Raw genomic sequence first — 57671 nt, forward strand, 5'->3', positions numbered from 1 at the left:
AGATGAGACTTCCCATCACTTCGAGTGAGTAAGATCCCTCAGAGACTATGAGGTTGATAGGTCCGAGGTGGAAGCGTGGTGACACGTGGAGCTGACGGATACTAATCGATCGAGGACTTAACTAACATATTTTTGATTCGTTGTTTACTTCTTATTTAGTTTTCAGGGTACAAACTCTTTTAACATGAATGACATATATGTGTATGTCTGGTAGCGATAGCGAGAAGGTCACACCTGTTCCCATGCCGAACACAGAAGTTAAGCTTCTCAGCGCCGATGGTAGTTGGGGCTTTGCCCCTGTGAGAGTAGGACGCCGCCAGGCAATATAAAAAGCTAAGTAACCTTAAGTGGTACTTAGCTTTTTTGTTTACCTCGATTTATGTATACATATTTCTTAATCAAATAAAGAATCCTGTTGATCATCTTTTAAGAAGGAAAACATCTTCATTATTTGAGATTCTGTATTCCTCCGAGTGGATAGAGGTGGGAGGTTATCTTCGTCAAAAAATCTAACATCATTGGTTTCTAATCCACCCGAGGCATGACCTTTAACAATTGAACATTGAATAAAACACTTATAGTAATGGTATGGTTGAGGAGGATGAGGATGATGATGGTTATCAAATAAAGCCAATAATTTAACTGCTTTAACATCAAAGCCAGCTTCCTCTTTAATTTCCTTTATACAGTTTTCTGCAGGTGATATGCCTACTTCGCAAAAGCCACCAGGTAAAGACCATTTATCATCCATCTTCTCTTTTACTAATAGTATTTTATTTTGATGAAAAACAACTCCACGAACATCAATTTTAGGAGTCTGGTAACCTGTTTCAGTTGCAAATAATTCTTTTACTTTTTTTATATCCATGTCTGAATAGGATGCAATGATTTCGACACTAATATCTCGTAATTCTTGATAGCGTTCGATATCATATTTATCCTTTGAAAATGCTAATCCGGATTGTGATAGAGCTTGTATTCGTTTTGCCCAATGCAACCATTTTTCATTCATATCATTTCCTCCTATTAATATAATTTAATCATACCCTAATTATGTACGAATCATAATTACATACAGTTTGAATACGAGTAAAAAAATTAATTACTATTTATCTTTTTCGTATTATTGTAAACTAATAAAAAGGATAAAAGAAGGGGGTTAAATAAATTGGAAGCATTTATAAATAATATAGCGGATGATAACTTTCTTCTGATCGTTGTGCGTGTATTAATCGCTTTAGTTTTATCAGGGTTAATTGGTTTTGAAAGAGAGTTTAAAAATCATCCTGCTGGGTTTCGAACTCATATCTTGGTTGGTGTAGGTTCTTGTTTAATGATGGTATTATCTCTATTTGGTTTTGAAGCATTTATAGATGCACATGAAAATGTACGATTTGACCCCGCGCGGATTCCTTCATATGTAATAAGTGGAATTGGTTTTTTAGGTGCAGGAACAATTATGGTCTATGGAGGTACCATACGCGGATTAACTACTGCTGCTTCCATATGGGCTGTTGCGGGATTAGGGTTAGTTGTTGGTGCGGGAATGTATACGACAGCCGTTTTCACGACAGTTGTAATTTTGTTAAGCTTAGTATTTCTGAATAACTTTGAAAATTTATTTACAAAGGGGAAAAAGTCATCCGTTATAGAAATTGTAGCTCAACCCGGATTAGCTATTAACAATATTATTTCTGTAATTGAAGAGTTTGATGTAACCATTAAAAAGGTTGAAATTGTAAAAGTAGAGAATGATCTAAGAAGTATCTTTATAAAAATAGAACGAGATAGCCTAGTTGATCATATTTCATTTTTTGAAGAGTTATCCCAAATTAAACACGTGAGAAATGTAAGTGAAAGAAATTAAATATAAACCTGTAGAAAAAACTGTAATTTTGTACGGTTTTTTCTTTTATTTCGTTCCTAATAGTGTTTTTATTTTAGCCAATTTGTCTAGAATAAGAAGGGATAAGATAGTTGGCATAATTAAAGTTTTACAGTATAATAAATGCATAGTCAAAGATAGTCAAAGTCAAAGGGGTATATTGGAACGGATTACTCTGGCTGTTTATCCCGTATGAAACAAGCAGGTCCCTAGGTTAGTGATTTGGGTTAAAGCCAAGAAAAAATGCTGGGGGAATCACCTGTCTGTTAAATGTCCGATTTGTTCAAGAGCCTTTTCATAACGTTTTGGGATCTAATTTTCATTGTGAGATAAAGCTCTCTATGATTGAAATTTCACTTTATCGGGAATAAAGGAGGTAATAAAGATGAGTAACATATCCGATGTTATCGAACAGTATTTAAAAAATATACTGCAGTCAAAAGAACAGAATATTATAGAAATAAAACGAAGTGAAATTGCTGATCAATTCCAATGTGTACCTTCACAAATAAATTATGTCATTAATACGCGATTTACCATGGAGAAGGGATATATCGTAGAAAGCAAACGTGGTGGTGGGGGATATATCCGAATTATTCGTATAAAACATCAAGATAAGTCGGAACTAATTGATGAAATAATAAAGTTGATTAATCCAACTGTTACACAACAAGCTGCAATAGATGTTTTAGAACGACTTATGGAGGAAAATATCGTTACAGAACGTGAAGCTAAAATTATGGCTAGTGCAATTGATAGAAATACATTAGGGTTAAAATTACCGATTCGTGATGAAGTAAGAGCACGTGTATTAACTGCAATGCTTACTACGCTTAAATATTTAAATAAGTGATATTTCAATTTTGGATTTCCTCTAGTTAACTATTGATTGTTTATGTACAGATGCGTTTTTATATATTGGCATATTTTTATAAAAAGGGGGAATAAACGTGCAATGTCAAGAATGTCAAAAACGACCAGCAACCCTGCATTTTACACAGGTTATTAATGGCAATAAAACAGAAGTGCAGTTGTGTGAGGTATGTGCTAAAGAAAAGGGTTATATGTCTTATCCAGAAGACGGGTATTCTCTCCATAATTTATTAACTGGTTTGTTTAATTTTGATTCTTCACAGATGAAAAGCCCTCAAGGAACACAATTCGGACAACATACGGAGTTGCAGTGTTCCAAGTGTGATATGACATTTTCTGAATTTAAAAGGATTGGAAAGTTTGGGTGTGCGGAATGTTACCATACTTTTTCAACGCACTTAGACCCTATTTTTCGACGTGTTCATAGTGGTAATACCAAACACCGTGGAAAGATCCCTAAACGAAAGGGAGGAAATCTACATCTTAAGAAACAGGTAGAAAGCTATAAAACAGAGTTACAAAAATTAATTGTAAATGAAGCGTTTGAAGAAGCGGCAACAGTAAGAGATAAAATAAAAGAATTGGAGATGCAAATTCGAAAAAAAGAAGCGGGTGAGGATAGATGACACTGCAACACTTTATGAACGAGGCGATTAGTCCATGGATGAGAGAAGATGGTCCTGATAGTGATATCGTTTTGAGCAGTAGAATCCGGTTGGCTCGAAATTTTGCGGATAGAAAGTTTCCTATTATAGCCGATAACAATGATCTTGAGGAAATACGAGACTTTTTTCGAAATGAATATGAAAATGCATCTTTCCGAGATTATGATAACTTTGAATTTTTTCCGATAAAAGATCTATCTGCTGTAGAAAAGCGAGTATTAGTGGAAAAGCACTTAATAAGTCCCTTATTAGCTAAGCATGGAGAATTTGCTGCAACAATGATCTCTCATAACGAACAAGTTTCTGTCATGATTAACGAAGAAGATCATATTCGCATTCAGCTTTATTTTCCAGGATTACAACTATCTAATGCATTAACAAAGGCCTTTGAATTTGATGATTGGTTAGAAGAAAAAATAAACTATGCATTTGATGAGACAAAGGGATTTTTAACAAGCTGCCCTACTAATGTAGGTACAGGAATGCGAGCATCTGTGATGATGCATTTACCTGCACTTGCTCTAACTAAACAAATTAATCGAATGATGCCTGCAATTAATCAATTTGGGCTTGTTGTTAGAGGCATTTATGGTGAAGGTAGTGAGGCGATCGGAAATCTCTTTCAAATATCTAATCAAATTACTCTTGGGAAAACAGAAGAAGATATTATTGAGGATTTACAAAGCGTCGTTCATCAACTAATAGAGCATGAGCGAAAAGCGAGAACTAGATTAATGGAGCAATCAGGTACTAAATTAGAAGATCGAATCTATCGGTCACTAGGAGTGCTAAAGTATAGCAGAATAATCGAATCAAAAGAAGCAGCAATTTGCCTATCGAATGTTCGATTAGGTATTGATTTAGATATCATAAAAAATATATCACGTAATATACTTAATGAATTAATGGTATTAACTCAACCTGGTTTTCTCCAACATTATGCTAAAAAAACATTGACAGCAAATGAACGTGATGTGTTACGAGCCACCTTAATTAGGGAAAGGTTACAATTAGAGGAAAAATAGGAGGAAAAGCTATATGATGTTTGGACGTTTTACAGAGAGAGCACAAAAAGTATTAGCGTTATCCCAAGAAGAAGCAGTACGTCTGGGTCATAATAATATAGGTACAGAGCATATTTTATTAGGCCTTGTTCGAGAAGGTGAAGGAATCGCAGCAAAAGCTTTGGAATCCTTGGGGTTAGAAGTATCGAAAATTCAAGAAGAGGTTGAAAAGTTAATTGGTGTTGGAAAACAACCAATGCAAACCATTCATTATACTCCACGAGCTAAAAAGGTAGTGGAACTATCACAGGATGAAGCTAGAAAGCTCGGACATTCCTATGTCGGTACAGAGCATATCTTACTAGGTTTAATACGTGAAGGCGAAGGTGTTGCAGCACGTGTTTTAAATAATCTAGGTGTTAGCTTAAATAAAGCTCGACAACAGGTACTTCAACTATTAGGAAGTAATGAGTCACAGGCAGGTAGACAAGGACGAGGACAGGCATCTAGTGCCAATACACCAACCTTAGATTCATTGGCTAGGGATTTAACCGCAAGTGCAAAAGATGGAAATGTTGATCCCGTCATTGGACGTAGTAGAGAAATCGAGCGAGTTATTCAGGTGCTTAGTAGACGCACGAAGAACAATCCTGTATTAATTGGTGAGCCAGGAGTTGGGAAAACAGCAGTTGCTGAAGGGTTAGCTCAGCAAATTGTAAATAATGAAGTACCAGAAACACTACGTGACAAACGCGTTATGACCTTGGATATGGGTACAGTTGTCGCGGGTACAAAGTATCGTGGTGAATTTGAAGACCGTTTAAAAAAGGTCATGGAAGAGATTCGACAAGCAGGTAACATTATTTTATTTATTGATGAGCTGCACACATTAATCGGTGCCGGTGGTGCTGAAGGTGCAATTGATGCTTCTAATATTTTGAAGCCATCCCTAGCACGTGGAGAATTACAATGTATTGGTGCTACAACCCTTGATGAATACCGTAAATATATCGAAAAAGATGCAGCGTTAGAGCGTAGATTTCAACCGATTCAAGTGGATGAACCAACTGTTGAGGAAACCATTCAAATCCTTGGCGGTTTACGTGATCGGTATGAAGCACACCATCGTGTAACTATTACGGATGAGGCAATTGAAGCTGCAGCTACACTTTCTGATCGTTATATTACAGATCGTTTCTTACCTGATAAAGCAATTGACTTAATTGATGAGGCAGGATCTAAGGTTCGTTTACGTTCTTATACTGTTCCACCAAATTTAAAAGAATTAGAAGAAAAACTGGAAGAAGTCCGTAAAGAGAAGGATGCTGCCGTTCAAAGCCAAGAATTTGAAAAAGCTGCATCGTTACGTGACACAGAACAAAGGTTACGTGAACAATTAGATACAACAAAAAATGCATGGAAAGAAAAACAGGGCCAAGAAGATTCTCAGGTTCAGGTTGAGGATATAGCTAGTGTTGTTTCTACATGGACTGGTGTACCAGTTTCCAAATTAACGAAGGATGAAAGTGAACGTTTGTTAAACTTGGAAAATGTCTTACATGATCGAGTTATAGGTCAAGAAGAGGCAGTTAAAGCAATTTCTAAAGCAATTCGAAGAGCGCGAGCAGGATTAAAAGATCCGAAGCGCCCGATTGGATCCTTTATATTCCTTGGACCTACTGGAGTAGGTAAAACAGAACTTGCACGAGCGCTGGCAGAAGCAATGTTTGCAGATGAGGATGCGATGATTCGAATTGATATGTCGGAGTATATGGAAAAACATTCTACTTCTCGACTTGTTGGATCCCCTCCAGGATATGTCGGTTATGATGAGGGTGGGCAGTTAACAGAGAAAGTACGTAGAAAACCATACTCTGTAGTTTTATTAGATGAAATAGAAAAAGCACATCCAGAAGTATTTAATATACTATTACAAGTCCTAGAGGATGGGCGTTTAACGGATTCGAAGGGAAGAGTAGTTGATTTTCGAAATACCGTCTTAATCATGACGTCTAATGTTGGTGCTAGTGAATTAAAACGTAATAAATATGTTGGGTTTAACCTAGAAGAAGAAGGCAAAGAATATAATGATATGAAAAAGAAAGTTCTCGACGAATTGAAAAAAGCATTCCGTCCAGAATTCTTAAACCGTATTGATGAATCCATTGTCTTCCATTCACTTGAGAAGAAACATATGAAAGATATTGTTACATTGATGGTTAAACAACTTCAAAAACGTTTGAAAGGCCAAGATATAGAATTCACCCTGACAGATAAAGCAGTTGAGAAAATTGCGAGTGAAGGATTTGATCCAGAGTACGGGGCTCGACCACTTAGACGCTCCATCCAAAAAAATATTGAGGATTTATTGTCTGAAGAGCTGTTAAAAGGAACGATCTCAATTGGGCAAAAAGTGAAAATTGGTTTAAATAGTAAAGGAGAATTTATCATACTACCGTAGTATAGAAAGTTTCTCCTTGAAAAAGTAGGTAAAAAAACTAGAAAGGACTAACTTTCTAGTTTTTTTCCTATATTACAAAAGAATTCAACCATGCTACAATCTCAGTATGTGGCATAAATAAGGTAAAAAAAGTAAGAAATTGATAGATGACTGTAACCTATATGTGATGTTAATCGTATATAATAGAGTCAAGGGGAAGGATTGAATATAAAAGTGGCTAAACGAAAGACTAAATATGTTTGTCAGGATTGTGGTTATGAATCAGCAAAATGGATGGGGAAATGCCCAGGTTGTAATAATTGGAATACATTAGTAGAAGAAATAGATGCTTCAAGCACGAAAAACAGACATACATTTAGTGGTGTAACGGCATCTGGTAGTAAACCAGAAAAGATTACTGCTGTTGAAGCGCAAAAAGAGCCGAGAGTAACTACTAAGTTAAAAGAGTTTAATCGGGTACTAGGTGGAGGAATTGTTCCAGGATCACTTGCATTGATTGGTGGAGACCCAGGAATCGGTAAATCGACACTACTCCTTCAAGTATCAGCTCAATTAGCTGAAAAAGAGTTACCTGTCTTATATATTTCAGGTGAGGAATCAACTCGGCAAACAAAGTTAAGAGCGGACAGGCTTGGTATTAAATCTGAACTCTTATATGTACTTTCCGAAACGAATATGTTAGATATTGCTAATCATATCGAACAACTACGACCATCATTTGTGGTAATTGATTCGATTCAAACCATTTTCCGAGAAGAGGTCACTAGTGCCCCAGGTAGTGTCTCACAAGTAAGAGAATGTACAAGTGAATTAATGCGAATTGCTAAAACAAGCGGTATTCCTATTTTTATCGTCGGGCATGTTACCAAAGAAGGAGCAATAGCAGGTCCGAGATTATTAGAGCATATGGTTGATGCTGTATTATATTTTGAAGGCGAAAGACATCATTCCTATCGTATTTTAAGAGGTGTGAAAAACCGATTTGGTAGTACCAATGAGATGGGAATTTTTGAAATGAAAGAAGAGGGCTTACGTGAAGTTATGAATCCTTCTGAAATATTTTTGGAGGAGCGCTCTCAAGGTGCATCAGGTTCTACGGTTGTTGCATCCATGGAAGGTACAAGACCAGTCTTAGTTGAAATTCAAGCACTTATTTCACCTACAAGCTATGGAAACCCACGAAGAATGGCTACAGGGATTGACCACAATCGTGTGCCCTTATTAATGGCCGTGCTTGAGAAAAGAGTAGGATTAATGCTCCAAACATCTGACGCTTATATAAAGGTTGCTGGTGGGGTCAAATTAGATGAACCAGCTATTGATCTAGCAATTGCAGTTAGCATTACCTCAAGCTTCCGAGATCAACCGACAAGACCAGATGATATATTTATTGGTGAGGTAGGATTGACTGGGGAAATTAGGCGTGTATCCAGAATAGAACAACGTGTACAAGAAGCTGCAAAACTTGGCTTTAAACGAGTAATCTGTCCACAAAATAATCTAGATGGTTGGACTGCACCGTTAGATATTCAGATAGTTGGTGTAAACACGGTTCAAGAAGCATTGGAAGTAGGGTTAGCTAGGTAAATTTTAACAAGAAATTTTTACTAGGTGCTGAAAAAATTGTCGAAAATTAGCCAAAAATAAATTGACATTAGTACTTTGGTGTGATAAAATTTTCTGTTTACTCAATTGATTGTTTTGAGTAGCTGTGCTATTATTTAGGTTGTACCATCTTTTAATTTGAAAATAATGGTTATTATTTTAATGAATAGGTAATAATAATGGTTAGGAGGTGAGGGTGGTGCTGAAAAAAATTGTACATCTGTTTTTTATTATAACAGGCGGTACCATTGGATATTTATATATACCGGAAATTGTTAATTTGTTAGACTTTACTGATGCGGCATGGGTAGCATCCCCGTATTTTGGATCTGTTGTAGGAGCAATTATATTATTTTTTGTTTCGTATTGGTTGGTAGATTATATTGTAGAGTTTCTAAGGTGGATCGAAGAAGGATTGGTAAAAATACCAGTTGGAGATCTTTTCTTTGGAAGTGTAGGGCTGATAATGGGCCTTGTAATAGCTTACTTAATGAATATTCCGTTACAGTATATTAACATCGAATTTGTTTCACAAGTAATTCCGTTATTTGTTACTATTTTATTAGGATATTTTGGTTTCCAAGTAGGTTTTAGACGTCGTGATGAATTTGTGAACTTATTAAATATCAATAAAAAAGAACGTGACAAAAAGAAAACCACAGCTGAGCAAGATGGTGGCGACGGAGACCAACTCATTCCGAAGGCAAAAATACTAGATACAAGTGTAATCATAGATGGACGTATTGCAGATATATGTCAAACCAGCTTTTTAGAGGGAACGATTATCATTCCTCAGTTTGTTTTAGGGGAACTCCAGCATATTGCTGACTCTTCTGATGTATTGAAGCGTAACCGAGGTCGTAGAGGGCTAGATGTATTAAACCGAATTCAGAAAGAGTTGCCTGTTAAAGTTGAAATATATGAAGGAGATTTTGAAGATATCCCAGAAGTAGATAGTAAGTTGATTAAATTAGCAAAAGTAATCAATGGAATCGTGGTAACGAATGATTTTAATTTAAATAAAGTTTGTGATCTACAAGGTGTTCCTGTACTAAATATTAACGATTTAGCTAATGCTGTTAAACCTGTTGTTTTACCAGGTGAGGAACTAATGGTTCAGGTAATCAAGGATGGAAAAGAACAAAATCAAGGAATTGCTTACTTGGATGACGGAACAATGATCGTTGTGGAAGAAGGAAGAAATTATATTGGTAAAACGATTGAAGTACTCATAACTAGTGTCTTACAAACTTCCGCAGGTCGAATGATCTTTGCAAAACCGAAATTACTTGAAAAAGCATTATAAAAAGGGTATAACTTATAGTGGATATAAAAAGTGATAACAGGCTATGTTATCGCTTTTTATTATACGTATACAATAGATAATATAAAAGGCTCTTTTAATATTTTTAAGCAAAATGACTGTTGGAGCGTTAATACCGCTGCGAAAATACACTACGCTTTCCGCGGGCGGCTGGTAAGCCTCCTCGTGCTGACGCACTGCGGGGTCTCACCGATGCCTTTCCTCCCGCAGGAGTCTTCGTGTATTTTCTCCGCTATGTAGTGCGTAGTAATACTAATATCTCTTGCTTTATTGCTTAATTAAAATACAAATTAATTATGTATTTTTAAGTTTCGTGGAATGTAAAAGTTCTTAAGACATATATTTCAGGGTGATTAATTCTTCCAATTAATCGGAACATCACCATTAGCGTAGGCTGAGACCGTGCCCACGGAAAATGAAATATTCCACCGAAGCGGTGTTATAGCACTTGTTTTGAAGGATCGAAAGAAAGGTAAAATGTACACCAAGTTAATTCGCATTCTACACAACTAATAGCTAAGTCATACTAAAGAGCAACAATCTTTTTATAACAGCCTATTTAATTAATACATCTTCTTGAAAGGAAGGATTATATAATGACAAATGAAGTTCGTGTGCGCTATGCGCCTAGTCCAACTGGTCACTTACATATTGGAAATGCGCGTACAGCACTTTTTAATTACTTATACGCAAAACACTTTGATGGAAAGTTTATTATTCGTATTGAGGATACAGACGATAAGCGAAATGTTGAAGGTGGAGAAGAAAGCCAGCTTAAGTTTCTAAAATGGCTTGGCGTAGATTGGGACGAGGGTGCTGATGTTGGTGGCGAATACGGCCCTTATCGCCAAATGGAACGATTAGATATTTATCAAAAATATATTGATGAACTATTAGAAAGAGGCCTAGCTTATAAATGTTATATGACGGCAGAAGAGCTAGAAAAAGAACGTGAAGAGCAACTAGCAAGTGGACAAACACCGAGATATTCTGGGGCACATCGTGATCTTACGGAGGAACAAATTGCTCAATTTGAAGCGGAAGGAAGAAAGCCGAGTATCCGTTTCCGAGTTCCTGAAGGTAAAACCTATGTATTTAATGATATTGTAAGAGGAAATATCACGTTTGAATCTGAGGATTTTGGTGATTGGGTTATTGTAAAGCAAAATGGAATTCCAACTTATAATTTCGCTGTAGCTATAGATGATCATTTGATGCAAATTACGCATGTCCTGCGTGGTGAGGAGCATATTTCTAATACGCCGAAACAAATGATGATTTACGAAGCCTTTGATTGGACACCACCACAATACGGCCATATGACATTAATTTTAAATGAGGAACGGAAAAAACTAAGTAAACGTGATCAGCATATTCTGCAATTTATCGAGCAATATCATAATTTAGGTTACCTTCCAGAGGCATTATTTAATTTCGTTGCGTTACTAGGGTGGTCACCAGTTGGCGAGGAAGAGATTTTTGATCAAGAAACATTAATTAAAATCTTTGATCCAGAAAGATTATCTACCTCACCGGCAATTTTTGATGCACAAAAATTAAAATGGATGAACAATGAATATATTAAAGCAAGCGATTTGGAAAAAGTTATTGACCTAGCTTTACCACATCTAATTGAAGCAGGTAAGCTACCAGAAAAAATGGATGCGGATAAGAGAACATGGGCAGAAAATGTGATCTCTCTATACCGAGAACAATTACGATATGGCCAAGAGATTGTGGAATTAACAGAACTATTCTTTAAACAAGAAATTGATTATGATGATGCCGCAAAAGAGGTGTTAGCAGAAGAACAAGTTCCCGAAGTATTACAAGTGTTTACCGATAAATTAATTCACTTAGATGAATTTAATAAAGATACAGTTAAAGCGCAGATAAAAGCAACCCAAAAAGAAACTGGCCATCGTGGAAAAAAATTATTTATGCCGATTCGTGTTGCAACAACAGGACAGACTCATGGACCTGAATTGCCTTTTGCTATTGAGCTCCTAGGCAAAGAGGTTATTTTAAAACGTTTAGATTCTGTATTAAAAGAACTCGGAGCCTAATCTTTTCACATTCTTATAAAAATATAATATAGTAGTAATACGATATCGAACGCAGAAGAGGGAAAGTAGAAATGGATTAGCTTATCCAGAGAGAATCACCTAAGGCTGGAAGTGGTTCTGAGCGTCTGTTTTGAAGTGCCCCTTGGAGTCCGTTATGGAACCTAGTTTATGCTAGCTGTACATAACGGCGGTCAAGACTCTACCGTTATCAGAGTACAAGTTGGGAAAATCCTACATAAGGATTTTTCAAACAGAGTGGAACCGCGCTAAAGCGTCTCTGTGTTTTTATACACAGGGACGCTTTTTTTGACAGATAAGAAAGTATAAGTTTTCTTTTACTTCAAGCGCACAAGGCTTTTCCCATAAAGGCTAGGTGAAAGCCAAGGTTTCTAACCTGCTTACCAGAGTGAAAAGGAGGGGTAAAATGGGTTTTTTTAAGCGTTTGAAAGATGATATGGATGTTGTTTTTGAACAAGATCCAGCTGCAAGAACATATGTTGAGGTGTTTTTAACGTATTCTGGACTACATGCCGTATGGTCACATCGTATTGCCCATGCTTTTTATAAAAGAAAACTATTTTTTATTGCTCGAGTTATATCCCAAGTTAGTCGTTTCTTTACAGGTATTGAAATTCATCCAGGAGCTAAAATTGGTCGGAGACTATTTATCGATCATGGAATGGGTGTTGTAATTGGTGAGACGTGTGAAATTGGAGATAATGTAACTATATTTCAAGGAGTAACGTTAGGTGGTACAGGAAAAGAAAAGGGTAAACGCCATCCAACGGTAAAGGACAATGCTTTAATTGCATCAGGAGCAAAAGTACTTGGTTCTATTACAATAGGTGAAAGTGCAAAAATTGGTGCTGGATCCGTAGTTCTTAAGGATGTCCCTGACCATTCAACGGTAGTTGGGATTCCGGGAAGAGTGGTCGTGCAAAATGGTTATAAGGTAAGAAAAGATCTTGATCATCATAAAATGCCTGACCCAATAGAAGATCGATGTACGCAATTACAACATGAAATAGATGAACTTAAAGAAGAAATTTCTAAGCTGAAAGGAAGGGAACAACATGACAATATCAATCTATAACACAGTTTCACGTGAGAAAGAACCATTTAAACCAATAGAAGATGGCAAGGTAAGTATGTATGTATGTGGCCCAACTGTATATAACTATATTCATATTGGAAATGCTCGACCTGCTATTGTTTTTGATACCGTTAGAAGATATTTTGAATACAAAGGGTACACAGTTGATTATGTATTAAACTTTACCGATGTAGATGACAAAATCATCAAAGCGGCAAACGAATCTGGAGAAGATGTGTTTAAAGTTGCCAACCGATTTATTGATGCTTATTTGGAAGATGTGGAAGCTTTAGGAGTTAAAAAAGCTACGTATAACCCTCGGGTAACAGAAACAATGGAAGATATTATAGCCTTTATTGACGGCTTAGTTCAAAAAGGGTATGCATATGAAGCGGATGGGGATGTGTATTTTAAACCACGAGCTTTCGAGGAATACGGTAAATTATCCCATCAGTCCATTGATGAACTTCGCTCAGGAGCAAGGATTCAAGTAGGCGAAAAGAAAGAAGACCCGTTAGATTTTGCATTATGGAAAGGTGCTAAAGAAGGAGAAATTGCTTGGGATTCTCCGTGGGGGAAAGGAAGGCCGGGTTGGCACATTGAATGTTCGGCTATGGCTAAAAAATACCTAGGTGAAACAATTGACGTTCATGCTGGCGGACAGGATTTAACATTTCCACATCATGAGAATGAAATAGCTCAATCTGAAGCTCTTAATGAGAAAACATTTGCTAACTACTGGATGCATAATGGGTATATTAATATTGATAATGAAAAAATGTCAAAATCACTTGGGAATTTTGTCTTAACAAGAGAATTACTTGCTAAGCATAATCCAGAAGTCATTCGCTTCTTTATGTTAAGTGTACATTATCGTCATCCTATTAACTTCTCAGAAGAACTATTGGCCTCAGCGCAAAATAGTTTGGAACGGATGAAAACTGCTTATTTTAATTTAGAGCACCGAAAAGCCGCAAGTACAGATATAGATAAACAAGCCGATTCATGGCTGGAAAAAATAGAATCCTTTAAAAAGCGTTTTGATGCTGAAATGGATGATGATTTCAATACCGCAAACGCAATATCTGTGCTATTTGACTTAACGAAAGAAGCAAACGTTTATTTGCAATCTAATCAGACATCTACACATGTTATTGATGCATTCCAAGAGGCCATAAAAACACTTCTTCAAGTTCTTGGGATCTCTATCGAAGAAGAAAAGGATCTATTGGATGAGGATATTGAAGCGTTAATCCAAGAGAGAAATGAAGCTAGAAAAGAACGAAATTTTGCCCGTGCTGATGAAATACGGGATATGCTAAAGGAACAAAATATTATCTTAGAAGATACACCTCAAGGCGTCCGTTGGAAAAGGGGCTAGAAAATGAATTTGGATGTTAAACAAATGAAAAGTCTAGCCCTCGCCTATTTGGGTGATGCAATCTATGAGGTTTTTGTAAGAGAGCATTTACTTAAACAGGGACAGGTAAAGCCTCAGCAGCTTCACCAGCATGCTATAACGTTTGTATCTGCAAAGGCACAAGCTACCGTTATTTTATATTGGCTTGAAGCGGATATGCTTTCTGGTGAAGAAAAAAGTATCGTCAATCGAGGTAGAAATGCTAAGTCTGGTTCTGTACCTAAAAACACGAGTGTACAAACATATCGCTATAGTACTGCCTTTGAAGCGCTAATTGGGTACCTTTATCTATCGAAGCAAGAAAAGCGACTGTATGAATTACTGGAAAAAGCCGTATACTTCTTAGAAGGGAGAAAAGCATAGTGGATCAAGAAATGATAATTGGAAAGAACCCTGTAATAGAAGCATTAAAATCAGGGCGATCGGTTAACAAGGTTTTGTTATCTGAGCAATTGAATCCTAATGTTCAAGGAAAACTGGTTCAGCTCGGGAAATCAGCTGGAACAATTGTTCAAAAGGTTCCTAAAAATAAACTGGATCGTTTAACTGATGGTAACCATCAAGGTGTTATAGCATATGTTGCTTCTTATCAGTATGCCTCGATAGAGGACTTATTTGAAAAGGCGCAGGCAGAATCGGAAGAACCCTTCTTTATCATCCTAGATGAATTGGAGGACCCACATAATTTAGGTTCTATTTTACGAACGGCTGATGCAACAGGGGTTCACGGTGTCATCATTCCTAAAAGACGGTCAGTTGGACTAACGGCAACCGTTGCTAAAACAGCTGCTGGTGCGATGGAGCATATTCCTGTAGCAAGGGTTACCAATATTGCAAACACTATTGATGAATTAAAGCAACGAAATGTTTGGGTAGTTGGTACAGAAATGAATGCTACGGAGGACTATCGAAAACTCGATGGGGCAATGCCAATAGCGCTTGTTATTGGAAATGAGGGCAAGGGGATGAGTAGGTTAGTCAGAGATAAATGTGATTGGACTGTAAGTCTGCCAATGACCGGGAAAGTATCATCGTTAAATGCCTCAGTAGCCTGTGGATTGTTGCTTTATGAGGTTTATCGAAAAAGGCATCCACTTGGTGAATAATCATGGTTGTATTAGTTGTTGATGGATATAACATAATTGGTGACTGGGAAGAACTAAAGAAGTTAAAAGAAAAAGATATTGGACAGGCTAGAGATCGATTAATAGAGGTAATGGCAGAATATCAAGCTTATTCTGGGCACAAGGTGATCATTGTTTTTGATGCTTATTATGTTCGTGGAATGGAAAGTAAGCTAAAGCAATTCAAGGTGGATGTAATATACACAAAGGAAAAAGAAACGGCGGATGAGTGTATCGAGAGGCTTGTAAAAAAAATAAAGAATATAAAAACACAAGTTTATGTAGCAACTTCTGATTATGCAGAACAGCGAACCGTTTTTGGTCAAGGTGCACTTCGAAAATCTGCACGCGAGTTATTCATTGAACTAGAAAATATCGGACGAGAGATCGAAGAAAACGTGGAAGAACATAAGAACAAAAAACCTGTATCTAAGATAGCTTTGGATAAAGAGGTACTAGAAAAGTTTGAAAAAATGCGTCGTGGCGAGCTTTGAATCCTTTTAATACATGGAATTAGTTTTATAACATATGCTTTATTTAGTGGGTCAATAGGGGAGGAGAAACCCCTATTGATTAGAGTTTCGAGTATTTTTTAACTATTGAGTTATTAAAACGCTTACTGTATAATGAAGTATATTTACAACTGTGTGGTCAGGGGGCATTGTAGGTGAACATCAAGCAAAAGGTAGACAATCATAACAACATGCATAAGCTTGATGATGATGAAGTGATCCGCTTGATTCATCAAGGGGACAAGCAGGCATTGGATTATTTAATAAATAAATACAAGAACTTTGTCCGCGCTAAAGCAAGAACCTATTTTTTAATTGGTGCCGATAAAGAGGATATTATCCAAGAGGGGATGATTGGGCTCTATAAGGCTATTCGAGATTACGATGGAGAAAAACTGTCATCGTTTAAAGCATTTGCTGAGCTATGCATTACGAGGCAAATTATTACCGCAATTAAAACAGCCACTAGACAAAAGCATATTCCACTAAATTCCTATATTTCGTTGGACAAGCCAATCTATGATGAAGAATCTGACCGAACATTGCTAGATGTTATTGCTGGATCCAAGGCTATTGATCCGCAAGAACTACTTGTAAATAGAGAAAAATTTGGGGATATGGAAATCAAATTATCCGAATTATTAAGCGAATTCGAAAAGGATGTCCTTCATTTATATTTAGATGGGAGATCATATCAAGAAATATCGGACGAGCTGAAGCGTCACGTTAAATCAGTTGATAATGCACTTCAACGAGTGAAGCGGAAATTAGAGCAATTATTGGAAACGAATGAAGTAAACTTATAAAGTTAAGTGTAATGGTTGTATTTCACTCTATTCGTAAATAATAGAATCGATAGTCCCGTTGACACGGGTGGACAACCATGCTACATTTATATGAGGAAAACCCTTAGTGGGGTGAGAATTATGACTAAAAAAATTACTTTAGCGTGTGCAATTTGTTCAAGCAGAAACTATACGACAAACAAAAATGTATCCACACATTCTACGCGGTTAGAAGTCAAAAAATACTGTAAAACATGTGGAAAACATACATTGCATCGCGAAACGAAATAAACGCATTCTTCGGGTAGAGTTTGGGGAGGGTACAAAATGTTTAAATTCCTTAAAAATGTATCTCGTGAAATGAAAAAAGTTAGCTGGCCAAGAGGTAAAGAGCTAACTAGTTATACAATCACTGTTATCGCAACAGTTGTATTTGTAGCGGTTTTCTTCGCGATCATTGATCAGTTAATAACATTGGTTTTAAATTTATTTTAATGCTATTATTTGAATAATAACGTCGTATTTATGTTATAATGTAAGTGAATAAGTGATTGGTATTAAAAAACCCGGGGAAATAACGGGTTTTTTTAGTATTTTTAAAAATAATAAAAACCGTATAAATGCTTTTACTTTAGAACAAAATCCATTAATAAGTAAACTTATCCAAAGGGAGGGAAGGACAACAACGATTGTCCTGTAGTGATGGAAAAAAATTGGTATGTCGTTCATACATATTCTGGGTATGAAAACAAGGTAAAAACAAATTTAGAGAAACGTGTGGAAACAATGGGGATGGAAGATAAGATCTTTCGTGTTATTGTTCCAGAAGAAGAGGAAACAGAAATTAAAAACGGGAAAAAGAAGGTAAATAAGAAAAAGGTTTTCCCTGGGTATGTATTGGCTGAAATGATTATGACAGATGACTCATGGTATGTTGTTCGTAACACCCCTGGAGTAACTGGTTTTATTGGCTCAAGTGGAGGTGGTACAAAACCTACTCCATTGTTACCTGATGAAGTAGATACGATCCTAAAACGCATGGGAATGGACGAGCCAGTTGTACAAGTTGACTTTGAATTAAAAGAGAGTGTTCGAGTTACAGACGGGCCATTCTCTAACTTTACAGGTACGATTGAATATATTGATATGGACAAACAAAAAGTAAAAGTCCACGTTAATATGTTTGGTAGAGAAACCCCGGTAGAATTAGACTTCTCGCAAGTTGAAAAGTTATAGTTTAAAATAGTTATTCGAATGAACTTGCATTATTTGTAGATTCATGCTAAAATTCTTTTGTTATTCATGCCCTCATTCATGGAGGGATAATGGCTAAATATGAGTGGGAGGGGAAAAAACCAAACCCCTATTACCACATCACGGACTTTAAGGAGGTGTGTCTCGTGGCTAAAAAAGTAATCAAATTAGTTAAATTGCAAATTCCAGCTGGAAAAGCTAATCCAGCACCACCAGTAGGACCAGCATTAGGTCAAGCAGGTGTAAATATCATGGGATTCTGTAAAGAATTTAACGCACGTACGCAAGATCAAGCGGGTATGATTATTCCGGTTGAAATTACAGTATTTGAAGACCGTTCATTTACTTTTATTACAAAAACTCCACCTGCAGCTGTATTGCTTAAAAAAGCAGCTGGTATTGAAACTGCTTCAGGTGAGCCAAACCGTAATAAAGTTGCGACTTTAAAACGTGATAAAGTAAGAGAGATTGCAGAAACAAAAATGCAAGATTTAAACGCCGCTGATGTAGAAGCAGCGATGCGCATGGTTGAAGGAACAGCAAGAAGCATGGGTATTGTAATCGAAGACTAATACTCAGGAACAGTTGAATAACCAAGGTTGCGGTGATGGATCTTCATCCGCGCAACCTTTTTCATGAATATGATTCACGCTTAAGGTAAATCTAAGATGAGTCATTTCGCGGGCTTTATAAAAGCATCCTTTTGCTTTTGTAAGTGGGAGGTATTACCGTTATAACCACATTAGAGGAGGAAATATAAATGGCTAAAAGAGGTAAAAACTATCAAGAAGCTGCAAAGCTTGTTGATCGTTCAAAAGCATATGATATAAAAGAAGCTGTTGCTTTGTTAAAAGAAACAGCTAAAGCAAAATTTGACGAAACTGTTGAAGTGGCATTTCGTTTAGGAGTAGATCCTAAGAAAGCAGATCAACAAATTCGTGGAGCAATGGTTTTACCACATGGTACTGGTAAAACACAACGCGTTTTAGTTTTCGCTAAAGGTGAAAAACTAAAAGAAGCAGAAGCTGCTGGAGCAGATTATGTTGGAGACCAAGATTTAATCAATAAAATCAACCAAGGTTGGTTTGATTTTGATGTGATTGTTGCTACTCCTGACATGATGGCTGAAGTTGGTAAACTTGGTCGTGTATTAGGGCCTAAAGGTTTAATGCCTAACCCTAAAACAGGAACAGTTACTTTCGAAGTGGAAAAAGCAGTTAAAGAAATTAAAGCTGGTAAAGTGGAATACCGTGTAGATAAGCAATCAAATGTACACGTACCAATTGGTAAAATTTCATTTGATAATGAAAAGCTAGTTGAAAACTTTGAAGCTTTAATTGAAACAATTGTTAAAGTTAAACCACAAGCAGCTAAAGGAACTTATATCAAGAACGTTTCTGTAACATCTACAATGGGTCCTGGGATCAAAGTAGATGCATCAAACTACCGTTAATTGGTAATTGACTTTTCAGTTACGATTCGATATAATTAGTTTCGTTGTTAATTGAATACGTTGTACCGTAGACAGTAGGTGCGAAGAATCGCTTAATACCCTGCCGAGGTGTTTAATAATAAATACAGCATAAATGTGTTTAGTTAAGCCTCCATGTCTACATGGGGGCTTTTATAATACTTGTGTTTTGTAGGCGGTATAATGGATAAATCTACGGGAGGTGGAATAATGTCTAAAGTTATCGAACAGAAAAAACAAGTAGTTCAAGAAATTGCTGACAAACTACGTGAAAGTCAATCTACTGTATTGGTTGATTATCGTGGTCTTGATGTTGCTGAAGTAACTCAACTACGTAAAGAGCTTCGTGAAGCTGGTGTTGAATTTAAAGTTTATAAAAACACAATGGCACGCCGTGCTGCTGAAGATGCTAACTTAGGTGAGTTAAATGAATTACTAGTAGGACCTACTGCTATTGCTTTCAGTAAGGAAGACGTAGTAGCGCCTGCGAAAATACTAAATAACTTCGCGAAAGAGCATGAGGCATTAGAAATTAAAGCTGGTGTAATTGAAGGTAAGATGGCATCACTTGAGCAAATTAAAGAACTTGCAAATCTACCGAATTACGAAGGTATGGTTTCTATGCTACTCAGCGTGTTACAAGCACCTATGCGCAACTTCGCTTATGCTACAAAAGCTATTGCAGAGCAAAAAGAAGAACAAGGCGCATAAGTTAGATAGTCTATTAAAAGTTTCGGTCATATAAAATATCAATTAGAAATTAGGAGGAAATAAAAATGACTAAAGAGCAAATTATCGATGCTATTAAAGAAATGTCTGTATTAGATTTAAACGATTTAGTAAAAGCAATTGAAGAAGAATTCGGAGTAACTGCTGCAGCACCTGTTGCTGTTGCTGGTGCAGCTGCTGGTGGAGACGCTGCTGCTGAGCAAACTGAATTTGATGTAGTTCTAGAAAGTGCTGGAGCTTCAAAAATCAAAGTAGTTAAAGCTGTACGTGAAGCAACTGGTCTTGGGTTAAAAGACGCTAAAGAATTAGTAGATAACGCTCCAAAAGCTATTAAAGAAGGCGTTTCTAAAGAAGAAGCTGAAGAGCTTAAAGGTAAGCTAGAAGAAGCAGGAGCATCTGTAGAAGTTAAATAATTTGTTTTAAATTGAGCTCGTCGTACTTCGGCGGGCTCTATACTTACACATCTATTCTTCTCTAACAATTAATAAGCAAAGTAGGTGCCCAAATGTCTGAGCATTACTTTTCACAAAAACCCCAATCAAAAAGTTCACCCAAGACATGGAATTATCAATTAAGAGGAAAAAAATATATATTTACTAGTGATGTTGGTGTGTTTTCGAAAAATGAAGTAGACTTTGGCTCCAGATTACTAATTGAGCAATTTGAGTTACCTGATGTCCAAGGAGATTTACTAGATATGGGCTGTGGATATGGTCCTATTGGTATTGTGCTGGCGGATCAGTTTCGGGATAGGTCTGTTATTATGGCGGATGTAAATGAGAGAGCTTTAGAGCTTGCTGCGAAAAATGCAGAACATAATGGCGTGACTAATGCTACGTTTGTTAAGAGTGATCAATTTTCTAATTTAAAAGATCAACAGTATGCGGCGATTTTGACAAACCCTCCAATTCGAGCTGGTAAAAAAGTAGTACATGGTATTTTTGAAGATAGTAAGGATTCATTAGTTAACGGTGGAGAGTTATGGGTTGTTATCCAAAAAAAACAAGGTGCGCCTTCGGCGAGAGAAAAGCTAGAAGAATTATTTGGAGAGGTCTATGTTGTAGCGCGAGATAAAGGGTATTTTATTTTACGCGCTATTAATGTTTGACTTGAGTAGATCCGTTATGGTAATATAATAAAATGCTAACATGGGACTTCCTTTGTCAAGAGGAATTTTTATGAAATGTATAAAACATTCGTATTGGGAAACACTAATAAAATCGAATTTGATTCGTATTTCTAGTATTCCTTATACATATTTGGTTCAGAAGAGGGTTTCTAAAATTCTATTCTATTTTAAAATGATACCCCATTATCTTGGGGATGGCAAGAGTGATTTTATTCCTCTTCGTGTTTTATAATTTTAAAAGGAAATGTTGAAGATTGTAAAGGTTAGTAATATTGGACCTTTCTATTCGTATTTTTTCAATTATTTTACCTTGATCCCATGTTCATTAAACTAGTTTAATTATTAGAGAGTTGAAATCAGATGGGTTTACGTTTTTAGCTCTCTAAAAATAAATAGATATTTTGTATGTGAACATAACATTCATTCACATCAGAAAAACGCGATGGATCACCATAGTTGGTGGAAGTCGATGTCTTTTCTTAATACTGATATCCGAAAGGGTTATTAAAATTCTATCAGTAGAACAAAAAATGCATGATTTGAGAGGTGAAGCAGTTGACAGGTCAACTAGTTCAGTATGGACGGCACCGGCAGCGTAGAAGTTATGCGCGTATTAGTGAAGTGTTGGAATTACCAAATCTTATCGAAATTCAAACCGCTTCATATGAATGGTTCTTAGAAGAAGGTTTGCGCGAAATGTTTCAAGACATTTCACCAATTGAAGATTTTACAGGGAACTTATCACTAGAGTTTGTAGATTATAGCTTAGGTGAACCAAAGTATCCTGTAGATGAATCAAAGGAAAGAGATGTTACGTACAACGCTCCTCTTCGCGTTAAAGTTCGTTTGATAAATAACGAAACTGGTGAAGTGAAAGAGCAGGAAGTATTCATGGGCGATTTCCCACTTATGACAGATACAGGTACTTTTGTGATTAATGGTGCTGAACGGGTTATCGTTTCTCAGTTAGTACGTTCACCAAGTGTTTATTTTAATGAAAAAGTAGATAAAAACGGTAAAAGAGGTGTAGCTGCAACTGTTATCCCGAATCGTGGAGCATGGTTGGAGTTTGAAACAGATGCTAAAGATGTTGCGTATGTACGTATCGATCGTACACGTAAACTTCCAATTACTGTATTACTACGTGCACTAGGTTTTGGATCGGATCAAGAAATCATCGATCTAATCGGCGATAACGAATACCTTATAAATACATTAGAAAAAGACAATACAGAAACAACTGAAAAAGCTTTACTTGAAATTTATGAGCGTTTGCGTCCTGGTGAACCACCAACAGTTGAAAATGCGAAGAGCTTGTTAATTTCACGCTTTTTCGATCCGAAACGATATGACCTTGCACATGTAGGTCGTTATAAAATGAACAAGAAATTACACATAAAGAATCGCTTGTTCAATCAAGTGCTAGCGGAAACTGTAGTAGATCCAGAAACAGGTGAAGTGCTAGCGCAAAAAGGTGATAAGTTAGAACGTAAGCTTTTAGACAAAATTATTCCTTACTTAGATAATAAGGAAGATATGCTAGGTGAACGGATTCTTGAACCACAAGATGGCGTGTTAGATGATCCTGTTAGACTTCAGTCTGTTAAAATCATTGATCCGACTGATCCAAGTGGTGAAAGAGAATTAAACGTTATTGGGAATGCAAATGTTGAGAATGGCGTTAAAAACATTACACCTGCAGATATTTTATCGTCTATTAGCTATTTCTTTAACTTACTTCATCAAGTTGGAGATACAGATGATATTGATCATCTTGGTAATCGTAGACTTCGCTCCGTTGGTGAGCTTTTACAAAACCAATTCCGTATCGGGCTATCTCGTATGGAACGTGTTGTAAGAGAACGTATGTCTATCCAAGATACATCTAGTGTAACTCCACAGCAACTAATTAATATTCGTCCTGTGATAGCGTCTATTAAAGAGTTCTTTGGTAGTTCACAGCTATCTCAGTTTATGGATCAAACGAACCCATTGGCGGAATTAACACATAAACGTCGTTTGTCCGCACTAGGACCAGGAGGACTAACGCGTGAACGTGCTGGTTTTGAAGTTCGTGATGTTCACTATTCTCACTATGGTCGTATGTGTCCAATTGAAACACCTGAGGGACCAAACATTGGTTTGATTAACTCGTTATCAAGTTATGCAAAAGTAAATAAATTTGGTTTTATCGAATCACCTTATCGCCGAGTTGACCCAGAAACGGGAAGGGTAACCTCGCAAATCGATTACCTTACAGCAGATGAGCAAGATAATTACGTTGTTGCTCAGGCGAATGCGGAGTTAAATGAAGATGGTAGCTTCAAGAATGAAGAGGTTATTGCTCGTTTCCGTGAAGAAAACATCGTAGTATCTCGTGATCGGATCGATTACATGGATGTATCGCCTAAGCAGGTTGTATCTGCGGCGACTGCATGTATTCCGTTCTTGGAAAATGATGACTCAAACCGTGCGTTAATGGGTGCGAACATGCAACGTCAGGCAGTACCTTTATTAAAACCACAAGCTCCTATTGTTGGTACGGGAATGGAATATGTTTCTGGTAAAGATTCTGGTGCAGCAGTTATTTGTAGAAATGCAGGTATTGTTGAACGAGTGGAAGCAAAAGAAGTTCATGTTCGCCGTATCACTGAAGTAGATGGAAAAGAAGTAAAAGGTGACGTTGATCGTTATAAATTGCAGAAATTTATCCGTTCTAACCAAGGTACTTGTTACAACCAACGTCCGATTGTTAGTGAAGGGGACCGTGTGACAAAAGGAGAAATTTTAGCAGATGGTCCTTCCATGGAAGATGGAGAACTAGCTTTAGGTCAGAATGTTCTTGTTGGTTTTATGACTTGGGAAGGTTATAACTATGAGGATGCCATCATCATGAGCGAAAGATTGGTTAAAGATGATGTTTATACCTCTATCCACATCGAAGAATATGAGTCCGAAGCCCGTGATACGAAGCTTGGGCCTGAAGAGATCACAAGAGATATCCCTAATGTTGGTGAAGAAGCTCTTAAAAACTTGAATGAACAAGGAATTATTCGAGTTGGGGCAGAGGTTACAGACGGTGATATTCTAGTTGGTAAAGTAACGCCTAAAGGTGTAACAGAGCTATCAGCTGAAGAACGTTTATTACATGCAATCTTTGGAGAAAAAGCACGTGAAGTTCGTGATACTTCTCTACGTGTACCACACGGTGCTGGTGGTATTGTACTTGATGTTAAAGTGTTTAACCGTGAAGATGGCGATGAGTTACCACCGGGTGTTAATGAGTTAGTTAGGGTTTATATCGTACAAAAGCGTAAAATCCATGAAGGGGATAAAATGGCTGGTCGTCATGGTAACAAAGGTGTAATTTCTAGAATTTTACCAGAAGAAGATATGCCTTTCTTGCCTGATGGAACTCCGATTGATATTATGCTTAACCCACTAGGTGTACCATCCCGTATGAACATTGGACAGGTGCTTGAGTTACACTTAGGAATGGCAGCGAGAGAACTTGGCATCCATGTTGCATCACCTGTATTTGATGGAGCAAGAGAAGAAGACGTATGGGACACGTTAGAAGAAGCTGGAATGTCAAGAGATGCAAAAACAGTTCTTTATGATGGAAGAACCGGTGATCCATTTGACAACCGAGTTTCTGTAGGTGTTATGTATATGATCAAGCTAGCGCATATGGTTGATGACAAACTACATGCTCGTTCAACAGGTCCATACTCACTTGTAACGCAACAACCACTTGGTGGTAAAGCGCAATTCGGTGGACAGCGTTTTGGAGAGATGGAGGTTTGGGCACTTGAAGCCTATGGTGCTGCTTACACACTTCAAGAAATCTTAACAGTGAAATCAGATGATGTGGTTGGACGTGTGAAAACATACGAGTCAATTGTTAAAGGTGATAACGTTCCTGAGCCTGGTGTACCTGAATCATTCAAGGTATTAATCAAGGAATTACAAAGCTTGGGTATGGATGTTAAGATTCTTTCAAGTGATGAAACAGAAATTGAGATGCGTGAATTAGAAGATGAAGAAACGCAAGCGGCAAGTAAGTTAAATATTGAAGTTGAAGAAAACTAGAACGTTAAGTAATTCAACAAAGAGAAGGGGATAAGAATTGGTTTGTAATTTTTATCCTCCCCTCTATAAAATAAATTGTTTGGTAAAATCGCACATTAAAAGGGAGGTATACCCTTGCTAGATGTAAACAACTTTGAGTATATGAAAATAGGTTTAGCTTCACCGGAAAAGATCAGATCTTGGTCCTATGGCGAGGTTAAGAAACCAGAAACAATTAATTACCGTACGTTGAAACCAGAAAAAGATGGGTTATTCTGTGAGCGTATCTTTGGACCACAAAAAGACTGGGAATGTCATTGTGGTAAATACAAGCGTGTACGATATAAAGGAGTAGTATGTGACCGATGTGGTGTTGAAGTTACAAAGGCTAAAGTTCGTCGTGAACGTATGGGACACATCGAGCTTGCTGCGCCAGTATCACATATTTGGTACTTTAAAGGTATCCCTAGTCGTATGGGGCTTGTATTAGATATGTCTCCACGTGCACTTGAAGAAGTGATCTATTTTGCAGCTTATGTCGTAACAGATCCGGGTAGTACACCATTAGAGAAGAAACAATTATTATCTGAGAAAGAATACCGAGCTTATTACGATAAATACGGTGCTACATTTAAAGCGCAAATGGGTGCAGAAGCAATTCGAAAGCTTTTACAAGATGTAAATCTTGATAATGAAGTAGATGCGTTGAAAGAAGAGTTAAAAACAGCTCAAGGGCAACGTAGAACAAGGGCGATTAAACGTCTTGAAGTGTTAGAAGCGTTCCGAAACTCAGGAAATGACGCTTCTTGGATGATTTTGGATGTTCTACCAGTTATTCCTCCGGAAATCAGACCTATGGTTCAATTAGATGGAGGACGTTTTGCTACATCTGATTTAAATGATTTATATCGTCGTGTCATCAACCGTAATAATCGTTTAAAACGTTTATTGGATCTTGGTGCACCAAGCATAATCGTGCAAAACGAGAAGCGTATGCTCCAGGAAGCAGTTGATGCATTAATTGATAATGGTCGTCGCGGCCGCCCTGTTACAGGACCAGGTAATCGTCCATTGAAATCTTTATCACATATGTTAAAAGGAAAACAAGGTCGTTTCCGTCAAAACCTACTTGGTAAACGTGTCGATTATTCTGGACGTTCTGTTATTGTTGTAGGCCCGCATTTAAAAATGTATCAATGTGGTCTGCCAAAAGAAATGGCATTAGAGTTATTTAAGCCATTTATTATGAAAGAGCTAGTCGAAAGAGGCATTGCTCATAATATTAAATCTGCAAAACGTAAAATTGAACGTGTACATCCAGATGTATGGGGTGTATTAGAAGATGTAATTAAGGAGCATCCAGTTTTACTTAACCGTGCACCTACATTACACAGACTTGGTATTCAAGCATTTGAACCTACATTAGTCGAAGGGCGAGCAATTCGTTTACACCCATTAGTATGTACTGCGTATAACGCAGACTTTGATGGTGACCAAATGGCCGTCCACGTTCCGTTATCTGCAGAAGCACAAGCAGAAGCACGTATTCTTATGTTAGCTGCCCAAAACATACTAAATCCAAAAGATGGTAAACCAGTTGTTACGCCGTCACAGGATATGGTTTTAGGTAACTATTATTTAACATTAGAACGTGAAGATGCAATTGGTGAAGGTTCCGTATTTAAAGATACAAATGAGGCTATGCTTGCATATCAAAATGGCTATGTTCATTTGCACACAAGAGTAGCTGTTCAAGCGTCTAGTTTGAATAATAAGACTTTTACAGACAAACAACAAAACCAGTTGTTACTAACAACTGTTGGTAAGTTGATCTTTAATGAAATTTTACCTGATTCATTCCCATACATTAACGAACCTACAAGAGTGAATCTTGAGGAACGAACTCCTGAAAACTATTTCGTTGAAAATGGGACTGATATTAGAGAAGAAATTAAAAAGCGTGAAATCATTAAGCCGTTTAAGAAAGGATTCTTAGGCGACATTATCGCTGAAGTATTTAAACGATTTAAAATTAGTGAGACTTCTAAAATGCTTGACCGCATGAAAGATCTTGGATTTAGCTATTCCACAAAAGCTGGTATGACTGTAGGTGTATCAGATATCGTAGTTCTAGCTGAAAAAGAAGAGATTCTAGAAGAAGCTCAAGCTAAGGTAGATAGAGTGTTAAAGCAATTCCGTCGTGGTTTAATTACAGAAGAAGAAAGATACGACAGAGTAATTGCCATTTGGTCACAAGCTAAAGATACCATCCAAGATAAACTTATGGAATCCTTAGATAATCGTAACCCAATCTTCATGATGAGTGACTCTGGTGCAAGGGGTAACGCATCTAACTTTACACAGCTTGCTGGTATGCGTGGTCTAATGGCCAACCCGGCTGGTCGTATTATTGAGTTACCGATCAAATCAAGCTTCCGTGAAGGTTTAACGGTATTAGAGTACTTTATTTCGACTCACGGTGCGCGTAAAGGTCTGGCTGATACAGCGCTTAAGACTGCCGATTCAGGTTATCTAACTCGTCGTCTTGTAGATGTGGCACAGGATGTTATTGTTCGTGAGACAGACTGTGGAACAGATCGCGGATTAAAAGTTGCTGCATTAATGGATGGCACAGAAATGATCGAGCCATTACTAGACAGACTAGTTGGACGTACGGCATTTGAAACAGTACGTCATCCACAAACAAATGAGGTAATCGTTGAAAACGATACAGTTATCTCTGAAGATCAAGCTAAAGATATTGTGGAAGCAGGTATTGAAGATGTAACAATCCGTACAGTGTTTACTTGTAACACTAAACATGGTGTATGTAAAAAATGCTATGGCCGTAATTTAGCGACTGGATCTGAAGTTGAAGTAGGAGAAGCAGTAGGTATTATTGCTGCACAATCTATCGGTGAGCCAGGAACACAGCTAACGATGCGTACGTTCCACACTGGTGGGGTTGCAGGAGACGATATCACACAAGGTCTACCTCGTATCCAAGAGCTATTTGAAGCGCGTAATCCAAAAGGGCAAGCGATTATTAGTGAGATTCATGGTACAGTACATGAAGTTGTAGAGGTTAAGGATAAACAAGAAATTGTTATCCAAGGTGATGTAGAATCACGTTCATATGCCGTTCCTTACAATGCTCGCTTAAAGGTATCTGTTGGAGATGCAGTAATTGCTGGTCAAGAGTTAACAGAAGGATCTGTTGACCCTAAAGCATTATTACGTGTTCAAGGTGTAGAGGGTGTGCAAGATTACATTCTTCGTGAAGTTCAACGAGTATACCGTATGCAAGGGGTAGAAATCGGTGATAAACACGTTGAAGTAATGGTTCGTCAAATGTTACGTAAGATTCGTGTAATTGATTCTGGTGATACAGAAGTACTACCAGGTTCATTACTAGAGATCCATCAGTTCAAAGAAGCTAATAAATCCGTGTTGGTTAACGGTGAACAACCGGCAGTTGGTAAACCGGTATTACTTGGGATTACCAAAGCTTCTCTTGAGACAGATTCATTCTTATCTGCTGCGTCATTCCAAGAAACTACTAGAGTTCTTACTGATGCTGCAATTAAAGGTAAACGCGATGAGTTATTAGGACTGAAAGAAAATGTTATTATCGGTAAGCTTGTTCCAGCTGGTACGGGAATGCAGCGTTATCGCAAGATTCAAATTCCAGAAGAACAAACGGATGAAAGTGACATAGAAGAGGTAGAACAACCAGTTCAGTAATGTTTTCTGTTGTTTAAACAAGTAAATATATCGGGAGCACTAAAAAATATATCTAAATTAAGTTGACATTAAATTGTTAGTTTGATAATATATTCAAGGTGCTTCCGATTCATTCTTGTTACTTTGGAGGATATGAGTAAATGTCTTATGAGAAAGTGACGCAATTACAGTCAAAAGTAATTATCGGAACAAAACAAACACTTAAGGCTATGAAAAATGGCGAAATAAGTGAAGTGATCGTTGCGGATGATGCTGATCAGCAACTGATACGCAAAGTACTAGATTTAGCAAAAGCGCTGAATATTCCGTGCGAACGTGTTAATTCTAAGAAAAAGCTTGGAATTGCATGTGGTATAGACGTGAGCGCATCAACTGTAGCAATAAAAAAAGATAGTTTTGGCGAATGAATATATCGCGAAAGCTTTGTTTTTGCCCAAAGATGAACCGCCTGGATGTGTGGGTTTACAAAAGGGCTTGCTAGTTTGATTTAGTTAGTAATGTATTAATCAAGGAAGGAGGAAACATAACATGCCTACTATTAACCAACTTGTACGCAAAGGTCGCGTAAGTAAAGTTAAAAAATCTGACTCACCAGCACTTAACAAAGGGTACAACAGCTTCAAAAAGTCATTAACAAATGAAAGCTCTCCACAAAAGCGTGGTGTATGTACTCGTGTTGGTACGTTAACACCTAAAAAACCGAACTCAGCACTTCGTAAATATGCACGTGTTCGTTTGTCTAACAACATGGAAGTAACTGCATACATTCCTGGAATTGGACACAACCTACAAGAGCACAGTGTAGTATTAATTCGTGGTGGTCGTGTAAAAGACTTACCAGGGGTTCGTTACCATATCGTTCGTGGTGCACTTGATACTGCAGGAGTAGATGGCCGCATGCAAGGACGTTCAAAATACGGAACAAAAAGACCTAAAAAATAAATAGGTTTTAAGACAGCAATGATAGGAAAGGAGGGGGACATATGCCACGTAAAGGACCAGTACCTAAACGCGATGTCTTGCCAGATCCACTTTATAATTCAAAACTAGTAACTCGTTTAATCAATCAAATCATGATTGACGGTAAGCGAGGTAAGGCACAAAAAATTCTTTATAATGCATTTGATCTTGTTGGACAAAGAAGCGGACAAAATCCTATGGAAGTTTTTGAACAAGCAATGAAAAACGTAATGCCTGTTCTTGAAGTTCGCGCTAGACGTGTTGGGGGATCTAACTACCAAGTACCTGTTGAGGTTCGCCCGGAACGCCGTCAAGCATTAGGGTTACGTTACATTGTTAACTACTCACGCTTACGCGGAGAAAAAACAATGGAAGAACGTCTTGCTAATGAAATTTTAGACGCTTCAAACAACACTGGAGCTTCTGTTAAGAAACGCGAAGAAATGCATAAAATGGCTGAAGCGAACAAAGCATTCGCTCACTATCGCTGGTAATATTACCAAAAATAAAGTAATTAACAGGAAGGAGAAGAATACATGGCTAGAGAGTTCTCCTTGGAAAAGACACGCAATATTGGTATTATGGCACATATCGACGCAGGTAAAACCACTACTACTGAGCGTATTCTTTTCTACACAGGACGTATTCACAAAATTGGTGAAACACACGAAGGTGCTTCACAAATGGACTGGATGGAACAAGAGCAAGAGCGTGGAATTACAATTACTTCTGCTGCTACAACTGCTCAATGGAAAAACCATCGTATCAACATCATCGATACACCTGGACACGTAGACTTCACAGTTGAGGTTGAACGTTCATTACGTGTACTTGATGGTGCGGTAACAGTTCTAGATGCACAATCTGGGGTAGAACCACAAACTGAAACTGTATGGCGTCAAGCGACAACATACGGAGTACCAAGAATTGTATTCATCAATAAAATGGATAAAATCGGTGCTGACTTCTTGTATTCTACAGGAACATTAAAAGATCGCTTGGGTGCTAATGCACATCCAGTACAGCTTCCAATTGGAGCTGAAGATGAGTTTGAAGGTATTATTGACCTTATCGACATGGTTGCTTACTTCTATGAAGATGATTTAGGTACACGTGCAGAGGCTCGTGAAATACCTGCAGAATACAAAGATAAAGCAGAGGAGCTTCGCACAGGACTTGTTGAAGCTGTATCTGAATTAGACGAAGAGCTTATGATGAAGTATCTTGAAGGAGAGGAAATCTCTAAAGAGGAGCTAAAACAAGCAATTCGTAATGCAACATTAAGTGTTGAATTTTACCCAGTATTCTGTGGTTCAGCATTTAAAAACAAAGGTGTTCAATTAATGCTTGACGGTGTAATTGATTATCTTCCTGCACCAACTGACGTACCAGCTATTGAAGGTATCGTTCCTGGTACAGAAGAACAAGTTACACGTCCATCATCTGATGACGCACCGTTCTCAGCGCTAGCATTTAAAGTTATGACAGACCCATTCGTTGGTAAGTTAACATTCTTCCGCGTATACTCTGGAACTTTAGATTCTGGTTCATATGTTAAGAACTCAGTTAAAGATAAGCGTGAACGCGTAGGACGTATCTTACAAATGCACGCTAACTCACGTGAAGAGATTTCAAGAGTTTACTCTGGAGAGATCGCTGCTGCTGTAGGATTAAAAGATACTTCTACAGGGGACACACTTTGCGATGAGAAAAATCTTGTAATACTAGAGTCTATGGAATTCCCTGAACCGGTTATCTCTGTAGCTATTGAGCCAAAAACAAAAGCTGACCAAGATAAAATGGCTATTGCTTTAGGTAAATTAGCAGAAGAGGATCCAACGTTCAGAACAGAAACAAACCCAGAGACTGGTCAAACAATTATCTCTGGTATGGGTGAATTACACCTTGACATCATTGTTGATCGCTTGAAGCGTGAATTCAAAGTAGAAGCAAACGTTGGTGCTCCTCAGGTTGCATACCGTGAAACTATCCGTGCCGCTGCTGAAGTCGAAGGTAAATTCGTACGTCAGTCTGGTGGTCGTGGACAATATGGTCACGTATGGGTTAAATTCGAACCAAACGAAGAAGGCGCTGGCTTTGAATTTGTTAATAACATTGTTGGTGGTGTAGTACCACGTGAATACATCCCTTCTGTTGAAAATGGAATTAAAGAAGCAGCAGAAAATGGTATATTGGCTGGCTACCCATTAATCGACTTCAAAGCTACATTGTATGATGGAAGCTACCATGATGTCGATTCCAATGAAATGGCATTTAAAGTTGCTGCCTCTATGGCACTTAAAGCAGCTAAAAATAAATGTAACCCAGCTATCTTAGAACCTATGATGAGAGTCGAGGTTGTAATCCCAGAAGAATACATGGGAGATATTATGGGTGATGTAACTTCACGTCGTGGACGTGTGGAAGGAATGGAAGCTCGCGGACCTGCGCAAGTAGTTAAAGCATTCGTACCACTTGCTGAAATGTTTGGTTATGCAACTTCATTACGTTCAAACACACAAGGACGTGGAACTTATACAATGCATTTTGATCACTATGAAGAAGTACCGAAAAGCATTGCTGAAGAAATTATTAAGAAAAATGCAGGAGAATAATTGATTTTTTCTTTATTCTCAAGTATAACTTTTATTGTAAGCTAAGAAATAACACATGATGTTATTTCTTGGCTGTAAATATACTTAAAAAATACTTTCAATTATTTAAGGAGGAACTATAAATGGCTAAAGAAAAGTTTGATCGCTCGAAAAGTCACGTAAACATTGGAACAATTGGACACGTTGACCATGGTAAAACTACATTAACTGCTGCAATTACAACTACTTTGCACAAAAAATCTGGTAAAGGTACTGCAATGGCTTATGACCAAATTGATGGTGCTCCAGAAGAAAAAGAGCGTGGAATTACAATCGCTACTTCTCACGTAGAATACGAAACTGACAGCCGTCACTATGCGCACGTTGACTGCCCAGGTCACGCTGACTATGTTAAAAACATGATCACTGGTGCTGCACAAATGGACGGAGCTATCTTAGTAGTATCTGCTGCAGATGGTCCAATGCCACAAACTCGTGAGCACATCTTACTATCTCGTAACGTAGGGGTACCTTCAATCGTAGTATTCCTTAACAAAGTAGATATGGTAGATGACGAAGAATTACTAGAACTAGTTGAAATGGAAGTTCGCGATCTATTATCTGAATATGACTTCCCTGGTGATGATGTACCAGTAATCAAAGGTTCTGCTCTTAAAGCTCTAGAAGGTGACGCTGACTATGAAGCTAAAATCTTTGAATTAATGGATGCTGTAGATGAGTACGTTCCAACTCCAGAACGTGACACTGACAAACCATTCATGATGCCAGTTGAGGATGTATTCTCAATCACTGGTCGTGGTACTGTTGCAACTGGACGTGTTGAGCGTGGTGAAGTAAGAGTTGGTGATGAAGTTGAAATCATTGGTCTTAATGAAGAAGCTTCTAAAACAACTGTAACTGGTGTTGAAATGTTCCGTAAGCTTCTTGACTATGCTGAAGCTGGTGACAACATTGGTGCACTACTACGTGGTGTTGCTCGTGAAGACATCAACCGTGGTCAAGTATTAGCAAAACCTGGTTCAATTACACCACACACTAACTTCAAAGCTGAAGTTTATGTATTATCAAAAGAAGAAGGTGGACGTCATACTCCATTCTTCGCTAACTATCGTCCTCAGTTCTACTTCCGTACAACTGACGTAACTGGAGTTATCCAACTTCCAGAAGGAGTAGAAATGGTAATGCCTGGCGATAACATCGAAATGAGTGTAGAACTTATTTCTCCAATCGCTATCGAAGACGGTACTCGTTTCTCAATCCGTGAGGGTGGACGTACTGTTGGATCAGGCGTTGTAACTACAATCGAAAAATAAGTTTTAACCTATAAAACAGGTAGCTATTCATTAGCTACCTGTTTTTTGTATACTAGCTGGTTTGATAGTGAAAGATGATGGTGTGACGTGTGATCTAGAGTAGTTCCAAACAGGGGTGGGAGAGAATGTTAGCGGAAGGAGGATTTGTTAAATCTAGCGAGCGGATTGTTCTTCTGTTAAGTACGCATTACATATGCATGGGAAGCGTTACTATAAACGTAGATTTACTAGGAATAAAGCACAGGATTAAGAGCACAAATCTATTCCATATTAATAGATGATTTACCATATAAGTTGGAAGCAAAACAGGCTTGTCTATTAGCCACCAAACTTTCCCAACAAAAAAATCCCTACACCCCTTGCAATCACTAACAATAGTAAGTATAATACATAGATGTGCAACAAAATAGATTTCCCATAAAAAAGGGTTGCATTGACCAAGTAAATTCTATATAATAAGAATGTTGGTCATTAAAGGCGATGAAGTGAAAGGTTGTTGGCACACCCGGCCCCTTTGCCATGGCGGGGTGTCAAGGAATTTTCATGGAGAATGTCTGTTATAAAATGGGCGTAAAGGAGGGAAAATAATGGCAAAAGAAAAGATTAGAATCCGTTTAAAAGCATATGATCACCGTATTTTAGATCAATCTGCTGAAAAAATTGTAGATACTGCGAAACGTTCTGGTGCAAATGTGTCTGGTCCGATTCCACTACCTACAGAAAAAGCTGTTTATACTGTATTACGTGCGGTGCACAAATACAAGGATTCACGTGAGCAATTCGAAATGCGTACACATAAACGCTTAATCGATATTGTTAACCCAACACCACAAACTGTTGATTCGTTAATGCGTCTTGACTTACCATCTGGTGTTGATATTGAAATTAAATTATAATTAATGTTTTATTAATAGGAGGTGTAACGGATGACGAAAGGAATCTTAGGTCGTAAAATCGGCATGACTCAGCTATTCTCTGATAATGGTGAATTAATCCCTGTAACAGTAATTCAAGCTGAGCCAAACGTCGTATTGCAGAAGAAAACATTAGAAAATGATGGTTACGAAGCAGTGCAAATCGGTTTTGCTGATGAAAAGGAATCACGTTCAAACAAAGCGGAAAAAGGTCATGCTGAAAAAGCAAACACAGCCCCTAAGCGCTACGTTCGTGAAATCCGTGACGCAAATCTTGATGACTATGAAGTTGGTCAAGAAGTTAGCGTTGAAGTTTTTCAAGCAGGCGAAAAAGTAGATGTAACAGGAACTTCTAAAGGGAAAGGTTTCCAAGGTGCGATCAAGCGCCACAACCAACAACGCGGACCTATGTCTCATGGTTCTCATTATCACAGAGCTCCAGGTTCTATGGGTGTAATTGACCCAATGCGCGTATTCCCAGGTAAAAACCTACCAGGACATATGGGTGCTGAACAAGTAACTATTCAAAACCTTGAAGTTGTAAGTGTAGATGCAGAACGCAATCTATTACTTATCAAAGGTAATGTCCCAGGTGCAAAAAAATCAGTCGTTAAAATTGCAAGTGCAATCAAGGCTAACTAATCATATACACGAAGGGAGGATATGTCATGCCTAAAGTAGCACTATTTAAACAAGATGGTTCACAAGCTGGAGATGTTGTTTTAAACGAATCTGTTTTCGGTATTGAACCAAACACACATGTATTACATGAAGCGGTAGTTATGCAACGTGCATCATTACGTCAAGGTACACATGCAGTAAAAAACCGTTCAGAAGTTAGCGGCGGAGGTCGTAAACCGTGGCGTCAAAAAGGAACTGGACGTGCTCGTCAAGGTTCTATTCGCTCACCACAATGGGTTGGTGGAGGAACTGTATTTGGTCCAACACCACGCAGCTATAGCTATAAACTACCTAAAAAGGTACGTCGTTTAGCGCTTAAATCTGCATTATCTTCTAAAGTGAAAGAAGAAAGTTTAGTTGTTTTAGAGAGCCTATCATTTGATGCTCCAAAAACAAAAGAAGTTGTAAACATGCTAGCTGCTCTAAATGTGAATGAAAAAGCATTAATCGTTACTGCTGATAAAGATGAAACTATTATCCGTTCAGCAAATAACCTTCAAGGAGTAAAAGTTCTTACTGTGGAAGAGGTTAACGTACTAGATTTGCTTACGCATGACAAGTTGATCTTAACTAAAGATGCAGCTGAAAAAGCAGGGGAGGTGCTTGCATAATGAAAGATGCACGTGATATCATTAAGCGCCCTGTCATCACAGAAAATTCTGCTGACCTAATGGCAGAGAAGAAATACACGTTCGAAGTAAGTACAAAAGCAAATAAAACTGAAATCAAAGATGCTGTAGAAGAAATCTTTGGTGTTAAAGTTCTAAAAGTAAACACAATGAACCTTAAAGGTAAATTCAAGCGAATGGGACGTTACGGAGGATTCCGCCCAAATCGCAAAAAAGCTATCGTTCAGCTTTCAGAGGATAGTAAAGATCTAGACTTCTTTGAAGCTTAAGAAAAAGTTATGTGAAGGAGGGAAAAAAGATGGCGATTAAAAAATATAAACCTACCTCGAATGGTAGACGTAATATGTCTGTATCTGATTTTGCTGAAATTACTACAGACAAACCAGAAAAATCCCTATTAGCTCCACTAGCAAAACGTGGCGGTCGTAATAACCAAGGGAAATTAACAGTTCGTCATCAAGGTGGCGGTCACAAGCGTCAATACCGTATTATCGACTTTAAACGCGATAAAGATGGAATACCAGGACGCGTTGCTACGGTTGAGTATGATCCAAACCGTACCGCTAACATTGCATTAATTAATTATGTTGATGGTGAAAAGCGTTATATCTTAGCACCTAAAGGATTAAAAGTAGGTCAAGAAATTGAATCTGGTGAAAATGCAGATATCAAACTAGGAAATGCATTACCACTTGCAAACATTCCAGTGGGTACAATCATTCACAACATCGAGTTAAAACCTGGTAACGGTGGTCAAATCGCACGTTCTGCAGGTGCAGAAGCTCAAATTCTTGGACGTGAAGGAAAATACACACTAGTACGTTTAGCATCTGGTGAAGTACGTTTAATTCTTTCAAGTTGCCGTGCTACAATCGGTCAAGTTGGAAACATTGAACATGAATTAATTCGAGTTGGTAAAGCAGGACGTTCTCGTTGGAAAGGTATCCGCCCAACTGTACGTGGATCTGTTATGAACCCGAATGATCACCCACACGGTGGTGGTGAAGGACGCGCTCCAATCGGACGTAAATCACCAATGTCACCATGGGGCAAACCAACACTTGGTTACAAAACGCGTAAACGTAATAAAACTACCGATAAATTTATCGTTCGTAAACGCAAAAAATAATCGTATTTTCGATTGGACAATTTGTCCTGTCTCTTAACTCTGAAAGGAGGTTTATCCATGGGTCGTAGCTTGAAAAAAGGACCTTTCGCTGATGATCATCTATTGAAAAAGATCGATCAGCTTAACGAATCCGATAAGAAACAAGTAATTAAAACTTGGTCTCGTCGTTCAACAATTTTTCCAACGTTTGTAGGTCATACAATCGCTGTATATGATGGTCGTAAACATGTACCGGTTTATGTTACTGAAGACATGGTTGGACATAAATTAGGTGAATTCGCGCCAACCCGTACGTATAAAGGGCACGCTGCCGATGATAAGAAAACAAAACGCTAATGAGAGGAGGCACTAAAGTATGCAAGCTAAAGCCGTAGCGAAATCAGTTCGCATTGCTCCTCGTAAAGTACGATTAGTCGTTGATTTAATTCGAGGAAAAGACGTTGGTGAAGCAATTGCTATATTACGCCATACACAACGCGGTGCTTCTCCAGTCGTAGAAAAGGTATTAAACTCTGCTGTTGCTAACGCAGAACACAACTACGAAATGGATCCGGATAATTTAGTTATTTCCGAAGCATTTGTAAATGAAGGTGCAACATTGAAACGTTTCCGTCCACGCGCACAAGGACGTGCAAGCAGAATTAATAAGCGCACTAGCCACATTACAGTAGTGGTAACAGAAAAGAAGGAGGGATAGTCAGTGGGTCAAAAAGTAAATCCAACCGGTCTTCGCGTCGGTATCATTAAAGACTGGGAGTCAAAATGGTATGCGGGCAAAGACTATGCAGACTTACTACACGAAGATATCAAAATTAGAGAATATCTTGAAAACCGCTTAAAAACAGCTGCTGTTTCTTCTATTGAAATCGAACGTGCAGCAAACCGTGTAAACATTACTATTCATACTGGTAAGCCTGGTATGGTAATTGGTAAAGGCGGTTCTGAAGTAGAAGCTCTACGTAAATCATTAAATAGTTTGACTGGCAAACGTGTTCACATTAACATCGTAGAAATCAAGAAAGTAGACCTTGACGCTACACTAGTTGCTGAGAACATTGCTCGTCAATTAGAAAACCGTATTTCATTCCGTCGTGCACAAAAACAAGCAATTCAACGTGCGATGCGCGCTGGTGCGAAAGGAATTAAAACACAAGTTTCCGGACGTCTTGGCGGAGCAGATATCGCTCGTGCGGAACATTATAGTGAAGGTACAGTACCACTACACACATTGCGTGCTGACATCGATTACGCTACAGCAGAAGCAGACACAACTTATGGTAAATTAGGTGTCAAAGTGTGGATCTATCGTGGTGAAGTCCTTCCAACTAAAAACAACAATTAAGGAAGGGGGCACATTTCTATGTTAATGCCTAAACGTGTTAAATATCGTAGACAACATCGTGGTAAAATGAGAGGCCAAGCTAAAGGTGGTACAACTGTCGCTTTTGGTGAATATGGAATTCAAGCAACAGAAGCTTCATGGATTACAAGCCGTCAAATAGAAGCTGCTCGTATTGCAATGACTCGTTATATGAAACGTGGTGGTAAAGTTTGGATTAAGATTTTCCCAGACAAACCATATACTGCAAAACCTCTAGAAGTCCGCATGGGTTCTGGTAAAGGTGCTCCTGAAGGATGGGTAGCAGTAGTTAAACCTGGTAAAGTAATGTTTGAAATCGCTGGTGTATCAGAAGAAGTTGCGCGCGAAGCGTTGCGTCTTGCTTCTCATAAACTACCGATTAAAACTAAATTCGTAAAACGTGAAGAAATTGGTGGTGAAAGCAATGAAGGCTAATGAAATAAAAGATCTAACCACTGCCGAAATTGAACAAAAAGTTAAATCGTTAAAAGAAGAATTATTTAATTTGCGCTTTCAACTTGCAACTGGTCAATTGGAAAACACTGCACGTATCCGTGAAGTGAGAAAAACAATTGCACGTATGAAAACAGTTGTACGTCAACGTGAACTTAGCGTAAATAACTGATAATGAGAGGAGGTTAGCCTCAAATGACAGAACGTAATGATCGTAAAGTATACACAGGCCGTGTTGTTTCAGATAAAATGGATAAAACTATCACTGTTTTAGTTGAAACATATAAATTCCACAAACTATACGGTAAACGTGTTAAGTATTCTAAAAAATTCAAAGCTCATGATGAAAACAACCAAGCAAAAACTGGTGATGTTGTTCGCATCATGGAAACTCGTCCGCTATCAGCAACTAAGCGTTTCCGTCTAGTTGAAGTCGTTGAAGAAGCGGTAATTATATAATAAAGTTCGCTCGGAAGGTATCCGAAGGGAGGTCACAGCGATATGATTCAACAAGAAACTCGTTTAAAAGTTGCAGACAACTCTGGTGCACGTGAATTATTGACGATTAAAGTACTAGGTGGTTCTGGACGCAAAACAGCTAACATTGGTGATGTAATTGTTTGTTCGGTGAAACAAGCAACACCAGGAGGCGTTGTTAAAAAAGGTGAAGTAGTAAAAGCTGTTGTAGTTCGTACTAAATCAGGTGTACGCCGTACAGATGGATCGTATATTCGTTTTGATGAAAATGCTGCCGTAATCATCCGTGATGACAAAAGTCCAAGAGGTACTCGTATCTTCGGACCAGTTGCACGTGAATTACGTGATGCAAAATTCATGAAAATCGTATCTCTAGCTCCAGAAGTTTTATAAGTGAGAGTAAAAAGGAAGATGAAAAGGACCGAGAAGTTCGAGGCAGCGTAGCTTTGAGTAGCGGAACGTATACAGTTAATACGTGAGCAACGGAAAAGCAAGCTAACGAAGAAATTCGATGTGTCATTTTCACCGGACTTTTATACAACCACTATAAGCACTAATTGAAAAGCCTTGTAAGGAGGTGCGTCAAGCATGCATGTAAAAAAAGGTGATAAAGTAAAAGTAATTTCCGGTAAAGACCGTGGGAAACAAGGTACAGTTTTAGAAGCTTACCCAAAAAAGGAACGTGTCCTAGTAGAAGGAATTAACATGGTTAAAAAACACGCGAAACCTTCGCAGGATAATCCACAAGGCGGTATTCTTAATCAAGAAGCGCCAATCCATGTTTCTAATGTAATGCCAGTAGATCCTAAATCCGGTGAACCAACTCGTGTTGGCTATGAAGTACGTGATGGAAAGAAAGTCCGCATCGCTAAAAAATCCGGTGAAGCATTAGATAAATAATTTAGCGACGAAAGGAGGGCGACATGATGAATCAATTAAAACAAAAATACCAAGATGAAATAGTACCATCTTTAATGAATAAATTTGAATATAAATCAGTTATGGAAGTGCCTGGTGTTGAAAAGATCGTTATTAACATGGGTGTTGGTGACGCAGTTCAAAACTCAAAAGCACTAGATAACGCAGTCGAAGAACTATCTTTGATTTCTGGTCAAAAGCCAATGGTTACGCGCGCTAAGAAGTCGATCGCTGGATTCCGTCTTCGTGAGGGAATGCCGATTGGTGCAAAAGTTACCCTTCGTGGTGAGCGTATGTACGAATTCCTACAAAAGCTAATCGCGGTATCACTTCCACGTGTACGTGACTTCCGTGGTATTTCTAAAAAAGCTTTTGATGGTCGTGGTAACTACACATTAGGTGTAAAAGAACAACTGATTTTCCCAGAAATTAATTATGATAAAGTAAGTAAAATTCGCGGTATGGATATTGTAGTTGTAACTACTGCTAATACTGACGAAGAAGCACGTGAACTTTTAGCTCAGCTAGGCATGCCTTTCCAAAAATAAGCTAAGAGCTAGTACAAGGAGGGAAAATTGTGGCTAAAAAATCAATGGTTGCGAAACAAAAACGCACTCCGAAGTATAAAGTACAAGAATATACTCGTTGTGAGCGTTGTGGTCGTCCACATTCTGTAATTCGTAAATTTAAACTTTGCCGTATTTGTTTCCGTGAACTTGCCTATAAAGGTCAAATTCCTGGTGTCAAAAAAGCAAGCTGGTAAACCCCGATTTGGGAAGGAGGTAATTAGTAATGGTTATGACAGATCCAATCGCAGATATGCTAACTCGTATTCGTAATGCAAACATGGTTAAACATGAAAAATTAGAGCTTCCAGCTTCTAAAATGAAAAAAGAGGTTGCAGATATCCTTAAACGAGAAGGCTTTGTACGTGATTATGAAGTAATTGAAGATAACAAACAAGGCGTTCTGCGTATTTTCCTTAAGTACGGTGCAAACGAAGAACGAGTAATTACAGGAATCAAACGTATCAGTAAACCAGGACTACGCGTATACGCTAAAGCTGATGAAGTACCACGTGTACTTAATGGTTTAGGTATCGCGATCGTATCAACTTCTAAAGGTGTACTTTCTGATAAAGAAGCACGCTCTCAAGCAGTTGGTGGCGAAGTTCTAGCTTACGTTTGGTAATTAACATTTATTAAGAGGAGGTGCATCGAATGTCTCGTATAGGACTTAAACCAATTGAAATTCCAAGTGGTGTAGAAGTAAAACTTGACGGAACTACTGTTACTGTAAAAGGCCCTAAAGGTGAATTAACTAGAAACTTTAGTAGCGAAATGAAAATCGTAATTGAAGATAATACAGTTACAGTTGAACGTCCTAGTGATCACAAAGAACATCGTTCATTACATGGAACTACTCGCAGCCTGATCGCCAACATGGTTGAAGGAGTTTCCAAGGGATTTGAAAAACAACTTGAAATCATCGGTGTTGGATATCGTGCACAAAAGCAAGGTAATAAAGTAGTTATCAACGCTGGTTATTCACACCCAGTTGAAATCGATCCAATCGAAGGTATCGAAATTGAAGTACCTAAAAACACAAACGTTGTTGTTAAAGGTATTGATAAAGAAAAAGTTGGTGCTGTTGCTGCAAACATCAGAGCGATCAGACCACCAGAGCCGTATAAAGGTAAAGGTATTCGTTACGCTAATGAATATGTACGACGTAAAGAAGGTAAAACTGCTAAGTAAGGCTAGTTAGGCGAGAAAGGAGTGACCTAAATGATCACAAAACCTGACAAAAATGTTGCACGTAAAAGAAGACATGCACGTGTTCGCAAAAATCTTGTTGGAACTACGGAGCGTCCTCGTTTAAACGTGTATCGTTCAAATAAACACATTTACGCACAATTAATTGATGATACTAATGGTTCAACATTAGTAAGTGCATCTACAGTAGATAAAGAACTAAGTGTTGAGTCTACTGGTAGTGTAGAAGCTGCTACAAAAGTCGGTGAATTAGTTGCAAAACGTGCCCAAGATAAAGGTTACAAATCAGTTGTATTCGATCGCGGAGGCTACCTTTATCATGGACGTGTAAAAGCTTTAGCAGATGCTGCCCGCGAGGCAGGTCTTGAATTTTAATCGATAAAGGAGGGAAACCTTACATGAAAAAAATGATTGATCCGAACAAATTAGATCTTGAAGAACGTGTTGTAGCGGTCAACCGTGTAGCTAAAGTAGTTAAAGGTGGACGTCGTTTCCGTTTTGCTGCATTAGTGGTTGTCGGCGATAAAAACGGTCACGTAGGTTTTGGTACTGGTAAGGCACAAGAAGTACCAGATGCTATCAAAAAAGCAGTTGACGACGCGAAGAAGAACTTAATCGAAGTACCTATCGTAGGAACAACAATTCCACACGAAATTCATGGCCAATTCGGTTCTGGTAACGTACTAATGAAACCAGCTTCTGAAGGTACTGGGGTTATCTCAGGTGGACCAGTTCGTGCGGTACTAGAGTTAGCTGGTGTAGGTGACATCTTAACGAAATCACTTGGTGCAAACACGCCAATTAACATGATTCGTGCAACAATCAATGGTTTAACAAACTTAAAACGTGCAGAGGACGTAGCAAAACTACGTGGAAAGTCTGTAGAAGAACTGTTAGGATAAGGAGGGAAACATTATGTCTAAAAAATTAGAAATCACCCTCACTCGTAGTGTAATTGGATCAAAGGAAAAACAAGTTAAGACGGTTCAGGCACTAGGATTAAAAAAGATTCGTCAAACCGTAGTTCTTGAGGATACTGAAGCTGTTCGTGGAATGGTTAACAAAGTATCTCATCTAGTATCGGTTAAAGAAGTTTAATAAATACAAAGCGTAAAGAGGAGGTGCTCGCATGAAACTTCATGAATTGAAGGCATCAGAAGGAACTCGCAAAAATCGTAATCGTGTAGGTCGTGGTACGTCATCTGGTAATGGTAAAACATCTGGTAGAGGACATAAAGGACAAAATGCACGTTCAGGCGGAGGCACACGTCCAGGTTTCGAAGGTGGCCAAATGCCATTATTCCAACGTCTACCGAAACGTGGTTTCACAAACATTCACCGTAAAGAATTTGCTATTGTTAACTTAGATGCACTAAATCGTTTTGAAGACGGCACAGAAATTACACCTGAGCTCTTACTTGAAGAAGGTGTCGTATCGAACCTAAAAGCTGGTCTTAAAGTACTTGGTAATGGTTCTATCGAAAAGAAACTTACAGTAAAAGCTCATAAGTTCTCTGCTTCAGCTAAAGAAGCTATCGAAGCAGCGGGCGGTAAAGTAGAGGTGATCTAATGTTCCGTACAATCTCCAATTTTATGCGCGTAGGTGACATTAGACGGAAGATCATATTCACATTGCTTATGTTAATTGTATTCCGTCTAGGCACATTTATTCCTGTGCCGTTCACAGATAAAACAGCTATTGATTTTATGAACCAACAAAATGTTTTTGGCTTTTTAAATACATTTGGTGGTGGGGCATTACAAAACTTCTCCATTTTTGCAATGGGGATAATGCCTTACATTACAGCATCGATTATTATGCAATTACTACAAATGGATGTTGTACCAAAGTTTGCAGAATGGAAAAAACAAGGTGAAATGGGCCGTAAGAAACTTGCTCAGGTTACCCGCTATGGAACAGTTGTTCTTGCATTTGTTCAAGCAATTGCTATGTCAATCGGATTTAATGCGATGGCTGGTGGCTTGTTAATTGCAAATCCTGATCCACTTAAATTCCTAATCATTGCACTCGTATTAACTAGTGGCACAACATTTTTAATGTGGTTAGGTGAACAAATCACTGCACATGGAGTTGGAAATGGTATTTCCATCTTGATCTTCGCAGGTATCGTTGCTGCCGTTCCAAATGGCGTACAGCAATTATTAGCACAATACTTCACAAACCCAGGTGATGAATTGTTCATTAATATTGTAATTGTTGTATTAATTGCTTTGGTTGTTATCGCAGTAACAGTAGGTGTTATCTTCATCCAACAAGCATTGCGTAAAATTCCAATTCAATATGCGAAGAAACTAGTCAACCGTTCTCCAGTTGGTGGACATTCGACACATTTACCGTTAAAAGTAAATGCTGCGGGAGTTATCCCAGTTATCTTTGCTATTGCATTTATTATTGCACCGCAAACAGTGGCAGGTTTCTTTGAAGGTAATGTAGCATCAACTATTCAATGGATTTTTGACTATACTGAGCCTGTTGGTATGTTGATTTATGTGGCGCTAATCATTGCGTTTACGTATTTCTATACATTTGTTCAAGTTAATCCAGAGCAAATGGCTGAAAACTTACAAAAACAAGGTGGATATATCCCAGGAATTCGTCCTGGTAAAAATACAGAAACGTATCTAACACGCGTTATGTATCGCTTAACATTTGTAGGCTCTATCTTTTTAGCAGCCGTTTCTGTACTACCTATTTTATTAGGTGGTCTTGCAAATCTACCTCAAGCAATACAAATCGGTGGCACTAGCTTACTAATCGTTGTTGGTGTAGCATTACAAACAATGAAACAGTTAGAAAGTCAGTTAGTGAAGCGACACTACAAAGGATTTATTAAGTAAAGATCTGCTGCCAATGAGAGCGAGGGGAATAGTGTTGAATTTAATCTTAATGGGTCTTCCTGGTGCTGGAAAAGGCACACAGGCAGAAAAAATAAACGAGAAATATAACATCCCTCATATTTCAACAGGAGATATGTTCCGTTTAGCAATAAAGGAAGGAACAGAACTTGGAAAAAAGGCAAAAGGCTTTATGGACCAAGGGGATTTAGTTCCGGATGATGTAACAATCGGCATTGTGAAAGAACGCCTAAGTAAAGATGACTGTAAAGACGGATTCTTATTAGACGGATTTCCAAGAACGATTGCACAAGCCGAAAGCTTACAAAATCTTTTATCTGATATGAATCAATCGATTGACCATGTAATACATGTGAATGTACCAGAAGAAATCTTAGTGGAGCGTTTAACAGGGCGTCGAATTTGTCCAACATGTGGTAGAGCATATCATGTGATCTATAATCCTCCAAAAGAAGAGGGTATATGTGATCATGATGGCGCGACGTTAATTCAACGGGATGATGATAAAGCTGATACGGTTAAGAATCGCTTGGCTGTTAATATTGAGCAAACGAAACCGTTACTAGACTTTTACAAAAAACTAGGATATCTTGAAACGATAAACGGTGATCAAGATATTGATCAAGTTTTCGAAGATATTCAAAAACACATTGAAAACTAAGCAATTAACTGTATGGCCAACACGAATAGGTGCAATTCTGTTTGTATAAAGATATAATAAATTGTGGGTAAGCTATAGCTTACTACATGATTAAAAACGTGACGCATGGTGGTTATGAATATATATAAGCCTTATAAATAAGGTAAATATACCTAAGTGAAGGTGATCGTTGTTGAGCGAAGATGATTCGATTCCACGAATAGGTCAAGTTGTTCGTATTATGCAAGGGCGTGAGGCGGGACAATATATGGTCGTCATCCAAGTGATAGACGATCGGTATGTCTTGCTAGCAGATGGGGAAAAACGTAAATATGATCGGCCAAAGAAAAAGAATATACATCATATTGAAGTTATGGATTATACCTCTCCGGAAGTCCAAAACAGCCTTCTAGAAACTGGTCGTGTCACAAATGGGAAATTACGATTTGCCTTAACAAAATTTGTAGGTGAGATTGTGACTGATTTGAAGAAGGGAGATCAACACGATGGCGAAAGACGATGTAATTGAAGTGGAAGGAACCGTAACGGAAACATTGCCAAATGCAATGTTTAATGTAGAGCTTGAAAACGGCCATACGGTCTTAGCACATGTATCTGGAAAGATTAGAATGCATTTCATCCGTATCTTACCAGGTGATAAAGTAACGGTAGAACTCTCTCCGTATGACTTAACACGAGGACGAATTACGTACCGTTATAAATAAGCGAGCTCCGATATAAAAGGAGGTAAAGATGATGAAAGTAAGAGCATCTGTAAAACCAATTTGTGAAAAATGCAAAGTTATTAAACGCAAAGGCAAAGTAATGGTGATTTGCGAAAACCCTAAACACAAGCAAAAACAAGGCTAAATAATAAGGAGGTGCATCTAAGCTTATGGCACGTATTGCAGGTATTGATATTCCACGTGATAAACGTGTAGTAATTTCATTAACTTATATTTATGGAATCGGAAAAAACACTGCACAAAATATCCTTAAAGAAGCAGGCGTTTCAGAAGATACTCGTGTGCGCGATCTTACAGAGGATGAATTAGGTAAGATTCGTCAAGCTACTGAGGCATATACAATTGAAGGAGACCTTCGTCGTGAAGTTTCTCTTAACATTAAGCGTTTGATTGAAATTGGATCATACAGAGGACTTCGTCACCGTCGTGGCCTACCAGTTCGCGGACAAAAAACGAAGAACAACTCTCGTACACGTAAAGGTCCACGTCGTACAATCGCAAACAAGAAAAAATAACATAAAGGAGGTAAGCTAATTCATGGCACGTAAACAAAATACACGTAAACGTCGTGTGAAAAAGAATGTTGAAACAGGTATTGCACATATCCGTTCTACGTTCAATAACACTATTGTAACGATTACTGATGTGCAAGGGAACGTAATTGGCTGGAGCTCTGCTGGTGCATTAGGCTTTAAAGGTTCTCGTAAATCTACACCTTTTGCTGCACAAATGGCAGCAGAAACTGCTGCAAAAACTGCAGTTGATAATGGCATGAAAACATTAGAAGTTACTGTTAAAGGTCCTGGAGCTGGTCGTGAAGCTGCTATTCGTTCACTACAAGCTGCTGGATTAGAAGTTACAGCTATTAAAGATGTAACACCAGTACCTCATAATGGTTGCCGCCCACCAAAACGTCGTCGTGTTTAATTTTTAACGTATATAATTTGTCACCCTGTCAATAATGGGTTATGATGGCTAAAAGTATATAAAAAAGAAGTTTTTAACAAATTTCAGGAGGTTAAATTAATCGTACTCTGTACGATTAAATCCTCAGTATACAGCATCGCATAGACAAAAGAGTACGATAACTTTAGGTAGCGCAGAAACGCCAACTGCCTATTTGAGGAATTTCGGTTAGACGAGATTGTCTAACCGGGGTTTCGACGTTTTTAAGGAGGGTTTTATGGAATGATCGAAATAGAAAAGCCAAAAATTGAAACGGTAGAGATTAGCGAAGATGCTACGTTTGGAAAATTTGTGGTAGAACCGCTAGAGCGTGGTTATGGTACTACTCTAGGAAACTCCTTGCGTCGTATCCTACTATCCTCACTTCCAGGTGCTGCTGTTACGTCAGTCCAAATTGATGGAGCATTACATGAGTTTTCAACGATTGATGGTGTTGTTGAGGATGTTACAACCATCGTTTTAAACTTGAAAAAGTTAGCTCTTAAAATTTATTCTGATGAAGCAAAAACATTAGAAATTGATGTGCAGGGAGAAGGAAAAGTTACGGCTGCAGATCTTACTTATGATAGTGATGTAGAAGTATTAAATCCGGATCTACCTATTGCTACATTAAATAGCAAAGGTCACTTGCATATGAAAATCACCGCAGAACGTGGTCGGGGCTATCGTCCAGCTGAAGAAAATAAACAAGAGGATCAACCGATTGGCGTCATTCCAGTTGATTCGATCTTTACACCTGTATCACGTGTTACGTACCAAGTAGAGAATACTCGTGTAGGACAAAGCGCAAACTTTGATAAATTAACATTGGATGTTTGGACAGATGGAAGTATTCGTCCTGAAGAGGCAGTTTCTTTAGGTGCTAAAGTCTATATGGAACATCTGAATATTTTTGTAGGTTTAACAGACGAAGCGCAAAATGTTGAAATTATGGTTGAGAAAGAAGAAGACCAAAAAGAAAAAGTAATGGAAATGACAATTGAAGAATTAGATCTTTCTGTAAGATCTTACAATTGTTTGAAACGTGCTGGCATAAATACAGTTCAAGAGCTTTCAAATAAATCTGAAGAAGATATGATGAAAGTACGTAATTTAGGCCGTAAATCACTAGAAGAAGTTAAAGTAAAACTAGAGGATCTTGGCTTAGGCTTACGTAAAGATGACTGATAGGTACAGACACCTTTAGATTCACGAGAAAGGGAGGGATAGTCCATGGCTAGAAAATTAGGTCGTACAACAGATCAACGTATGGCATTACTTCGCAACCTTGCATCTGACTTAATTATTCACGAACGGATTGAAACAACAGAAGCAAAAGCGAAAGAATTGAAGTCAGTAGTTGAAAAAATGATTACGCTAGGTAAACGTGGTGATCTACACGCACGTCGTCAAGCTGCAGCGTTCTTATATAATAAAGAAGCTAATGAAGAAGATACTGTTCTTCAAAAGCTTTTCAATGATGTTGCTAAACGCTATGAAGACAGACAAGGTGGTTATACACGCGTTCTTAAACTTGGCGAGCGTCAAGGTGACGGAGCGAAAATGGCAATCATTGAATTAGTTTAATGAGACCATATGCGTTAAGGGCAGGACTGAATCTCTTCCACGAGGTGAATCCCAGCCCTTTTTTTGTTATATGCGTTTTTGGGATAGTTAGTTGTTATTGATATAATGGGATTATGATTAGGAATTGGTTAGATAACGGAATGAGTTAACATTGCACAAAAATAGTTGTACAATTAAAAACGTGAAATAATAATTATAAAACTCAGGGTTAGTAGAGCATTAGAGGAGGAATACCATTGCGAGAAAAGTTAATAGAGTTTAGAAATGTATCATTTCGATACGGAGAAGAAGAGCCTTGGGTTTTGAAGGATGTATCATTCGACATATATAAAAATGAGTGGGTTGCCATAATAGGCCATAATGGTTCCGGCAAATCTACCATTGCTAAGTTAATGAATGGACTACTATTTCCCCAAGAGGGCGAAATATATATTAATGGCCAGGTTGTTAATCAAGACACAATTTGGGATATTCGTAAAGAAGTAGGGATGGTATTCCAAAATCCAGATAATCAGTTTGTTGGAACAACTGTTCAGGACGATGTAGCATTTGGAATGGAAAACCGAGGTATCCCTAGAGATGAAATGATTCGACGTATTGATGAGTCATTAACTGCTGTTGGAATGCAAGATTATCGATTAACGGAGCCACATCGTTTATCAGGTGGACAAAAACAACGCGTTGCCATTGCAAGTGTACTAGCTATTTCACCCCAAGTACTTATCTTGGATGAAGCAACTGCGATGCTCGATCCAAAAGGAAGACTAGAAATTATGAGCACAGTTTCTAACGTACAGGACCGAAATGAACTTTCGTTAATCACGATTACACATGATCTTCGCGAAGTTGTACAAGCTGAACGAGTAATCGTAATGAACGAGGGAGTTATTTGGGATGAAGCAAAACCAAGGGAGATTTTTGCTAAAAAGGATAGACTACGTGAAATAGGATTAGATGTTCCTTTTATTGCTACCTTAGCAGATGAATTAAATAAATCCGGATTACGTATTAGCAATGAGCCACTAAATCATGAAGAACTGTTGGAGGACTTATGGACATTACATTCAAAAATGTAGATTATATTTATCAAGAAAACTCCCCCTTTGCTCATAAAGCAATAGAAAATTTATCATTTCATATTCCGTCTGGATCCTTTGTAGCGGTTATTGGTCATACAGGTTCAGGGAAATCCACATTAATTCAACATTTAAATGGTTTAATTAGACCGAGTAATGGTGAAGTCCATATTGGAGATTTCCGTTTAACGAATGATGACAAACCGAAGAATATGAAAGAGCTAAGAAGCCGTGTAGGCGTTGTATTCCAATATCCAGAGCATCAGTTGTTTGAAGAAACCGTAGCAAAAGATATAGCTTTTGGACCTGAAAATTTCGGTGTTTATAAGCGTGACATCGAAAAACGAATAAAGGAAATTATACCTGCTGTGGGACTTTCAGAAGAGTTACTAGAGCGGTCCCCTTTTGAATTAAGTGGGGGACAGATGAGAAGGGTTGCAATAGCTGGGGTGTTAGCTATAAAACCAGAAATACTTGTGCTAGATGAGCCAACAGCTGGTCTAGATCCACGAGGTCAAAAAGAAATTATGGAAATGTTTTATGATTTGCATCAAAAAGAAAATTTAACGACCGTATTAGTAACACACAGCATGGAAGATGCTGTTAAATACGCAGATCACGTCATTATATTGAACAAAGGGACTAAGTATATGGAAGGGAAGCCAGAAGAGGTTTTGACGCAACAGGAGGCTTTAAATAAGGTTCAGTTAGATGTACCTGAAATGATTGAATTTCTGTATGCTTTTGAAAAGCGGTTTGGTCTACCCATTCCATTTAAGCGACAATCCGTTAAACAGCTTGCAGATGAGATTCAGCATGCCATGAAGGAGGCTGGATCCCATGAATAATTCACTAATTATTGGTCAATATGTGCCGGGAAATACTATCGTACATCGATTAGATCCGCGTACAAAAATAACGATTATATTCTTTTTTGTTATCTTTGTTTTTTTTGCTAATTCTGTATTAAGTTATGGAATTTTAACATTGTTCGCTATTGCTACAACACTGATTACTAGAATACCGCTACGCTATATATTAAAAGGATTAACACCTGTCTGGTTCTTAATTATTTTTACATTTATCTTGCATATATTTGTAACCAAAGAAGGATCGGTAGTATTTGAATTATTTACCTTCAAAATATATTCTGGAGGAATAATACAAGGGATTGCAATATCGCTACGATTCTTTTTATTAATATTAGTTACATCTCTATTAACATTAACGACAACACCAATAGAAATAACGGATGCAATAGAGGATATGCTTCACCTGCTAAAGAAAATCAAGTTTCCTGTTCACGAATTAGCACTTATGATGTCTATTTCATTACGCTTTATTCCAACCTTAATGCAGGAAACAGAAAAAATATCTAAAGCGCAAGCTTCTCGTGGAGTCGATTTTAGAACGGGTCCTGTTAAAGAGCGAATAAAAGCGGTTGTTCCATTACTTGTTCCGCTTTTTGTTAGTGCCTTTAAACGGGCTGAAGAGTTAGCGATGGCAATGGAAGCAAGGGGCTACCAAGGTGGAGAAGGAAGAACAAAGCTGCGCCAATTAAAAATAGAATCCATCGATTTCATTGTTTTTATAATATTTGGCTGTGTAGTAATAGGTTTGTTTGTAACGAGAATATATTAGATCGATAGAAAGGCTGGATGTAGATGAGGAAAATAAAATGTATTATTAGTTATGATGGTACTAATTTTTCGGGGTACCAAATCCAGCCTAAAAAACGCACGATTCAAGGGAAAATAGAAAATGCCTTACAAAAGATCCATAAAGGTACACCTATTCGCGTACATGCATCAGGTAGAACAGATACAGGAGTACATGCTATCGGCCAGACTATTCATTTTGAAACGGAATTTGATTTATCGGCATATAACTGGAGAAAAGCATTGAATACACTGTTGCCCGATGATATTTATGTAAAAGAGGTTGAAGAGGTTTCAAATACATTTCATGCAAGATATGATGTAGTAGAAAAGGAATATCACTACTATATTTGGAATGAAAAAGAGTTTGATGTATTTAAGCGGAATTATGCCTACCAATTCCCCTATCCATTAGATGTACAGGCAATGCAAAAAGCCTGTAGTTATTTTGAGGGTACACATGACTTTACGACTTTTTCTTCTGCTAAAGCAACTGTTATGGGAAGTAAAGTTCGAAACTTATTTGAAGCATCCTGTAAGCAGAATGGAAAAGAAATAGAGTTTATTTTTCGAGGGAGTGGATTTTTGTATAATATGGTACGAATTATGGTAGGAACTCTGCTCGATGTAGGGCAGGGAAAACTAGATCCAGAAACTATTCCAGAGCTACTAGAGAAGAAAGATCGAAGAATGGTAGGAGAAACAGTTCCGTCTCAAGGGCTATATTTATGGCAAGTGAAGTATGAATGATAGTAACCTAGTTAATCATAGAAAATAAACAATCATTTCCCGGGAAATGTCGACAGTATTCTTATCTTATTTGTCGAAAAAATAATAGTATGCCAATGAAAACACAAACATGATGTTTTTCGATAAAATAAACGAGATTCCCTTGACATTTACCCCTGTTTTGGTATATTATGATCTATGGCATTTTATTTCTAAAACCGCGATTAGCCCCGGAACTAATTGTGTTGAAGATATAGGAATATAACGAATTGAAAATGAATTAATTGAAAATAATGGAGGGAAACCAATCATGCGCACAACTTTCATGGCAAATGAAAATAATATTGAACGCAAATGGCTTGTTGTGGATGCTGAAGGACAACGCTTAGGTCGTTTATCTAGTGAAGTTGCTTCAATCCTTCGTGGAAAGCACAAAGCTACTTACACTCCACACGCTGATACAGGTGATTATGTAATCATCATTAACGCTGATAAAATTGAATTAACAGGTAACAAATTAAATGACAAAATGTACTACCGTCATTCAGGACATCCAGGTGGATTAAAAGAACGTAATGCTGACGAAATGCGTACGAAATACCCAGAGCAAATGTTAGAGCTTGCTATCAAAGGAATGCTTCCAAAAGGTTCTTTAGGTCGTAAAATGGGTAAAAAATTACACGTATTCAGAGGTTCTGAACACACTCATCAAGCACAAAAACCAGAAGTTTACGAGCTTCGTGGATAATTAAAAGGAGGTTAATCAATTGGCACAAGTACAATACTACGGCACAGGTCGCCGCAAAAGTTCAACTGCTCGCGTACGTTTAGTACCAGGAACTGGTAATGTAACAATTAATGGTCGTGACGCTAAAGACTATTTCCCATATGAAACACAACTTCTAATTCTTAACCAGCCACTTAAGGCTACAGAAACGGAAGGAACTTATGACGTTTTAGTAAACGTTGATGGTGGAGGATTTACTGGTCAAGCTGGTGCAATCCGCCACGGAATCGCTCGTGCTTTATTAGAAGCTGATCCAGAATATCGCGCTTCTCTAAAACGCGAAGGATTCTTAACTCGTGACGCTCGTATGAAAGAACGTAAAAAATACGGTCTTAAAGGCGCTCGTCGTGCACCTCAGTTCTCAAAACGTTAATATATCAATATTTATTAAAGGCTCTCAACCGATTTGGTTGGGGGTCTTTTTTTATGAAAAAGACTTGTGACCAGACTTGGCCACGTTTCCTTCTCAATATACATTAAAAAATCCTCCGCTATCCTCTCTTTTAACCTGGATTCCCGATATTTATAACGAGGGATTACTCCGAGCGCATCATAAAGTTCTATTTGTTTCTTAGTCATCTCCCCTAATACGCGACTGTGCTCTGGCGTTTCCAACAGCTCAATAATATCTAATTCATCGAGTAATCCTTTGATCGTCCATTTTTCAAATAAACCAGCATCCTGCTTCTTCTTTTTGATATAAGATAAGTAAATGAGTGCAATAAATTCGATAAAAAGCTTGCCGTTAAGTGATAATTCGGAAGAAACATGTAATCGTCTAAAGTTAAGACGTTCTTTGAGATTGCCAAATCCTTTTTCCGCGATATCTTTACTGCGATATAACGACAATGCTTCAAACGGATCTTTGACCTCATTGGACATCAATGCAAAATATCCATAATTTTTGGCGGCTTCCCGCATTGCTTCTTCTTTCGGTTTGACTTTCCTACTACGCTTTGGAGTTTCCGTCACTTCAAAGTATTTGTCATAATCCTTCTGCGATACTCTTTCGGTGTATTTTCCAGTATATCATGATGTAGGCTTGTCAAATAATCATTCATGTCCGCTTGGTCTTTGGCTGCTTTTTCTGGGTTGTAAAACAATAAAAGATACGCACGTCTCTTCTCTTTTAAAATATCTCCTTTGTAGGGTCGATTCTGTTCATAATCCCATACTATTTTCTTGCATATCCAATATGTACCGAATTGTGTTTCAAAAGTGGACCAGACTTGAAGGTTTTCTCGTTCTACCTCTAGCACTTCCTTTACATAGTTAAGCCCTAATTTTACCCCAATGATGAATTTCTGATGATGCTTATAAAGAGCATTAATGTTATCTCTACTATAAAAGCCTCGACCTAAAATGACATTAACCTTCTTATAGCCCATGACATCAAATTCTGCCATCGGTTGCTTGACTGTATTCACATCTGTCACGTTCTCTGGAAGTTTACGGTAATAAAAGGGTAGTCCTAATTGTTCACCAAAAAGCAGGGCGAGATTTAGTTGTGGCAACCGATCGTCTTCTTTATTCGACCTTTTTTCACTTGTTTCAATGTCTCGGAATAACTAGAAATAGAAGTAATATCAAATGCCCAATACTCTAATTCGATACGACGTTTTCCTTGTTTTTGAAAGAATGCCATTCTCCCTTCTTCATCCATCGACTGAAACAGTTCACTGCTTCGTTGCGATGGAATATCTTGACCAAACGGATGGATATGTAACTTCTGCCAATGAGAAAAGCGACTAAGTGCATTATTTTCCTCCAGAATCAAATAATAAGCAAGAGATAACATTTGTTTATAGGTGTCTGGAAAACAGGCTTTAAGATCCGCAATAATACCTGTTATATCTCCAATCTGATCAAATAAATAAGTCGCTCCATAAAAACTTCTCTGCATCTTGGTTATGGGAATAGGACCTGGTTTCAATGGTGCAGATGGAACATCTGTGTCTTTTGATAAGCTCTTGTGGGTATAATATCATCAGTTTCAGGATCGACTTTCCCGATAAGTGTTCGTTTCGCCCTTGATTGTTTTTTCTCTTTATCCCAATAAGGTTCATTATGATAAGCATAGGTAATCCCTGACTTTTTGTTCTTTTGATAGATAATTCCCACCACTACCACAATCCTCGTTACACGTTATAATCTGCAACGAGGTTAAAGTCAATATAAAAACCGCTTTATCATGTGTTTTTAGAGGTTTTTTAGAAGTTTCTCGTTATACATTCCGGGAATGCAGGTTTTAAATAATCTGACACGTGCGTAAGGTTGTTCATTGTCATATGAATTTTAAAGTAACATAAGTATACATCAAAAACACCTATATAGCATTGACATATAGGTGTTTTTGATGTACAATAAAAATATATGCAAAAGGGGGGAGGAAATGAGAATTGATAAATGGGAGTTACAGTTAAGAAAAGGAATAATTGAATTAGCGATAATGCTGTTCGTTAAACATAGAGCTCTTTATGGATATCAAATTACAAAAACTTTAAATGATATTCCTGAACTAAAAATATCAGAAGGCTCAATATATCCAATACTTAAAAGATTGGAAAGCAATAGATGGTTATATTCGTATTGGGATGAACCAGAATCTGGTCCACGTAGAAAGTACTATCAGTTAACAGATAAGGGATGGATAACTCTCGAAAAACGACTTGAAATTTTTAATTCATCTGCTAATATCATTAATTCATTAGAAAAGGGTGGAAATTAATGACCTACTCAAGCGTCAACGAATATATAAATAGTTTAAAGAAAAGTTTAGTTGACTTCCCAACTAATGAAAGAGCATCCATACTCGAAGAAATAGAAGTACATTTAAATGAAAAAATTAATGATCTAATAAAAAGTGGTTATAGTAATGAAGCTGCTATAAATAAAGTATTAACCGAATTTAAACCACCACAGGAATTATCAGAAGAATATCTAAAAGATAATTATAAAACTAATGATCATTTTCAAAATACAACTTCAATTGCTATAATTAATATAGGCTTATTCGGGTTATCATTTTTAGCTTTACCTATTTTAAAAGAAAGTCTGGATCTAGCTTTTATTATCTTTGGTGGTTTATTAACATTAATATTTGTAATTATTGTTACCATAAAAAAACATTGGAAACCTGATGAAATAAAAACAGTGAATGTTATTCCTAAAGTTATACTTTATTTACTTTCCCCAGCTTCAATGTTGTTTCTTTGGATTTCCATAAAGTCTAGTGAAGGGATTGTAATGTTTTCTTTGTACTATATGTTTGTCTATTGGATAATCCTTTTGCTTATTTGGTTGTTTGTGAAACTTATTTTAAAAAAAATAAGATTACAATGAAGTTATTTGAAGCTTAGAATAATAATTCTAATAAAAATAAACAATTTGATAAGGAACCAAAATTAAAAACCCTAGGTTTCGTGTAACTTACAACCTAGGGTAAATATAAAATTTATTGATAGATATATTTAATCATTTAACATAAAGCTGCTCCCCATACTAGACCACACATGGTTACACATAATGATACGGCACCTGGTCCAAGGCCTGCAAAGGCTAAGCAACCAAGTGTGCAAGTATAAAGTCCGCCAAAACCACATGCGAATTTAACCCAAAAATCACTAACTTGTATAGAATTACCAGGATTATGATTATATTCAAATAAAGGATTATCAATATTTCCTTCGCTGAAGTCATTTGTACTGTATTCATTATGAATCATTAACGTACCATACTCATCATAATCTTTATAAGTTGTTAATTCATCATTTATACTAAAGTGAGAAAGTTTTAATACGTCATTACTTTCTTTACTTAGAAATGCATAAACCACATCTATTTCATCATTTTGAGGATTCTTTACTACAGCATTAATCATTATTATATCTTCGTCAGCATAATCATGCTCACCTAGGTCGGCTACTAGAGCATATTTTTTATCTAAGTTTTTACTACTTACATTATTTTTAAATATATCACTTTTTTCAAGTGCTCGTAAATAATGATTTTTCTCTCCACCTTCAAGTGTTTCATATTGTAGGATATTTTCAGAGTCCTGATTAGTATCAATATTTTCTGCAGATGTATTCAAAGGTGCTATAAGTAACGTCAAGCACATAATTCCTAGCATTAATACTTTAAATCGCTTTTTTGAAAATGATAACTTCATTTGATAACCTCCAATT

At 37.7% G+C, this 57671-nt stretch carries 69 protein-coding genes, 2 rRNA genes, 1 pseudogene and 2 other annotated features; of the genes and pseudogenes, 69 read left to right on the plus strand and 3 right to left on the minus strand.

Features of this window, described 5'->3' with window-relative positions:
• Both GMD78_RS19055 and rrf read left to right on the plus strand, forming a co-directional pair.
• A 23S ribosomal RNA gene (locus GMD78_RS19055) occupies nt 1–125 on the plus strand; the annotation flags it as partial.
• A gap of 81 nt (nt 126–206) precedes the next feature.
• Nucleotides 207–322: ribosomal RNA gene (gene rrf, locus GMD78_RS19060) — 5S ribosomal RNA — on the plus strand.
• A gap of 72 nt (nt 323–394) precedes the next feature.
• Here the strand turns inward: rrf and GMD78_RS19065 are convergent.
• The gene (locus GMD78_RS19065; RefSeq protein ID WP_155671246.1) at nt 395–1012 is read right to left on the minus strand and encodes an NUDIX hydrolase; all 618 of its coding nucleotides are present in this window, start codon (nt 1010–1012) and stop codon (nt 395–397) included.
• 156 nt (nt 1013–1168) lie between these two features.
• On the opposite strand from GMD78_RS19065, the gene GMD78_RS19070 reads away from it, so the two are divergent.
• The 65 genes from GMD78_RS19070 to rpsI all read left to right on the plus strand — a co-directional run bounded on the left by GMD78_RS19070 (nt 1169) and on the right by rpsI (nt 53857).
• Nucleotides 1169–1867 (plus strand): MgtC/SapB family protein, encoded by a 699-nt coding sequence (locus GMD78_RS19070; RefSeq protein ID WP_155671248.1) that lies wholly within the window; start codon nt 1169–1171, stop codon nt 1865–1867.
• Nucleotides 1868–2270: 403 nt separating this feature from the next.
• Complete coding sequence (locus GMD78_RS19075) at nt 2271–2738, plus strand: CtsR family transcriptional regulator (RefSeq protein WP_155671250.1); 468 nt, start codon at nt 2271–2273, stop codon at nt 2736–2738.
• Between the two features lie 97 nt (nt 2739–2835).
• The gene (gene mcsA, locus GMD78_RS21450) at nt 2836–3384 is read left to right on the plus strand and encodes a protein-arginine kinase activator protein McsA (protein WP_343042440.1); all 549 of its coding nucleotides are present in this window, start codon (nt 2836–2838) and stop codon (nt 3382–3384) included.
• Complete coding sequence (mcsB, locus tag GMD78_RS19080; protein ID WP_155671252.1) at nt 3381–4448, plus strand: protein-arginine kinase McsB; 1068 nt, start codon at nt 3381–3383, stop codon at nt 4446–4448. The genes mcsA and mcsB overlap by 4 nt, the downstream gene beginning before the upstream one ends.
• Nucleotides 4449–4461: 13 nt before the next feature.
• Nucleotides 4462–6888, plus strand: a complete 2427-nt coding sequence (gene clpC, locus GMD78_RS19085) for an ATP-dependent protease ATP-binding subunit ClpC (RefSeq protein ID WP_155671254.1) — start codon at nt 4462–4464, stop codon at nt 6886–6888.
• A gap of 213 nt (nt 6889–7101) precedes the next feature.
• A complete protein-coding gene (gene radA, locus GMD78_RS19090; protein ID WP_343042446.1) occupies nt 7102–8475 on the plus strand; it encodes a DNA repair protein RadA in 1374 nt (457 codons plus the stop codon).
• 217 nt (nt 8476–8692) lie between these two features.
• The gene (locus tag GMD78_RS19095) at nt 8693–9799 is read left to right on the plus strand and encodes a PIN/TRAM domain-containing protein (protein WP_343042441.1); all 1107 of its coding nucleotides are present in this window, start codon (nt 8693–8695) and stop codon (nt 9797–9799) included.
• A gap of 614 nt (nt 9800–10413) precedes the next feature.
• Nucleotides 10414–11883 carry a glutamate--tRNA ligase gene (gene gltX, locus GMD78_RS19100; RefSeq protein ID WP_155671258.1) on the plus strand — a complete coding sequence of 490 codons (1470 nt, stop codon included), beginning with the start codon at nt 10414–10416 and terminating at the stop codon, nt 11881–11883.
• A gap of 43 nt (nt 11884–11926) precedes the next feature.
• Nucleotides 11927–12165: a binding site (T-box leader), on the plus strand.
• A gap of 142 nt (nt 12166–12307) precedes the next feature.
• Nucleotides 12308–12976, plus strand: coding sequence for a serine O-acetyltransferase (gene cysE / locus GMD78_RS19105; RefSeq protein ID WP_155671260.1), 669 nt, complete (start codon nt 12308–12310; stop codon nt 12974–12976).
• Nucleotides 12957–14357: a cysteine--tRNA ligase gene (cysS, locus tag GMD78_RS19110; protein WP_155671262.1), complete on the plus strand. Its 1401-nt coding sequence runs from the start codon at nt 12957–12959 to the stop codon at nt 14355–14357. The genes cysE and cysS overlap by 20 nt, the downstream gene beginning before the upstream one ends.
• A gap of 3 nt (nt 14358–14360) precedes the next feature.
• A complete protein-coding gene (locus tag GMD78_RS19115) occupies nt 14361–14759 on the plus strand; it encodes a Mini-ribonuclease 3 (protein ID WP_155671264.1) in 399 nt (132 codons plus the stop codon).
• A complete protein-coding gene (gene rlmB / locus GMD78_RS19120) occupies nt 14759–15502 on the plus strand; it encodes a 23S rRNA (guanosine(2251)-2'-O)-methyltransferase RlmB (RefSeq protein WP_343042442.1) in 744 nt (247 codons plus the stop codon). The genes GMD78_RS19115 and rlmB overlap by 1 nt, the downstream gene beginning before the upstream one ends.
• A gap of 2 nt (nt 15503–15504) precedes the next feature.
• Entirely contained in the window at nt 15505–16014 is a 510-nt protein-coding gene (locus GMD78_RS19125; RefSeq protein WP_155671266.1) for an NYN domain-containing protein, read from the plus strand.
• Nucleotides 16015–16187: 173 nt separating this feature from the next.
• Nucleotides 16188–16838 carry an RNA polymerase sporulation sigma factor SigH gene (gene sigH, locus GMD78_RS19130; protein WP_343042443.1) on the plus strand — a complete coding sequence of 217 codons (651 nt, stop codon included), beginning with the start codon at nt 16188–16190 and terminating at the stop codon, nt 16836–16838.
• A gap of 120 nt (nt 16839–16958) precedes the next feature.
• Complete coding sequence (rpmG, locus tag GMD78_RS19135) at nt 16959–17108, plus strand: 50S ribosomal protein L33 (protein WP_155671268.1); 150 nt, start codon at nt 16959–16961, stop codon at nt 17106–17108.
• A gap of 36 nt (nt 17109–17144) precedes the next feature.
• Nucleotides 17145–17312 carry a preprotein translocase subunit SecE gene (gene secE / locus GMD78_RS19140; RefSeq protein ID WP_155671270.1) on the plus strand — a complete coding sequence of 56 codons (168 nt, stop codon included), beginning with the start codon at nt 17145–17147 and terminating at the stop codon, nt 17310–17312.
• A 207-nt stretch (nt 17313–17519) separates the two neighbouring features.
• Nucleotides 17520–18053: a transcription termination/antitermination protein NusG gene (nusG, locus tag GMD78_RS19145; RefSeq protein WP_155671272.1), complete on the plus strand. Its 534-nt coding sequence runs from the start codon at nt 17520–17522 to the stop codon at nt 18051–18053.
• A 164-nt stretch (nt 18054–18217) separates the two neighbouring features.
• Entirely contained in the window at nt 18218–18643 is a 426-nt protein-coding gene (gene rplK / locus GMD78_RS19150; protein ID WP_343042444.1) for a 50S ribosomal protein L11, read from the plus strand.
• A gap of 188 nt (nt 18644–18831) precedes the next feature.
• Nucleotides 18832–19524 carry a 50S ribosomal protein L1 gene (rplA, locus tag GMD78_RS19155; RefSeq protein WP_155671274.1) on the plus strand — a complete coding sequence of 231 codons (693 nt, stop codon included), beginning with the start codon at nt 18832–18834 and terminating at the stop codon, nt 19522–19524.
• Between the two features lie 47 nt (nt 19525–19571).
• Nucleotides 19572–19708 (plus strand) — a sequence feature (ribosomal protein L10 leader region).
• Between the two features lie 44 nt (nt 19709–19752).
• Entirely contained in the window at nt 19753–20253 is a 501-nt protein-coding gene (gene rplJ, locus GMD78_RS19160; protein ID WP_155671276.1) for a 50S ribosomal protein L10, read from the plus strand.
• A gap of 65 nt (nt 20254–20318) precedes the next feature.
• Entirely contained in the window at nt 20319–20684 is a 366-nt protein-coding gene (gene rplL / locus GMD78_RS19165) for a 50S ribosomal protein L7/L12 (RefSeq protein ID WP_155671278.1), read from the plus strand.
• 92 nt (nt 20685–20776) lie between these two features.
• Nucleotides 20777–21379 (plus strand): class I SAM-dependent methyltransferase, encoded by a 603-nt coding sequence (locus tag GMD78_RS19170; RefSeq protein ID WP_155671280.1) that lies wholly within the window; start codon nt 20777–20779, stop codon nt 21377–21379.
• 576 nt (nt 21380–21955) lie between these two features.
• On the plus strand, nt 21956–25492 hold the full coding sequence (rpoB, locus tag GMD78_RS19175) for a DNA-directed RNA polymerase subunit beta (RefSeq protein ID WP_155671282.1): 3537 nt from the start codon (nt 21956–21958) through the stop codon (nt 25490–25492).
• A gap of 114 nt (nt 25493–25606) precedes the next feature.
• Nucleotides 25607–29215, plus strand: a complete 3609-nt coding sequence (rpoC, locus tag GMD78_RS19180) for a DNA-directed RNA polymerase subunit beta' (protein ID WP_155671284.1) — start codon at nt 25607–25609, stop codon at nt 29213–29215.
• 140 nt (nt 29216–29355) lie between these two features.
• Nucleotides 29356–29622 (plus strand): ribosomal L7Ae/L30e/S12e/Gadd45 family protein, encoded by a 267-nt coding sequence (locus GMD78_RS19185; RefSeq protein ID WP_155671285.1) that lies wholly within the window; start codon nt 29356–29358, stop codon nt 29620–29622.
• A 121-nt stretch (nt 29623–29743) separates the two neighbouring features.
• On the plus strand, nt 29744–30157 hold the full coding sequence (gene rpsL / locus GMD78_RS19190; protein WP_155671287.1) for a 30S ribosomal protein S12: 414 nt from the start codon (nt 29744–29746) through the stop codon (nt 30155–30157).
• Between the two features lie 41 nt (nt 30158–30198).
• Complete coding sequence (gene rpsG / locus GMD78_RS19195; protein WP_155671289.1) at nt 30199–30669, plus strand: 30S ribosomal protein S7; 471 nt, start codon at nt 30199–30201, stop codon at nt 30667–30669.
• A 42-nt stretch (nt 30670–30711) separates the two neighbouring features.
• On the plus strand, nt 30712–32790 hold the full coding sequence (fusA, locus tag GMD78_RS19200) for an elongation factor G (protein WP_155671291.1): 2079 nt from the start codon (nt 30712–30714) through the stop codon (nt 32788–32790).
• Between the two features lie 122 nt (nt 32791–32912).
• Nucleotides 32913–34103 carry an elongation factor Tu gene (gene tuf / locus GMD78_RS19205; protein WP_155671293.1) on the plus strand — a complete coding sequence of 397 codons (1191 nt, stop codon included), beginning with the start codon at nt 32913–32915 and terminating at the stop codon, nt 34101–34103.
• Nucleotides 34104–34690: 587 nt separating this feature from the next.
• Nucleotides 34691–34999, plus strand: a complete 309-nt coding sequence (rpsJ, locus tag GMD78_RS19210) for a 30S ribosomal protein S10 (protein WP_072890015.1) — start codon at nt 34691–34693, stop codon at nt 34997–34999.
• 30 nt (nt 35000–35029) lie between these two features.
• Nucleotides 35030–35659, plus strand: coding sequence for a 50S ribosomal protein L3 (rplC, locus tag GMD78_RS19215; RefSeq protein WP_155671295.1), 630 nt, complete (start codon nt 35030–35032; stop codon nt 35657–35659).
• A 26-nt stretch (nt 35660–35685) separates the two neighbouring features.
• The gene (gene rplD / locus GMD78_RS19220; RefSeq protein WP_155671297.1) at nt 35686–36309 is read left to right on the plus strand and encodes a 50S ribosomal protein L4; all 624 of its coding nucleotides are present in this window, start codon (nt 35686–35688) and stop codon (nt 36307–36309) included.
• Nucleotides 36309–36596 carry a 50S ribosomal protein L23 gene (gene rplW, locus GMD78_RS19225; RefSeq protein ID WP_155671299.1) on the plus strand — a complete coding sequence of 96 codons (288 nt, stop codon included), beginning with the start codon at nt 36309–36311 and terminating at the stop codon, nt 36594–36596. Before rplD ends, rplW begins: the two co-directional genes overlap by 1 nt.
• 29 nt (nt 36597–36625) lie before the next feature.
• Entirely contained in the window at nt 36626–37456 is an 831-nt protein-coding gene (gene rplB, locus GMD78_RS19230; RefSeq protein WP_155671301.1) for a 50S ribosomal protein L2, read from the plus strand.
• Between the two features lie 57 nt (nt 37457–37513).
• Complete coding sequence (gene rpsS / locus GMD78_RS19235; RefSeq protein WP_155671303.1) at nt 37514–37792, plus strand: 30S ribosomal protein S19; 279 nt, start codon at nt 37514–37516, stop codon at nt 37790–37792.
• Between the two features lie 19 nt (nt 37793–37811).
• On the plus strand, nt 37812–38153 hold the full coding sequence (rplV, locus tag GMD78_RS19240) for a 50S ribosomal protein L22 (protein ID WP_155671305.1): 342 nt from the start codon (nt 37812–37814) through the stop codon (nt 38151–38153).
• A 3-nt stretch (nt 38154–38156) separates the two neighbouring features.
• Nucleotides 38157–38798 (plus strand): 30S ribosomal protein S3, encoded by a 642-nt coding sequence (rpsC, locus tag GMD78_RS19245; RefSeq protein WP_343042445.1) that lies wholly within the window; start codon nt 38157–38159, stop codon nt 38796–38798.
• 18 nt (nt 38799–38816) lie between these two features.
• The gene (rplP, locus tag GMD78_RS19250) at nt 38817–39251 is read left to right on the plus strand and encodes a 50S ribosomal protein L16 (RefSeq protein ID WP_155671307.1); all 435 of its coding nucleotides are present in this window, start codon (nt 38817–38819) and stop codon (nt 39249–39251) included.
• Nucleotides 39241–39441: a 50S ribosomal protein L29 gene (gene rpmC, locus GMD78_RS19255; RefSeq protein WP_155671369.1), complete on the plus strand. Its 201-nt coding sequence runs from the start codon at nt 39241–39243 to the stop codon at nt 39439–39441. Before rplP ends, rpmC begins: the two co-directional genes overlap by 11 nt.
• A 23-nt stretch (nt 39442–39464) precedes the next feature.
• On the plus strand, nt 39465–39728 hold the full coding sequence (rpsQ, locus tag GMD78_RS19260) for a 30S ribosomal protein S17 (protein ID WP_090872370.1): 264 nt from the start codon (nt 39465–39467) through the stop codon (nt 39726–39728).
• A 42-nt stretch (nt 39729–39770) separates the two neighbouring features.
• A complete protein-coding gene (gene rplN, locus GMD78_RS19265; protein ID WP_155671309.1) occupies nt 39771–40139 on the plus strand; it encodes a 50S ribosomal protein L14 in 369 nt (122 codons plus the stop codon).
• Between the two features lie 195 nt (nt 40140–40334).
• The gene (rplX, locus tag GMD78_RS19270) at nt 40335–40646 is read left to right on the plus strand and encodes a 50S ribosomal protein L24 (RefSeq protein WP_155671311.1); all 312 of its coding nucleotides are present in this window, start codon (nt 40335–40337) and stop codon (nt 40644–40646) included.
• Between the two features lie 26 nt (nt 40647–40672).
• Nucleotides 40673–41212, plus strand: coding sequence for a 50S ribosomal protein L5 (gene rplE, locus GMD78_RS19275; RefSeq protein WP_155671313.1), 540 nt, complete (start codon nt 40673–40675; stop codon nt 41210–41212).
• Nucleotides 41213–41241: 29 nt separating this feature from the next.
• Nucleotides 41242–41427: a 30S ribosomal protein S14 gene (rpsN, locus tag GMD78_RS19280; RefSeq protein ID WP_017473651.1), complete on the plus strand. Its 186-nt coding sequence runs from the start codon at nt 41242–41244 to the stop codon at nt 41425–41427.
• A gap of 29 nt (nt 41428–41456) precedes the next feature.
• A complete protein-coding gene (gene rpsH / locus GMD78_RS19285) occupies nt 41457–41855 on the plus strand; it encodes a 30S ribosomal protein S8 (RefSeq protein WP_155671315.1) in 399 nt (132 codons plus the stop codon).
• Nucleotides 41856–41884: 29 nt separating this feature from the next.
• A complete protein-coding gene (gene rplF, locus GMD78_RS19290; protein ID WP_155671317.1) occupies nt 41885–42421 on the plus strand; it encodes a 50S ribosomal protein L6 in 537 nt (178 codons plus the stop codon).
• Between the two features lie 30 nt (nt 42422–42451).
• Complete coding sequence (rplR, locus tag GMD78_RS19295; protein ID WP_155671319.1) at nt 42452–42814, plus strand: 50S ribosomal protein L18; 363 nt, start codon at nt 42452–42454, stop codon at nt 42812–42814.
• Between the two features lie 23 nt (nt 42815–42837).
• Nucleotides 42838–43341 (plus strand): 30S ribosomal protein S5, encoded by a 504-nt coding sequence (gene rpsE / locus GMD78_RS19300; RefSeq protein ID WP_155671321.1) that lies wholly within the window; start codon nt 42838–42840, stop codon nt 43339–43341.
• A 13-nt stretch (nt 43342–43354) separates the two neighbouring features.
• On the plus strand, nt 43355–43537 hold the full coding sequence (rpmD, locus tag GMD78_RS19305) for a 50S ribosomal protein L30 (RefSeq protein ID WP_155671323.1): 183 nt from the start codon (nt 43355–43357) through the stop codon (nt 43535–43537).
• Between the two features lie 31 nt (nt 43538–43568).
• A complete protein-coding gene (rplO, locus tag GMD78_RS19310) occupies nt 43569–44009 on the plus strand; it encodes a 50S ribosomal protein L15 (protein WP_155671325.1) in 441 nt (146 codons plus the stop codon).
• Nucleotides 44009–45298 carry a preprotein translocase subunit SecY gene (gene secY / locus GMD78_RS19315; protein ID WP_155671327.1) on the plus strand — a complete coding sequence of 430 codons (1290 nt, stop codon included), beginning with the start codon at nt 44009–44011 and terminating at the stop codon, nt 45296–45298. Before rplO ends, secY begins: the two co-directional genes overlap by 1 nt.
• A gap of 34 nt (nt 45299–45332) precedes the next feature.
• Nucleotides 45333–45977, plus strand: a complete 645-nt coding sequence (locus GMD78_RS19320; protein WP_155671329.1) for an adenylate kinase — start codon at nt 45333–45335, stop codon at nt 45975–45977.
• A gap of 172 nt (nt 45978–46149) precedes the next feature.
• A complete protein-coding gene (locus tag GMD78_RS19325; protein ID WP_155671331.1) occupies nt 46150–46485 on the plus strand; it encodes a KOW domain-containing RNA-binding protein in 336 nt (111 codons plus the stop codon).
• Nucleotides 46463–46681, plus strand: a complete 219-nt coding sequence (gene infA / locus GMD78_RS19330) for a translation initiation factor IF-1 (RefSeq protein ID WP_010095735.1) — start codon at nt 46463–46465, stop codon at nt 46679–46681. Before GMD78_RS19325 ends, infA begins: the two co-directional genes overlap by 23 nt.
• Nucleotides 46682–46712: 31 nt before the next feature.
• Nucleotides 46713–46826: a 50S ribosomal protein L36 gene (gene rpmJ / locus GMD78_RS19335; RefSeq protein ID WP_010095733.1), complete on the plus strand. Its 114-nt coding sequence runs from the start codon at nt 46713–46715 to the stop codon at nt 46824–46826.
• Nucleotides 46827–46851: 25 nt separating this feature from the next.
• On the plus strand, nt 46852–47217 hold the full coding sequence (rpsM, locus tag GMD78_RS19340; RefSeq protein ID WP_155671333.1) for a 30S ribosomal protein S13: 366 nt from the start codon (nt 46852–46854) through the stop codon (nt 47215–47217).
• Nucleotides 47218–47239: 22 nt separating this feature from the next.
• Nucleotides 47240–47629 carry a 30S ribosomal protein S11 gene (gene rpsK, locus GMD78_RS19345; protein ID WP_155671335.1) on the plus strand — a complete coding sequence of 130 codons (390 nt, stop codon included), beginning with the start codon at nt 47240–47242 and terminating at the stop codon, nt 47627–47629.
• Between the two features lie 261 nt (nt 47630–47890).
• Nucleotides 47891–48835, plus strand: coding sequence for a DNA-directed RNA polymerase subunit alpha (locus GMD78_RS19350; RefSeq protein ID WP_155671337.1), 945 nt, complete (start codon nt 47891–47893; stop codon nt 48833–48835).
• A gap of 45 nt (nt 48836–48880) precedes the next feature.
• Nucleotides 48881–49234 (plus strand): 50S ribosomal protein L17, encoded by a 354-nt coding sequence (gene rplQ / locus GMD78_RS19355; protein ID WP_155671339.1) that lies wholly within the window; start codon nt 48881–48883, stop codon nt 49232–49234.
• Nucleotides 49235–49470: 236 nt separating this feature from the next.
• Nucleotides 49471–50310: an energy-coupling factor ABC transporter ATP-binding protein gene (locus GMD78_RS19360; protein ID WP_155671341.1), complete on the plus strand. Its 840-nt coding sequence runs from the start codon at nt 49471–49473 to the stop codon at nt 50308–50310.
• Nucleotides 50286–51158, plus strand: coding sequence for an energy-coupling factor ABC transporter ATP-binding protein (locus GMD78_RS19365; RefSeq protein WP_155671343.1), 873 nt, complete (start codon nt 50286–50288; stop codon nt 51156–51158). The genes GMD78_RS19360 and GMD78_RS19365 overlap by 25 nt, the downstream gene beginning before the upstream one ends.
• A complete protein-coding gene (locus tag GMD78_RS19370; RefSeq protein ID WP_155671345.1) occupies nt 51151–51951 on the plus strand; it encodes an energy-coupling factor transporter transmembrane component T family protein in 801 nt (266 codons plus the stop codon). Before GMD78_RS19365 ends, GMD78_RS19370 begins: the two co-directional genes overlap by 8 nt.
• A 23-nt stretch (nt 51952–51974) precedes the next feature.
• Nucleotides 51975–52718 (plus strand): tRNA pseudouridine(38-40) synthase TruA, encoded by a 744-nt coding sequence (gene truA, locus GMD78_RS19375; protein ID WP_155671347.1) that lies wholly within the window; start codon nt 51975–51977, stop codon nt 52716–52718.
• A gap of 289 nt (nt 52719–53007) precedes the next feature.
• Nucleotides 53008–53445, plus strand: a complete 438-nt coding sequence (rplM, locus tag GMD78_RS19380; RefSeq protein ID WP_155671349.1) for a 50S ribosomal protein L13 — start codon at nt 53008–53010, stop codon at nt 53443–53445.
• Between the two features lie 19 nt (nt 53446–53464).
• Nucleotides 53465–53857 carry a 30S ribosomal protein S9 gene (gene rpsI, locus GMD78_RS19385; protein WP_155671351.1) on the plus strand — a complete coding sequence of 131 codons (393 nt, stop codon included), beginning with the start codon at nt 53465–53467 and terminating at the stop codon, nt 53855–53857.
• A 158-nt stretch (nt 53858–54015) separates the two neighbouring features.
• On the opposite strand, the pseudogene GMD78_RS21995 reads toward rpsI, so the two are convergent.
• A pseudogene (locus tag GMD78_RS21995) lies at nt 54016–55605 on the minus strand (IS1634 family transposase); the annotation flags it as partial.
• A 271-nt stretch (nt 55606–55876) separates the two neighbouring features.
• Between GMD78_RS21995 and GMD78_RS19395 the strand changes: the two are divergent.
• Together GMD78_RS19395 and GMD78_RS19400 are read left to right on the plus strand one after the other, a co-directional pair.
• Nucleotides 55877–56212 carry a PadR family transcriptional regulator gene (locus GMD78_RS19395; protein WP_155671353.1) on the plus strand — a complete coding sequence of 112 codons (336 nt, stop codon included), beginning with the start codon at nt 55877–55879 and terminating at the stop codon, nt 56210–56212.
• On the plus strand, nt 56212–56826 hold the full coding sequence (locus tag GMD78_RS19400; protein WP_155671355.1) for a permease prefix domain 1-containing protein: 615 nt from the start codon (nt 56212–56214) through the stop codon (nt 56824–56826). Before GMD78_RS19395 ends, GMD78_RS19400 begins: the two co-directional genes overlap by 1 nt.
• A 136-nt stretch (nt 56827–56962) precedes the next feature.
• On the opposite strand, the gene GMD78_RS19405 is transcribed toward GMD78_RS19400, so the two are convergent.
• Nucleotides 56963–57655, minus strand: coding sequence for a hypothetical protein (locus tag GMD78_RS19405; RefSeq protein WP_155671357.1), 693 nt, complete (start codon nt 57653–57655; stop codon nt 56963–56965).
• Between the last annotated feature and the right edge of the window lie 16 nt (nt 57656–57671).

It is taken from the genome of Ornithinibacillus caprae (assembly GCF_009728145.1).
Taxonomy (GTDB): Bacteria; Bacillota; Bacilli; order Bacillales; family Amphibacillaceae; genus Ornithinibacillus; species Ornithinibacillus caprae.

Coding starts and splice junctions, on each gene's coding strand:
- GMD78_RS19065 (WP_155671246.1), bottom strand. CDS start 1,012: ATGAATGAAAAATGGTTGCATTGGGCAAAACGAATACAAGCTCTATCA.
- GMD78_RS19075 (WP_155671250.1), top strand. CDS start 2,271: ATGAGTAACATATCCGATGTTATCGAACAGTATTTAAAAAATATACTG.
- mcsB (WP_155671252.1), top strand. CDS start 3,381: ATGACACTGCAACACTTTATGAACGAGGCGATTAGTCCATGGATGAGA.
- clpC (WP_155671254.1), top strand. CDS start 4,462: ATGATGTTTGGACGTTTTACAGAGAGAGCACAAAAAGTATTAGCGTTA.
- gltX (WP_155671258.1), top strand. CDS start 10,414: ATGACAAATGAAGTTCGTGTGCGCTATGCGCCTAGTCCAACTGGTCAC.
- cysE (WP_155671260.1), top strand. CDS start 12,308: ATGGGTTTTTTTAAGCGTTTGAAAGATGATATGGATGTTGTTTTTGAA.
- cysS (WP_155671262.1), top strand. CDS start 12,957: ATGACAATATCAATCTATAACACAGTTTCACGTGAGAAAGAACCATTT.
- GMD78_RS19115 (WP_155671264.1), top strand. CDS start 14,361: ATGAATTTGGATGTTAAACAAATGAAAAGTCTAGCCCTCGCCTATTTG.
- GMD78_RS19125 (WP_155671266.1), top strand. CDS start 15,505: ATGGTTGTATTAGTTGTTGATGGATATAACATAATTGGTGACTGGGAA.
- rpmG (WP_155671268.1), top strand. CDS start 16,959: ATGACTAAAAAAATTACTTTAGCGTGTGCAATTTGTTCAAGCAGAAAC.
- secE (WP_155671270.1), top strand. CDS start 17,145: ATGTTTAAATTCCTTAAAAATGTATCTCGTGAAATGAAAAAAGTTAGC.
- nusG (WP_155671272.1), top strand. CDS start 17,520: ATGGAAAAAAATTGGTATGTCGTTCATACATATTCTGGGTATGAAAAC.
- rplA (WP_155671274.1), top strand. CDS start 18,832: ATGGCTAAAAGAGGTAAAAACTATCAAGAAGCTGCAAAGCTTGTTGAT.
- rplJ (WP_155671276.1), top strand. CDS start 19,753: ATGTCTAAAGTTATCGAACAGAAAAAACAAGTAGTTCAAGAAATTGCT.
- rplL (WP_155671278.1), top strand. CDS start 20,319: ATGACTAAAGAGCAAATTATCGATGCTATTAAAGAAATGTCTGTATTA.
- GMD78_RS19170 (WP_155671280.1), top strand. CDS start 20,777: ATGTCTGAGCATTACTTTTCACAAAAACCCCAATCAAAAAGTTCACCC.
- GMD78_RS19185 (WP_155671285.1), top strand. CDS start 29,356: ATGTCTTATGAGAAAGTGACGCAATTACAGTCAAAAGTAATTATCGGA.
- rpsL (WP_155671287.1), top strand. CDS start 29,744: ATGCCTACTATTAACCAACTTGTACGCAAAGGTCGCGTAAGTAAAGTT.
- rpsG (WP_155671289.1), top strand. CDS start 30,199: ATGCCACGTAAAGGACCAGTACCTAAACGCGATGTCTTGCCAGATCCA.
- fusA (WP_155671291.1), top strand. CDS start 30,712: ATGGCTAGAGAGTTCTCCTTGGAAAAGACACGCAATATTGGTATTATG.
- tuf (WP_155671293.1), top strand. CDS start 32,913: ATGGCTAAAGAAAAGTTTGATCGCTCGAAAAGTCACGTAAACATTGGA.
- rpsJ (WP_072890015.1), top strand. CDS start 34,691: ATGGCAAAAGAAAAGATTAGAATCCGTTTAAAAGCATATGATCACCGT.
- rplC (WP_155671295.1), top strand. CDS start 35,030: ATGACGAAAGGAATCTTAGGTCGTAAAATCGGCATGACTCAGCTATTC.
- rplD (WP_155671297.1), top strand. CDS start 35,686: ATGCCTAAAGTAGCACTATTTAAACAAGATGGTTCACAAGCTGGAGAT.
- rplW (WP_155671299.1), top strand. CDS start 36,309: ATGAAAGATGCACGTGATATCATTAAGCGCCCTGTCATCACAGAAAAT.
- rplB (WP_155671301.1), top strand. CDS start 36,626: ATGGCGATTAAAAAATATAAACCTACCTCGAATGGTAGACGTAATATG.
- rpsS (WP_155671303.1), top strand. CDS start 37,514: ATGGGTCGTAGCTTGAAAAAAGGACCTTTCGCTGATGATCATCTATTG.
- rplV (WP_155671305.1), top strand. CDS start 37,812: ATGCAAGCTAAAGCCGTAGCGAAATCAGTTCGCATTGCTCCTCGTAAA.
- rplP (WP_155671307.1), top strand. CDS start 38,817: ATGTTAATGCCTAAACGTGTTAAATATCGTAGACAACATCGTGGTAAA.
- rpmC (WP_155671369.1), top strand. CDS start 39,241: ATGAAGGCTAATGAAATAAAAGATCTAACCACTGCCGAAATTGAACAA.
- rpsQ (WP_090872370.1), top strand. CDS start 39,465: ATGACAGAACGTAATGATCGTAAAGTATACACAGGCCGTGTTGTTTCA.
- rplN (WP_155671309.1), top strand. CDS start 39,771: ATGATTCAACAAGAAACTCGTTTAAAAGTTGCAGACAACTCTGGTGCA.
- rplX (WP_155671311.1), top strand. CDS start 40,335: ATGCATGTAAAAAAAGGTGATAAAGTAAAAGTAATTTCCGGTAAAGAC.
- rplE (WP_155671313.1), top strand. CDS start 40,673: ATGAATCAATTAAAACAAAAATACCAAGATGAAATAGTACCATCTTTA.
- rpsH (WP_155671315.1), top strand. CDS start 41,457: ATGGTTATGACAGATCCAATCGCAGATATGCTAACTCGTATTCGTAAT.
- rplF (WP_155671317.1), top strand. CDS start 41,885: ATGTCTCGTATAGGACTTAAACCAATTGAAATTCCAAGTGGTGTAGAA.
- rplR (WP_155671319.1), top strand. CDS start 42,452: ATGATCACAAAACCTGACAAAAATGTTGCACGTAAAAGAAGACATGCA.
- rpsE (WP_155671321.1), top strand. CDS start 42,838: ATGAAAAAAATGATTGATCCGAACAAATTAGATCTTGAAGAACGTGTT.
- rpmD (WP_155671323.1), top strand. CDS start 43,355: ATGTCTAAAAAATTAGAAATCACCCTCACTCGTAGTGTAATTGGATCA.
- rplO (WP_155671325.1), top strand. CDS start 43,569: ATGAAACTTCATGAATTGAAGGCATCAGAAGGAACTCGCAAAAATCGT.
- secY (WP_155671327.1), top strand. CDS start 44,009: ATGTTCCGTACAATCTCCAATTTTATGCGCGTAGGTGACATTAGACGG.
- infA (WP_010095735.1), top strand. CDS start 46,463: ATGGCGAAAGACGATGTAATTGAAGTGGAAGGAACCGTAACGGAAACA.
- rpmJ (WP_010095733.1), top strand. CDS start 46,713: ATGAAAGTAAGAGCATCTGTAAAACCAATTTGTGAAAAATGCAAAGTT.
- rpsM (WP_155671333.1), top strand. CDS start 46,852: ATGGCACGTATTGCAGGTATTGATATTCCACGTGATAAACGTGTAGTA.
- rpsK (WP_155671335.1), top strand. CDS start 47,240: ATGGCACGTAAACAAAATACACGTAAACGTCGTGTGAAAAAGAATGTT.
- GMD78_RS19350 (WP_155671337.1), top strand. CDS start 47,891: ATGATCGAAATAGAAAAGCCAAAAATTGAAACGGTAGAGATTAGCGAA.
- rplQ (WP_155671339.1), top strand. CDS start 48,881: ATGGCTAGAAAATTAGGTCGTACAACAGATCAACGTATGGCATTACTT.
- GMD78_RS19365 (WP_155671343.1), top strand. CDS start 50,286: ATGGACATTACATTCAAAAATGTAGATTATATTTATCAAGAAAACTCC.
- GMD78_RS19370 (WP_155671345.1), top strand. CDS start 51,151: ATGAATAATTCACTAATTATTGGTCAATATGTGCCGGGAAATACTATC.
- truA (WP_155671347.1), top strand. CDS start 51,975: ATGAGGAAAATAAAATGTATTATTAGTTATGATGGTACTAATTTTTCG.
- rplM (WP_155671349.1), top strand. CDS start 53,008: ATGCGCACAACTTTCATGGCAAATGAAAATAATATTGAACGCAAATGG.
- GMD78_RS19395 (WP_155671353.1), top strand. CDS start 55,877: ATGAGAATTGATAAATGGGAGTTACAGTTAAGAAAAGGAATAATTGAA.
- GMD78_RS19400 (WP_155671355.1), top strand. CDS start 56,212: ATGACCTACTCAAGCGTCAACGAATATATAAATAGTTTAAAGAAAAGT.
- GMD78_RS19405 (WP_155671357.1), bottom strand. CDS start 57,655: ATGAAGTTATCATTTTCAAAAAAGCGATTTAAAGTATTAATGCTAGGA.